Here is a 57671-nt window from a genome sequence, read left to right on the forward strand (position 1 = left end):
TAGGCTTGCTTGGGTTTGGGGATGGTAGCCGCTGCGAGCACTGAGATAGACGCTTTTGGCCCAGTCGTATTTATCAGAGCTTGCGAGCTTTTGGTATAAAGGCACGATTAAGCGCATGCGGCCAATATGGGTTAAGTGTTGTTTTAATGCGGGTAGTACTGCGTAATAGCCGTTGTCTAGGGCGAGTGAATACCATGCGAAAGCAATTTCACTGTTGCCAGTGCCCGTAAAATGGAACGCCTTATCTAGCTCGGCAAGTTTGGTTTGATCTAGATTGATCCTTGGCATTTCATTGATGAATCTTAACCACTGGTGGACTGTCCAAGTGCTGGTTTTCAACTCGCTTGCACTGAGTTTACCCTCGAGCCAAGTTTGTCTTTGAGCATCAATATCATCGAAGGCATGGGAATTGGGCGGCACAAGAAATGACGGTAAACCTTGACCTTCAATCCAAGTATCCACTTCGCCTTCACTGACAAGATGGGGATATTTGTTTAATAGATTTAAAGATAAATATTCACGGAATTGCGCCGTAGTAATACTCTGAAATGCAAAATGATTGAAGTAGCTTTTCACAAAAGTGTCGAAGCGTTCACGGCCAAATTTTTGCTCTAAAAATATTAAGAACAACTGGCCTTTTACATAAGGGACACCGCTGAAGGCTTCGTCGGGCGAACGTTTACCGAGATTGAGATGTAGCACTGAATCGGCAGGAGTAAGTTCTGCAAGCTCGGCAAGCAATTCAGAGTAGCCGATGGTTTGCTCCATCAGCGCTCGGTCGCGGCCGTAGAGATCTTCCATGATGCGATTCTCAACATAGGTCGTAAAACCTTCATTAAGCCAGAGATCGCGCCAAGTGGCATTCGTCACTAAATTACCCGACCACGAGTGCGCAAGTTCGTGGGCGATGAGGCTCACTAAGCTTTTATCACCCGCGATCACTGTGGGTGTAATAAAAGACAAACGCGGGTTTTCCATGCCGCCAAAGGGGAAACTTGGTGGCAAGATAAGCAAGTCATAACGTCCCCAAGGGTAATCGCCATAACGTTTAGCCGCGATTTTGATCATTTCTGGCGTGTCGGCAAATTCTTTGCTCGCTTTGTCGAGGATCTCTGGCTCAGCCCAAATGCCCGAGATGTTATCTAAGGGAGCAAACTTTAAATGTCCGGCCGCAATGGCAATCAAATAAGCTGGAATAGCCTGCGGCATAGTGAATTGGGTCTGCGTGCTCGACAGGGTTTTGCGATCGGCACTCATGACCACAGTTATGGCTTTATCGGCAGTAATTATTGCGCTATAGGTTTGGCGAACGGCTGGCGTATCTTGCAGTGGGATCCAACTGCGGGCGTGAATCGCCTGACTCTGACTGAACATAAAAGGCAACTGTTTACCTTGGGTTTGCTCAGGGGTTAACCATTGAATACCAGACGGATTATTCGACGTGTGATAATTGATTTTGACCTTTTGACTATTTTCATCAGCAAGTTTGATGGTTAGCGCGGCACCTTTTACAGCGTCCGCTTTGGCTAACGTGAATGGCATGCTTTGCCATTTCCCCGCTGTATTTAAAGCACTTACGCTGTTAATCGTCAGATCTCGAGTATCTAAGATGAGTTCTTTCCCCGCCTTATGCCAAGCTAAATCGAGGGTGGCTTCACCGGATAAGCGGTTTTGCTTAAAATCAACTACAAGGGCTAGTTCCAAATGACTCACGCTGACTTCAGTGTAATTGGCGTAGGTCAGTGCATCTTGGTTCTGCTGCGTATCAGCTTGTACAACAGTGGCAGTAGGCTCAGTGGTTAAGGTATTTGGAGTGCTATTGGCATAAGTGCAGGGAAGTAGTTGCAGGGCAAAGACTAGGGTGCTGCAAAGGACGGTTCGACGAAGTGAAAGCATTATTTATAGTAGCCTAATGATGAAGTATGTTAGTTCGAGTTTGGGGCGATAAGACCATCAATTCAGCTTGGTTTTCTGTTAACCCACTCTATTAGCGCAAAAGTTTACCTGATAATTCACTGGATTTGTTATCTCACTGTTAGCTCAAATGTAATCAAACTTTAATGGCTTGAATGCTGGTCAGGAAATGCCATCGGTAAAAGAGCACAAGTTTGCTATGATGACGGCGTTTTCACATAGGGCGGTTATTAAAATGGTGTTAGATTTTTCGCAGGGTAAGTTAATCGTTACTGAGTTTGAGGTTCAAGTGCGCCTCAACGTTGCCAGTATCGTACTGCAAGCGAGTGCTGAGGATATCGGCTTGAGACGTCAGCCTCCTATGCTGATCGCCGATGGTGGCGGTGTACGTTGGAGCTTAGTATTGGACTCAAATGCTCAGTTACGTGCGATTCAAGATGTGCTGGGCATGGATGCTGAATAACCTGTGCCCGAGTGATGATGAGTGTTTAACGTATAGATTTATCATCATTTTTTAGTTGATGAGTGTTTAATATCGAATTGGGAATTTTTAGTATGTCAGTTTCTCTTGAGCGTATTGTTGTCGAACCTAAGACGCCTGCTACGGCTGTGGTTATTTGGTTACATGGATTAGGGGATTCGGGGGCCGGATTTGCTCCCGTAGTGCCTGCATTAGGCTTACCTGTAGATCATGCTATTCGATTTATTTTTCCCCATGCACCAGAGCAAGCAGTGACCATTAATGGTGGCTACGTTATGCGCGCTTGGTACGATATTAAAAGCATGGATTTGCATGACAGAGCGGATATGCAAGGCGTGCTTGAGTCGGAAAAAATGGTTGCCGCATTAATTAATGAACAAATCGCGGCGGGTATTGCGAGCCAACGTATCGTATTAGCGGGATTCAGTCAGGGTGGAGTAATGAGTTTATTCTCTGGACTGCGTTTCCCTGAGCCACTTGCAGGGATTATGGCGTTGTCTTGCTATTTGCCGACGGGCGATGTGTTACCCGCTGAATTAAGTGCGGCGAATCGCAATACACCCATATTACAGCAACACGGTCTACAGGATGATGTTGTACCATTATCCGCTGGAATGTTAGCAAAAGAAGCCTTAACGGCGGGCGGCTATCATGTTACGTGGCAGAGTTATCCAATGCCTCATTCTGTCATTCCTGAACAATTGAAAGCGATTTCTAAATGGTTATTACAGCGATTTGAAATGTAGATAAGTCTAATTGCTGATAAAAACAGCATGCGGTAAGTTGAAATTTACCCATGCTTGTTTTTTTAAAGGAACAATCGCGATGTTTTTTCATATTTCCTAAGTTATTTATAACAAACGATTAAAATCCATTTATTCCATTTTTATTTTGTATTCTCTAAATATATAAAAATCAGTCATTCAGCTTATTTTTTATATGAAACAAATCCTTCTTAAAATGCCCGCCAAATTTCATATAAATGTCAAGTTTTTAATAAAAATGACACAATTTATCTTTATTATTTGCTATTATCCGTGACGCTGAACTTGATGGAGTTCACGGCAATCTTTCTATGATAAAATAATTAAAATCAAGGGGTTGATGTAATGAGACATATGCTTATTAAAGGATTAGTTGCAACTGCTGTTCTTGCTGCACTTGCGGGTTGTAATAATAGTGATGACGATAAAGTTCCAACAACGTGTGCTGAAGCGGGAAGTGCTTGTAAAACGTTTACCGTTTTACATACCAATGACAACCATGGCCGTTTCTGGGAAAACAGTGATGGTGAATACGGTTTAGCCGCTCAGAAAACTCTGGTTGATCAAATTCGTGCAGAAGTGAGTAAGAATGGCAGTCAAACCTTATTATTATCTGGTGGTGATATTAATACGGGTGTACCAGAATCTGATCTTCAAGATGCCATACCAGACTTTACGGGCATGAATAAAATCGGTTATGACGCCATGGCTGTTGGTAACCATGAGTTTGACAATCCGTTATCAGTACTTGATATGCAGCGTCGCCTTGCTGAATTCCCTATGTTAGCGGCGAACATTTACCGTAAAAATGCCGAAGGCAAACCTGGCGAACGTTATTTTGATGCCTATAAAGTATTTGACATTAATGGTCTTAAAGTTGCTGTTATTGGTTTAACGACAGAAGACACTGCTAAGATTGGTAATCCAGAATACATTAGCGATCTAACATTCACCGATCCCAAGGTGGAAGTTGCTAAAGTGATTAAAGAAATTAAAGATGCCAAAGCAGCAGATATCATTTTCGCTACCACGCACATGGGTCATTACGCAGATGGTAAAAATGGTAGTAATGCCCCTGGCGATGTGGCTATGGCTCGCGCATTGAAAGAAGGGGATTTACAAGTTGTTATCGGTGGTCATTCACAGAATCCAGTGTGTATGGAACCGGGAACTGACAACAAAGCCTATGCAGCCTTTAAGCCTGGTGATGCATGTGCACCTGATAAACAAAATGGCACTTGGATCATGCAAGCCCATGAATGGGGTAAATATGTTGGCCGTGCAGATTTTGAATACTTTAACGGTGAACTCCATCTAGCGAGCTACAAGCTTGTGCCTGTGAATATGCGCAAACTGGATGATGCTGGTAAGAAAACTGCTGACTTAGCTGGCACTAAAATTGAACCGGATTCAGAGTTAAAAGAGCTGCTTTCTTACTATCAAGAGAAAGGTCAAGCTAAGTTAGACGAAGTCATTGCGACAACGGATGCCCTGTTAGATGGTGAGCGTGCAAACGTGCGTAATAAGCAAACTAACTTAGGCCGTATGTTAGCGATGGCACAAAGTGCTAAAGTGACTGCTGATTTTGGTGTAATGAACTCAGGCGGTGTACGTGCATCTATCCAACCAGGCAACATTAGTTACCGTGACGTGCTGACTGTTCAGCCATTTGGTAATATGGTTACCCTTAACGAAATGACGGGTACTGAAGTTGCGGCTTATTTAGGCGCAGTCGGCAGTCTTCAAGTTGGTTCTGGTGGTTATGCACAAATCACAGGTGTGAAAATGACCATTGACTGTGTGGCTAAAACAGCCAACATCAGCGACATCGGTGGCAAGGATTTTAGCCCAACAGCCACTTATAAGTTCACTGTACCTAGCTTTAATGCTGCGGGTGGTGACGGTTATCCTAAACTAACCAGCCCAATTCAAACGGGTTTTGTTGATGCTGATTTACTCTATTCTTTTTTGAAAGAGAAACAAGTGATTAAAGCTGCTGACTACAATCCTGTAGGCGATATTGTTTATGAGAACTCAAAAAGTGTTGAAGGTTGCCAACTTTAAGTAATCAATCATTACTCAGTGTTTCAATATTAATGCCACTCAAATGAGTGGCATTTTTTATGGTTAATTAATATTGAACTAAGTGTAAATTAATATTCAGCGTTTTATTTTCGATACACTTTGATTCATTTGTGGCGTGAGTTTCTCGGTGTTCTTTTGGTTAACAATTGATATTTATTGTATCAAATTAAATGTTTAATATATTCAACAGGTCTGCATTGCTTAACCCCATGATGTATATCCGGATATCTTATATTCAAGTTGATTTATTTTGTGTCAATTTGTTTTAATTTGAGATTAATTGTTTTTAATGGTTGACTTAGATGTTGCGCATTAACATTATCCCTACAGCGAAATAGAATTCGCTTGCCAAATATAAAAATAACAAACATAGGGTTTTATTTACCTCAAGGAGAGATTAATGCGCTATTTAAGTTTAACGGCCAAAGCCGTTCGTACTAGTTTAATTACAGTGGCGACAAGCAGTGTGGTTTTTTCTGGAATAGGCTTTTCTGCAGCGGTAAATGCAGCAGAAGAAAATGCGAAAGTTGAACGCATTGAAGTGACGGGTTCTCGTATTAAACAAGTTGATATGGAAACTGTTTCACCCGTGACTGTCATTAATGCTGCTGATATTGCCATGACGGGTGAAAAAACCGTTGCTGACGTATTGAATAACTCTGCGATAAACAGCTTTGGTTCTTGGCGTGGTATTTCTGGCTATGGATCAGGAGCAAGCTCAACCAGTGATGTCAATTTACGCGGTTTAGGATCGTCTGCGACATTAGTGTTATTAGATGGACGCCGTATGCCTGGCACGAGTTCGAGCTCTGGCTCTGTGGCCGATACATCTTCTATCCCTATGGCTATCGTGGAGCGTATTGAAATCCTGCGCGATGGCGCCTCGGCAGTATATGGTTCCGATGCGGTTGCGGGCGTGATAAACATTATCACTAAGAAGGAGTTTGAAGGGTTTCAGTTTGATTACAGCACTGAGCAGCCAAGTGTGGAAGGAGGCGATGCCAACCGTTTATCACTTGCAACAGGCTTTAATACTGATAAAGGCAATATCACGCTAACCTATGAATATTATGATACTAAAGCGGTAATGGATCGTGATATTTGGCGAATGGACGATTCAAGTTATAACGCATATAGTGGATATAGCTCAGTACCAAACGGTAAATATGGACCAGGCAATGGTAGCTGGTATAGTAATTCAGATATATGTGAAAAAACGGAAAATACCATAGACTCAGGTGATGGTCGTTGTTTATATAATCATGGTAATGTCACTAAGTTATTTGGCGATCAAACTCGTAATTCGCTGTTATCTAATTTCTCCTATGAGATTTCTGAGAATATAAAATTACGAGGTCGTGCTTCTGCTTCATTAGCAGAAACTGAAACCCGTTATGCGGGTACGCCAGTATCAACGAATACCCCTGTGATGAGTGCCGATAATAAGTTTAATCCAGTTGGCGAAGAATTAGTGATTTCTATGCGAGGCGCGCAACTTGGCGAGCGAGATACATTAACTGAAACCAACAACTTTGATATTCTAGGTGGCTTTGTTGGTACAATAGATTCAGGGAATGGTATCGACTGGGAATTAAATGCCCAGCACGCAACATCGACGACAAATAGTTTTAATTATAATTTACTGAACGACGATATTATTCAGCAAGAAATTGATTCAGAGCAATATGATATTTTCAATACCTCTGGAATGAGTTATGAGCAGTGGGATCAACAGATGACAGATCTGTATCGTAAAGCTGCGCATACTGGGGTTTATCAGGGCAAATTTGAAAGTACTCAATTGGATGGTCTTGCTTCGACCTTACTGCTCGATGATGGTGATCTTTCGGTCGCTATGGTCGGCGGTCTTGAATATGAAATGATCAAGTTTAAGCAAACCAGTGATCCTGAATCGGCCGCGGGTATTATCTCCGGCGGTTCGGGTGGTGATGATGTGGATGCCACGCGTGACCGTAGCGCTGCTTATTTGGAACTCCAAGTTGGCTTACCCGCGAATGTTGAGTTTTCTGCCGCAGTACGTTATGAGCGCTATGAGCAGGAAGGAACTCTCACAGGGCCTCAGGGGGAAGTCGTTAATTCATCGACCTTCGATGCCGTGGTGCCTAAGTTTGGTTTAAGCTGGCGTCCTATAGATACGTTATTATTGCGTGCTAGCTATGGTGACTCATTCCGTGCGCCGAATATGAGCGAAATGTTCTCGTCTCAATCCTTGAGTTTTGAGAAGGGTGTTGATTCTTTATGGTGTAATGAACCTGGTAACGTGGATGCCATATATTGCGCGACTAATAATCAACACAAAACCTGGTATGGAGGGAATCCTGATCTAGAGGCAGAAGAGGGCAACTCGTTAACCTTTGGCGGCGTTTGGAATGTCACTGACTCATGGAATTTGGAGTTATCTTATTACTCAATCACCTATGACAACAAAATTGAGTCAATTGATGTGGATGATATCCTGCGTGATGAAATCAAGAATGGTTCTTCTCCCTATGTGACTCGCGGCCCTGATGGCAAGATTGAATATATTGAAGCCGGAGTTCGTAACTTAGCTACAGTTGAGACCTCAGGTATCGATTTTGTTACGGCTTATAACTTAGAAACAGGCTTTGGGGATTTCAATTTCAAACTGGATTTAACTCATGTGCTTGATTTTAAAAAGCAGGATAACGCTGAAGCAGACATGATCGACTACGCAGGGTCGACTGACTCGCCCGATTGGCGCGGTAACTTTGCGACCAGTTGGAAATACGATGATTTCTCTGCCGCATGGACAGTTGTTTATATCGGTAGTCAATCAGCAAGTTATTTCAACGAGTTAGAAGAAACCGACCGTTATGTTGATTACGATAATTACTTTAAACATAACATTCAGTTTGGTTATACCCATGCTTATAACGGCTCTATCACAGTAGGGGTGAATAATGTGTTTGATGCTGAAACACCAAACTATTACACCTACGCCGATTATCGCGATGTGAATGTGGGTTTATATGATGTGTTAGGTAGAACGTATTACCTGAGAATAAACCAGAAGTTTTAGGTTGTCCGCCCTCCCTGGATAACTCAAACCTCCGCTTGCGGAGGTTTTTTTGCTTATAAGGCAGTTTACTGGATGTCGAATGAGCGCTATCAATGCGTGAGGCGCAGTTCGTGGCGGTGTTCATGCTGATAATGCTCGGCGCAGGAGGTGCAGCGTTGTTCGGTGGGATCTTGGCTTAAGCGTTCGGTTTCAATTTCTGCCTCACAATCCGAGCAAAGACCGTAGAGACCTAAGTCGAGCTGGCAAAAGGCGGCATCAAGTTTATTTAATCGGCAAAATAGTGGGTGTTCAGCCAGTGGTGTCTGAGCCAATTTATCAATTAATTCTGCCAGACTCAGGCTAGCGTAATGCTCCCCTATGGCTTCGAGGAACAGAGGGAGCGCGCCGATTTCTTTCCTTAGATTAGCTTCAAGCTCTGACAATTCATGTCTGATATGGGTGGTGCTCACGTAAAATCGCCTATTTCATTTGACTCTAGGTGTCCAGTCTAATAGTTCCACTATCAACGACTATGATAAAGATCAAGTATCTGCCACATTTTCGGTTTTTTAGCCGTTAAAAATCGAAAAAGTACTTCATTCTTATCGCATTATATGTGCTACGGCAAAAGCCCTTTTATCATAAATATCGTCGCGATTATTCGTCGCATAAGTTCCGTTGCGCCGTTTCTAATACGCGGACAATTTCTTCCGTTGTTTTAAAGACTCGCAGTTCCCTAAACAAGGTATCGGCTTCGGGATATTGACGGTTGAGATAGGTAAACCACTGTTTGATCCGGGCTGGATAATAGTCACTCTTACGGCCATTGAGTTCCCTTTGGGTATAACTGAGCATGAGCCCTAAGGTTTGCGCCCAAGTATAAGGAGTCGCTCCTGTCTTGATAGTATCAGCCAAGTTCGGCAATGAAATTGCCCCGCGGCCGATCATGATACTGTCGCAGCCCGTGACCTCGATACAACGCTTAGCATCGTCACTGTTCCAAATTTCACCGTTGGCGATCACCGGGATTGGCAAACGTTTGCGCACTTCGGTGATGTATTCCCAGTAGGCTGGCGGTCTGTAACCGTCGACTTTACTGCGCGCATGGATGGCAAGTTCAGTTGCACCGGCTTCATACACAGCAATGGCGTTTTCCATAAACAGTGATTTATCTTCATAGCCCAAACGTATTTTGGCCGTTACGGCATGCTCTTTTGGTACTGCTTGACGCATGGCTTTGACAATATCGTGCACACTCTCAGGATATTGCAATAATACGGCGCCACCTTTACTGCGGTTAACAATTTTTGCTGGACAGCCAAAGTTTGCATCAACACCGTGTGAGCCTAGCTCAATGGCACGCAGGGCATTTTCGCCCATACATTGGGGTTCTTGACCAAGCAATTGTACTCGTACTGGCGTACCTGAAGGGGTGTTGCCGTTGTTGAGCAGTTCAGGACACAGTTTGAGAAAGACCTTTTCAGGCAGCAGTTGGTCTACCACTCGCACAAATTCGGTGACGAGCAAATCGTAGGGATTGATGGTCGATAGGATGTCACGCATCAAAGCGTCTACTACGCCTTCCATTGGAGCCAAAATCACACGCACTGCAGTAAACCCATATCTGTTGCAAAGGGCGAGCATTCTACCTTATCAGCCCTAAGTTACAAAGTGGCCTAGTGAAGGAGGATGAATAGGTACGCCAATAAATAAAATCCAAGCTAAACTGATTGTCCTAGCAGGATATTTTGACCATTTCTGTGACTTAGTGATATTTTTTGCAATAGAATCGAAATAAGGCAGGTCTTTTGTTGTAAGCCAGCTACTTAAACTGTTGTTGGTCATTATTACTCAATAAACAAGAAGGGATTATTTATGAATTCAGTTAAAAAAACAGCAGTTGCAGTAGCGTTAGGTTCAGTTGTGATGAGTTCAGCTTTTGCTGTCAATGCACAAACTAACCCATTTGGTTTTGAAGCTATGGATGCGGGCTATCAAATTGTCGGTTCAGAAGGCAAATGTGGTGAAGCCAAATGCGGCGCAGACATGAAGAAAGCCGCCGCTGAAAAAGCCAAAGAAGGCAAGTGTGGTGAGGCTAAATGCGGTGCTGAGATGAAAAAAGCGGCTGCAGATAAAGCCCATGAGGGGAAATGTGGCGAAGCGAAATGCGGTGCTGACATGAAGAAAGCCGCTGATAAGGCCCATGAAGGTAAGTGTGGTGAAGCAAAATGTGGCGCTGATATGAAGAAAACCGCCGAAAAAGTGGATGCTAAAGTCGAAGCCGTTAAAAAAGAAGTGAAGTAAAGCGGGTTTGTTTTATCCCTGCAGTTATTGGGATAATTGAGCCTAAAGAGGCCAGCCAGCGCTGGTCTCTTGTGTTTTATTCTTAAGCGATTACAGGTTAGCGTTCGTGAGGTTCTATGAATGATCAAAAAAATACGGCACAGGTAGGGCTGGGCTTACGGCGAGAAATGCTCAGTGAGTTTTGTGAATCGGTGCCAGAAGCGATTAATTTTTTTGAAGTGGCACCAGAAAACTGGATGACCTTAGGTGGTAAATTTGGCCGCCAATTTCGTGAGTTGACTGAGCAACATACTTTCTACTGCCACGGTTTGAGTTTATCCATTGGTAGCCCTGAACCTTTAGATCTCGCGTTTGTAAAAAATATCAAAACCTTTATGGATTTACATCAAATCCAAGTCTATTCCGAACATTTAAGTTATTGCTCAGGGCAAGGTCACTTATATGATTTAATGCCTATCCCTTTTACCGACGCTGCAGTGAAGCATGTGGCGGCGCGGGTCAAGCAAGTAGAAGATATTCTAGAGCGGCCGCTTATTTTAGAAAATGTGTCTTTTTATGCCGCTCCAGGTGCGCAAATGACAGAACTTGAATTCGTTAATGCCGTGCTGCAAGAAGCCGATTGTAAACTGCTACTGGATGTGAACAACATCTATGTGAACTCGATAAACCATCAATACGATGCCGATGCCTTTTTACAGGCCATGCCGACGGAGCGCATCGCTTATCTGCATATTGCTGGGCACTACAAACAAGCTGAAGATCTGCTCATTGATACCCATGGCGCAGCCATTAACGATCCCGTCTGGACATTATTACAGCGCTGTTATGCTTTGCATGGGGTAAAACCGACGTTGCTTGAGCGTGACTTTAATTTGCCGACAACCGCTGAATTGTTGCTCGAGATAAATCAAATTCACGGTTATCAAATGGCGGCGTCCAGCTCCCATGCCCAAAATAGCGCTCATGCCGTAATGAGGAGCGCCTAATGGATTTTAAGCAAGTGCAGCAATCCTTTATCGATTATATTCGCGATCCCTCTTCGCCATTGCCCGCGGATACTGATGTCCGGCGTATGCAGGTTTACCGCGAGTTATTTTTTAATAATGTGCTGGGATTTGTGTCGAACGGCTTCCCCGTGCTGAAAAGTTTGTATTCTGAGGAGGAATGGCTGACTTTGGTGCAGCGTTTTTTCAGTCAACATGATTGCCAATCGCCCATTTTTATCGATATCGCGGGTGAGTTTTTAGATTTTTTACAGCAGGAATATCAGCCCACGGCAAATGATCCTGTTTTTATGCTCGAATTAGCGCACTATGAATGGCTAGAGTTGGCCGTTGCGGTCGCACAGGCGAGTGAGGATGAATCTCAACTTAGCCCAGCGCAAATTCCAACGCAGGCTTTATGTTTGTCGCAGACGGCGAGGGTGGCGCAGTATCATTTTGAGGTGCAGCACATTCGTCAGGATTATCGGCCGCAGCAACGACTCGATACGCCAGTGTTTTTTTGTCTCTATCAAGATGCCGATTGTGAAGTGTGCTTCTTACAGTTAAATCCCTTAAGCGCGCAGGTGCTGGCATTTCTTCAAGCTCAAGGCCAAGCGGGTTTTAAAGAGATAGTTGATTGGTTAACAATCACTTACCCTCAAATGGCGCCAGAGATTATTGAGCAAGGTTGTATGCAGTTACTCGAGCAATTAGCGGCCAAAGGGATAGTGCGCGGACGTCAGTCTTAAGGTTGGGTTGATTGCCGAAATAAATGCAATAACCCTACATTTAGAGGGTTTTTATTAATTTGACAAACCGCTACAATGTCGGCCGTTTTGTGATCTCAATCACTGTACGATTCCTGCGCACTTATACTTGCACATACTAGAGGAGCTGTAATGAGTAGTCAGCCGTTTAAAGACCCATTTAATTTTTTGTATTTTATTGGTTTTATTTTAGTTTTACTGTTGCCGACTCTGCCAGCAAGTCTGTCTTGGTTAAAGCATTTAGGTTTAATTTAAGCGAGCGTTAATCTCTAGCGCGTAGCCTATTGGCCACTCTTCGAGTGGCTTTTGTTTTTCCGATAAAGGGCATTTAAACCTATGGTATTAAAGCGCGGATTATTTTTACTGTTAGGCTTAACCGCTTTAGTCTTAGGTTTAGTTGGTATCGTGCTACCGATATTGCCGACCGTGCCTTTTATCTTGCTTGCTGCCTTTTGCTTTGCCCGCTCGAGTGAACGTTTACACCATTGGTTGATGACACATCCCTGGTTTGCCGACGCCTTAACCCAGTGGCAAGAGCAGCGAGCAATGCGTAAGGGATTGAAACGCAAAGCCATGATAGTTAGCGCACTCAGTTTTAGTGTCAGTATTATTGTGGTCCCTATCCTTTGGGTAAAAGGTCTGCTGTTTGTCATGGCATTGGTCCTACTTTGGTATCTTAAAGGTATACCTGAAATAGAGGGATGATTGAGTGATTGAATGGGCTCAGGCGCTGTGACTGAAAGTTTAGTCGTGTTCTTGTTGAGGCTATTTAACTGAGTGCCAACAGGGTTTGATCTAAGGCACAAATTGATAACCTTTCCATCACTTGTGCATTGTGATTGTTGCAACTAAAACTAAAGCGGCATAAGCTTTGTCCGACTTTCGACAATGCGTCCACCCAGTGTGGACGTTTTGTTTTATACCACCACCGCTAGGTTGGTGAATTGATTAAGTAACTTATTAAGCAAATATGATGGCTATGAATACAGAAACCTTATCCTTGATAAAGCAAAGCATTAAAACGATTCCTAATTATCCTAAGGAAGGGATTTTATTTCGAGATGTCACCAGTTTGCTTGAGAATGCAGCAGCCTATAAAGCGACCATCGACTTGTTAGTTGAACATTATCGTGGTCAAGGCTTTACCAAAATTGTGGGCACTGAAGCCCGTGGTTTCTTATTTGGTGCACCGTTGGCTTTAGAATTGGGTATCGGTTTTGTACCTGTGCGTAAACCCGGCAAATTGCCGCGTGCAACCATCAGTCAAAGCTATGAACTAGAATACGGTCACGATAGCCTAGAAATTCATACTGATGCGATTAGCGCAAATGACAAAGTGCTCGTTGTTGACGATTTACTCGCCACTGGCGGTACTATCGAAGCGACCGTTAAACTGATCCGCCAACTCGGCGGTGAAGTTAAACATGCGGCCTTTGTGATCTCATTACCTGATTTAGGTGGTGAAGCACGTTTAACCGCATTAGGGCTTGAGTTGGTTAAACTTTGTGAGTTTGAAGGCGAATAAATCTGCAGCTAAAGGCGCCTTGGGATAGTTTGATGGCATGTCAAATCATGGCATGTTATCTTTCAAAGTTCTCGGGGCGCATGCTCCCGCTTTTGTATCACATACTCTGGGGAGTTCCATGTCATATCAGGTGTTAGCCAGAAAATGGCGCCCTGCCACATTTGATCAAATGGTTGGCCAAAGCCATGTTTTGCATGCCTTGACCAATGCGTTAAGCCAGCAGCGCTTACACCATGCTTACCTGTTTACGGGAACGCGCGGTGTCGGTAAAACCAGCTTGGCGCGACTCTTTGCCAAAGGCTTAAATTGCGAACAAGGCGTGACAGCCACTCCCTGTGGTGTTTGCGGTAGCTGTGTGGAAATCGCCCAAGGTCGTTTTGTCGATTTGATTGAAGTCGATGCCGCATCTCGCACTAAGGTCGATGATACCCGTGAGCTGTTAGACAATGTGCAGTATCGTCCAACCCGTGGCCGCTTTAAGGTTTATCTCATCGACGAAGTGCATATGCTGTCGCGCAGCAGTTTTAACGCACTGCTAAAAACCTTAGAAGAACCCCCCGAGCACGTTAAATTTCTTCTGGCGACAACCGATCCGCAGAAACTGCCAGTGACTGTGTTATCCCGTTGTTTGCAGTTCAATTTAAAAAGCCTGACCCAAGCTGAAATTGGCACTCAGCTCAATCATATCTTGACCCAAGAGCAGTTTCCCTTTGATGCAGAAGCCCTAAAATTGCTGGCTAAAGCTGCCAATGGCAGTATGCGTGATGCCTTGAGTTTGACAGATCAAGCCATTGCCTTTGGTGGCGGTAATGTGATGCTTGGCCAAGTGCAAACCATGCTTGGCAGTATTGATGAGCAGCATGTAGTTGCCTTGCTTAACGCCTTAACCGATGCCGATATTGGTGTGTTAATGCATACCTGTGCCCAAGTGCTTGCGTACGGCGCAGATGCCCAAGAAGTGCTACGCAGTTTACTTGAGTTGTTACATCAAATTACCTTGACCCAATTTGCCCCCGCTTGCGCGCAGCAATCCTTGTATAGCGCACAGATTCGCGCCTTTGCCGAACAGCTTAAGCCGGAACAAGTGCAGCTTTATTATCAGATTTTATTAACCGGCCGCAAAGATTTACCCCATGCACCAGACCCTAAATCGGGTCTTGAGATGGCACTATTACGCGCTGTGGCGTTTGTGCCTGAAAAGCCAGTAAAGCGCTGGCAGCCTGATGCGGTCGCTGAGATCAGTTTATCCGAAGGGCAAACGCCAGTTGCGACAGCGCAAGCTCCTGATGTAAAAGAACAAAAGTTTTCTGAGCCACATACTGCGGAACAACTGCCTGCTGAAAAAAAAACGGTATTAATTGAGCCTGCCGATACCGCAGAGCTGGCACTTGATGCTGAGCTCGAAGCGGATGCGGCATTAATTGCCGAACAGGCGGTGATTCTAAGTCAGGCGCAGAGTCAGGGATTTAACGCTGGCAGCTTAAACGTTGAGATAGTGAATGCTGAGGTCGAGCCACAAACTCAAAAAGTATCAACCGCTCAAGCGCTTTCTCAAGTTACTGAAGCTGCTGCTGACATTGGGGCATCGGTTGCGAGTTTAGATGCTCAGAATAGTGAAGTTCCTGAATTCATTGGGGCAACTGCCGAGTCGAGTATTGTTAATCCAGCAGCGGCTGAAATGGTTGTTGGTTCAAGCGCTGTGGCTGTTGGTAGTGACATTGCAGAGAAAGACAGTGCTGTTCAAGAGACTGTTGATGAAAACACTGCTGTTGACTCCCTCAACCATACTCTTACTAATAGTACGCTAGAGCAAAAGGAGCTTGATGAACATAGTCCCTATGGAACTGAAGTCGAGCATTCTTATCCAGTGATGGGAGCTTATGCCCAAGAGTCAGCGCCGCTCGATTCCTATCAAGATGCTTATGTTGAATTCTCCTCCGGCTCTTACAATGACGATGATTTTCATCACAGCTTTGACTCTCATGCTGTGCCTGATGATGTTCAACACTTAGATAATGTTCAAAATTCTGCTGATATTCAAAGCGCTGTAGGCATGGAAGGCTCAGTTGATAGTCAGTCAGTAGTAATGGCTCAAGTGTCTCCTCAGACATCAATTCCAATTCCAACACTAGCCTCCGCATCATTAGCCGACGATGATATTCTCTCGGCGGTGTTGGCGGCGCGGGATTCACTGTTATCGGATCTTGACGCCTTAAGTGCTAAGGACGGTGATGAAAAAAAGTCGTCATTGGACTCAAAACTTAAGACGCCAAACACTAAATCACATGGTGTAACCTTACCTAAATCGGTGACTAAAATTGAAGCGAGTCAGTCAAGTGTGGCATTTTCTGTTGATCCAGCATCTGATTTAGACCCTGATTTAGCGATAGATTTTGATGATGACTTCGACTTAGATCTTGAGCCTATCGATCTGCACCAAGCAGTATCTTCAGTCGTCATCTCAACTGGAATTGTCTCTGAGAAACCTGTCAAACCGTCTGCTACATATGATCGTCCGCCTTGGGAGGCAGCGCCTGAAGCTGAATCTATCGAAGTGACGCAAGTCGATAGCAATAAGACTGACAGTGTTCAGCCTGTGAGCGCGCAAGCTACTGATATAAATAATGTTCAAGCCAGTCATGCTCAAGAGCTTTTAGGCGAGAGTTACGCACCTAATCATGCACAAGATGACACTCTATCCCTGAGTGACGGGCAGCTCACAGCATCAAGTTTGAAGTCGGAAATACTTCAAACTCAGGCTGTACGTCAAGAAGAAATACCCGCCTCAGAGTTTGCTTCGGCTAGCACAACAGCACTGACAAATGCGTCGAATACAGTGGAACACACGCAGGAGACACAAGTCGCGCTCAGTTCGACTCAACCTATTAGCGGCCATCCATTAGATTTACATTGGTACAAGTTGATGGCGAGCTTAGAGATCGGCGGGCGAGTGCGGCAACTGGCGGTTAATTCTGTCTGCCAAACCTTGAGCGATCCTTTGCCTTTGCTGCTTAAACCAAACCAGAAGCATTTAGCGGCTGATGTTGCCATAGTGCAGCTTGAGCAAGCCTTAACTACCGCGCTCGGGAACCCAAGACGGGTACAAGTGGTCATAGGAATCGATGAACAGCGGGAAACGCCCTTAGAGTTACGTAAGCGTTTCCACCAAGAGTTGCTGCAACAAGCGCATCAATCATTGATTCATGATGACAATGTGCAATGGTTGATCCAACGTATGGGCGCCGAACTCGATGCCGATAGTCTAGTGTATCCGCCAGAGTTGTTGAATTTACGCAGTCAGCAAATACAAGCGTTACCAGAGTTAACTGAGGCCGCGAGTTAGCCATTATTGGCGAGTCTTTGGGTAAAATTTTCATCGTTAATTTGTAGCGTTGTGGTTTAAATTTAGGTTTCGAGTGCATATTTATAGTGATGCTGCTGAGAAACTCTGCATCGAGATCATAAGTTTATTAACAAGATAACGGCATTGATTGCCAATCCCATTTATTTAAGTAAGATTAGCCGCGTTAATGCTTGCGACTAACCCTAATAGAAGAGAAATGACTATGTTTGGAAAAGGCGGTATGGGCAATTTGATGAAACAGGCCCAGATGATGCAAGAAAAAATGGCCAAAATGCAGGAAGAAATCGCCCGTATGGAAATGGTGGGTGAATCTGGTGCTGGTTTGGTGAAAGTGACTATGACAGGCGCGCACACAGTGCGTAAAGTCGAAATCGACCCAAGCCTGATGGAAGACGACAAAGAAATGCTGGAAGATTTGATTGCTGCGGCCTGTAATGACGCTGCTCGTCGAATCGAAGAAAACCAAAAAACTAAAATGGCTGAAGTTACTGGTGGCATGCAATTACCACCAGGCATGAAAATGCCATTTTAATTGAGATAGCCGATGAAATTTAGTCCATTGTTAGATGAGTTAATTCAGTCCCTGCGTTGTTTACCTGGGGTTGGGCCTAAATCGGCGCAACGTATGGCGTTTCAGTTACTCGAGCGTGACAGAAAAGCAGGGCTTAAATTAGCCAGTGCGCTGTCCAGTGCGATGAGTGACGTCGGTCATTGTCAGTCTTGCCGAACCTACACTGAAGAAGCCCTCTGTCCGATCTGTGCTAGCCATAAACGCGGAACGTCCTCCACCATTTGTGTGGTGGAAACGCCGGCTGATGTGTTAGCCATTGAAGCGGGTGGACATTTCACTGGCCGTTACTTTGTGCTTTTAGGCCATTTATCGCCCCTCGATGGCGTGGGGCCAGAAGAGTTAGGCTTAGCGTTACTCGAGCGCCATTTGGCATCGGGTGATGTCACCGAACTGATTTTAGCGACAAATCCAACAGTAGAAGGTGAGGCTACAGCGCATTTTATTGCCGATATGGCCAGACGTCACAAAGTGATGATAAGCCGTATTGCCCATGGCGTACCCGTAGGTGGCGAGTTGGAATACGTGGATAGTACTACGTTGGCGCTGTCCTTTAATGGTCGTTTACCACTTTAATTAAACAGTTTATATTAGAACCATACTATTGATTGTATTGGATTAATTGAAGGCTGAAGTATTCAACTCGATTATCACCTTAGTGCCTGAATCTTATAAACCCGCCAAGATCTTATCTTGAGCGGGTTTTTATTTGCCCAGAGTTTCAACCTAGGTGTTGAGGCTGGGTTATGGAGACAGGGCGGTGGTTGATTCAATTCCTATATTGATTGATATCTATCTGTATAAAATCCATGTTTATCAATAGTTTTTTAAATTTCATACTTGTCTTATGTGAGCTTCATCCGTAAAGTCGGTTTAATAAAAATCGGGTTGAGTTGCTTAATCACAGTGATCCACAGTATGCCTAAGTCAATTCGTTGGGCTTAGTTCTGTGTGCTTAGTTCTGTGTACGTTGAATTGGCCACTTCTTTTTTATTTCAAAACCAGGGAGGGGACTCATTGGGAAATATTATGATTAGGCATGCAGAGAAGAGTGACGCTGCAGCCATTCAAGCAGTATATGCCTGTCCAAATGCCTATGCCGGTACCTTGCAATTACCTTTGCCATCGACCGATAAATGGGAGGCGCGTCTTGCTGCAACATCGAATCATGTTCATCGTTATGTCGCAGAGATTGAAGGTGAAATTGTCGGTGAGTTAGGTTTTGAAGTGTATGAGCAACCTCGCCGTAGGCATGTTGCCTCCTTTGGCATGGGTGTAAAAGACAGTTGGCAAGGCCGCGGTATAGGCAGTGCCTTGATTAACGCGATGCTTGAGCTTACCGATAAATGGATGAATATAAAACGAATTGAATTAACGGTTTATACCGATAATCATGCCGCAATTGGTCTATATAAAAAGTTTGGCTTTGTAATGGAAGGTGAGTCGAAGGATTTTGCTTTTAGAAATGGTGAGTTTGTCAGTGTGTATCATATGGCGCGGTTAAAATAACATGCTGATCTCTATGCTATTTAAGCTGTTACTTAAGGCTCTCACTCTAAGAACGAACTTTAAATACGCACTCCAAGTACTAACTTTAAGAATTTGTTCTAAGCGCTCATTTTCAGAGCTCGCTTTAGGTGTTAAGTGTATGTCTATCTCAACTTTTAAGGATAAAAATGGGACTCATTTTATTGCCGCTGCTGATACTTTGGTTGGGTGTCGGTATTTATGCCATACGTATCGGCTAGGGCTTCTCAATTAAGCTATGCACTCAGTATTTGTACTCTCGCTATAGTGGCATTACTGCTTTATCTCTATTTCGGTTTCGCTCAATTTAAGGAAAATAAAGAGTTGTGGGCGTTCGAAATCTCGATGTTTTTTGCCGCGAATAAGTTCGCTTTTGGCATCATGATTCTTGGTCTAATACTGCACTGGTTCGGTCAAGGTGTTCTCACTTCCGCTTATTTGAAACCTCTACCTTTCATCATGATTTTCACCGTTTCCTTTGGTGCCATGGCAGGAGTCATATTGTCCGACACTTTTATGGCGAAATTTGACATCCAAAAAATGTATTGATGTCAGCTGATCAGTTTAAATCTTATTTTGGACGCTGTTGTTATAGTGGATTTGACCTGATTGCTTTCATCGGTTGTTTATAGGTCGATGGTCTTCTGGTTAGGATTTTACAGAGGGTTATTATGAATTTTAGGTACAAAAAAACCAGCTTGTGCTGGTTATTTTTCTCTTTCATGAAGAGAAGTGGTTGCGGGAGCCGGATTTGAACCGACGACCTTCGGGTTATGAGCCCGACGAGCTACCATGCTGCTCCATCCCGCGTCCGATTGTTGTTGTTGTTAATAACTGTTTTAATTCTGTCATTTGAGAATTGGTTGCGGGAGCCGGATTTGAACCGACGACCTTCACCTGTTGTTTATAAGGAGTTGAGCCCGATAAGCTGTTTCTCGTTATAAGCATATATATAAAGTGGTTGCGGGAGCCGGATTTGAACCGACGACCTTCGGGTTATGAGCCCGACGAGCTACCATGCTGCTCCATCCCGCGTTCGATTATTGCTGTTAATAACTGTTTTAATTCTGTCATCTAAGAATTGGTTGCGGAAGCCGGGTTGCTAATGTTAAATCAGCGACTACCTTCGCCTGTTGCTTATAAGGAGTTGAGGCTAATAAGCTGTTTCTCTTTATAAACACATGTAGAAAGTGGTTGCGGGAGCCGGATTTGAACCGACGACCTTCGGGTTATGAGCCCGACGAGCTACCATGCTGCTCCATCCCGCGTCCGATTGTTGCTGTTAATAACTGTTTAATTCTGTCATCTAAGAATTGGTTGTAGTAGCCGGATTTGAACTGACTACCTTCGCCTGTTGTTTATAAGGAGTTGAGCCCGATAAGCTGTTTCTCTTTATAAACACATATAGAAAGTGGTTGCGGGAGCCGGATTTGAACCGACGACCTTCGGGTTATGAGCCCGACGAGCTACCATGCTGCTCCATCCCGCGTCCGATATCTATCTGTATTACTTTACTATTTTGCTTTTAAATGGTTGCGGGAGCAGGATTTGAACCTACGACCTTCGGGTTATGAGCCCGACGAGCTACCATGCTGCTCCATCCCGCGTCCGTCTTCAAAGCGGGGCAGACTATAACGGCAGCGCCTTGCCATTGCAAGGACGAAGATCGAAAAAGATGGTGAACGCTTAAATATAAAGCGGAGTGGGGGGCTTTCATACAATTTAAACATAAGTTAGGGATTTTTCGTTGATTATCTTAGGTCGAGGATGAGACTAAATGGGGTTTCGACTAATAACTGTTTATCTTTTATGTATTCGAGCAGGTATAATGTCGCTTTGATTTTGACTGCGTACTGATTATCCCATGCTTAATTTTTTTGCCGCCGCCCCTAAGGGCTTTGAATATAGCTTAGCCCAAGAGCTGACAGAATTTGGTGCGACTGAAGTAAAAGAGAGTGTTGCTGGTGTGTATTTCACTGCCCCCTTAGCTTTAGCGTATCGGATTACTTTATGGACACGCTTAGCCAGCCGTATCGTGTTGGTTATCTATAAAGGCAGCTGCGAGTCGGCAGAGCAACTTTATAATGCCGCCTATTGTGTCGATTGGCCGGCGCATTTTTCCAATAAAAGCACTTTTAGTATCGATTTTCATGGTACGGGTGGTTTTATCAATAATACCCAGTTCGGCGCACTCAAGATTAAAGACGCGGTTGTGGATAGATTCCGGGACGATGACGTTGAGCGCCCAAATGTGTCACGCGTCGATGCTGACTTTAAAGTTGATGCCCATTTTCGTAATGGCGTAATCACGATTGCGATGAACTTCTCTGGTCCATCACTGCATCAACGTGGCTATCGTTCGACTACTGGTGAAGCGCCACTGAAGGAAAACTTAGCCGCCAACATGTTAGTGCGCAGTGGCTGGCAAGCAGCACCTTCGACCTTGCTCGATCCTTTCTGTGGTAGTGGAACTGTGCTGATTGAAGCGGCTTTAATGGCGGCCGATATTGCCCCTGGCTTACAGCGTAGCCGTTTTGGGTTTGAACATTGGCGTCGTCATGATAAAGCTGTGTGGCAAGAAATCGTTGAAGAAGCAAAAGCGCGTGCCTCATTAGGCGTGAAACGTTGCGAGATTAAATTCTACGGCTCAGATATCGATTCGCGCTTAGTCGCGTTAGCCAAACGTAACGCCGAAAATGCCGGTGTACTCGAGTTAATTGAGTTTCAAGTTGCAGATGCGTTGACGATAACGCCGCCTGCAGAAAGTGGATATTTGATCACTAACCCACCTTATGGTGAACGTTTAGGCAATGTGTCTGAGTTATTGCAGCTTTACTATCAGCTAGGCGACAAGTTTAAGAAAGAGTTTGGCGGCTGGAAAGTGGCCATGCTGTGTAGTGATATCGAGTTGGTATCATCACTTAAGCTTAAAGCCGACAAACAGATGAAGATGTTCAACGGTGCTCTAGAATGTGCCTTTAACATTTATACCTTACATGCGACCAGTACACGTCGTGATACGCCAGTGCTGCCAGACGGCGTCGACATTGCCGATATCGCCCCTGCATTTGCTAACCGCATTAAGAAAAATGCCAAGTTATTAGAGAAATGGGCCAAGAAAGAAGGCATCGACAGCTATCGTATTTATGATGCCGACATTCCTGAATATAACGTCGCAGTAGATAAATACTTAGATTACGTGATTATTCAAGAATATATGGCGCCAGCAACTATACCTGAAGCCGTAACCAAGCGTCGTTTAAGCGATGTATTGTTAGCACTGCCGTCGGCCATTGGTATCAATCCGAACAAGATGATCATGAAGACCCGTGAGCGTCAAAAGGGCACGAGTCAGTATCAAAAGCTGGATGAGCGTAAGTTAGAGCTTATCACTACCGAATATGGCGCTAAGTTCAAACTGAACTTAACCGGTTATTTGGATACAGGTTTATTCCTCGATCACAGATTGACACGCCGTTTAGTCGGTCAAAAATCGAAGGGACGCCGGGTACTTAACCTGTTCTCTTACACAGGTTCTGCTTCTGTGCATGCGGCGCTTGGTGGGGCTAAATCGGTGACGACGGTGGATATGTCAAATACCTATATTGCTTGGGCGAAGGACAACTTTGCACTCAATGGACTGCAAGGTAAGCAGTATGAGTTTGTTCAATCTGACTGCATGCAGTGGATCCGTGATTGCCGTGAACAGTACGATCTGATTTTTATCGATCCGCCGACCTTCTCAAATTCTAAGCGTATGGAAGATTCATTCGATGTGCAGAGAGACCATGTGAACTTACTGGCATCCTTAGTGAAACTGCTCAGCCCAACGGGCGAGCTAGTGTTCTCTAATAATAAACGTAAGTTTAAGATGGACATAGAGGCGCTGACAAAGATGAACATTAATGTGAAGAACATTGATGACGTGACTTTGCCTATGGACTACAAACGTAATCCACATATTCATAATACTTGGCTTATCACCCATGCCTGAGTTGACTCAAGCAGAATTAGATAACAGGCATTATCTGCTATATCACACAGAGGGATGTCATCTGTGTGAACTGGCCGCGGCCTTACTGGACGCGGCTGACATTGGCTATCGGGCCATAGATATTTGTGACGATGAATACCTCGCGCAGCGTTATGGCGTATCGATCCCTGTGCTTAAAGCTTGGGATGGTAGAGAATTACATTGGCCATTTAACGCAACGCAATTACAAGAGTTTACAGGAGCTTAGTTTGAGTCTGGTTCGTATCAATAGTGGCTCTTTAGCCTATGGTTACACTCCGTTGTTACAAAAAGCGGATTTTACTATTCAACGCGGCGAGCGCGTGTGTATTGTTGGCCGTAATGGTGCTGGCAAGTCGAGTTTATTAAAAGTGTTATCTGGTGATGTACTGCTGGATGAAGGCGAATTCAACATCGCTGGTAATGTGACCGTTAGCCGTCTACAACAAGATCCGCCAAAGGCTGAGCAAGGCACGGTATACGCTTATATTGCTGCGGGATTAAAGGAAGTGGGCGAGGCGCTTGAGCGTTATCATCAATTGTCCCACGATGTGGCCCATGCCGATCCCGAGCAAATGGATCGTATGCTGAATGAAATGCAAGGTCTGCAAGAAACCTTAGACCACTATAATGGATGGCAGCTAGATTCTCGTATCCAACAAAACTGCGAATTATTAGGACTCGATCCTGACAAATCCTTGAGCGAGTTATCGGGTGGTTGGCAGCGTAAAGTGGCGTTAGCCAGAGCACTGGTGAGCGAGCCAGATCTGTTGTTACTTGATGAACCGACCAACCATTTAGACATAGACACTATCGAGTGGCTTGAAAAGTTTTTACTTGATTATCAAGGCGCTATCGTCTTTATCAGCCACGATAGGGGCTTTATTGCCCGTATGGCGACGCGGATTGTCGATTTAGACCGTGGTGTGGTGACCTCATGGCCGGGCAACTATCAAATGTATCTTGATGGTAAGCAAGAATGGCTGCGCGTCGAAGCCGAGAAAAATGCCTTGTTTGACAAGCGTCTCGCCGATGAAGAAGTGTGGATCCGTCAAGGCGTTAAAGCCAGACGTACCCGTAACGAAGGTCGAGTTCGCGCACTGAAGGCGCTACGTGAAGAGCGAAGTGAACGTCTGAATCGTCAAGGCAATGCTAAAATGGCAGTATCGGATACTGAACGTTCTGGTAAGTTAGTCTTTGATGTGACCGATCTTAACTTCAATCTGCCCGATAAAAATCTGGTTAAAAACTTTAATACGACGGTTATCCGCGGTGACCGTATTGCGCTGATTGGGCCAAACGGTTGTGGTAAATCAACCTTGATCAAGCTGTTAATCGAGAAGCTGCAACCGCAATCGGGCGAAATTAAAGTCGGTACTAAGCTCGAAATCGCTTATTTCGACCAATATCGTGAAGCGTTAGATCCTGAGCAAACCGTTGAAGATAACGTTGGTGAAGGTAAAAAGACCATCACGATCAATGGTCAAGACCGCCACATTTTAAGTTATTTGCAGGACTTCTTGTTCTCGCCTATGCGTGCCAGAACGCCAGTGAAAGCGCTGTCGGGTGGTGAGAAGAACCGTTTGTTATTGGCTAAGTTATTAATTCGCCCTGCAAACTTAATCATTCTCGATGAGCCAACTAACGATCTTGATATTGAGACCTTAGAATTGCTAGAGTCGTTGCTCACTGAATACCAAGGTACGTTGTTGCTAGTGAGCCATGATAGGGCATTTATCGACAATACTGTGACCAGTAGCTGGTGGTATGCGGGTAATGGCCATTGGAGCGAGTATGTAGGTGGTTATCAAGATGCCGTGAACCAAGGGGCAAAGTTTTATTCTGAGGAACCTAGTTCGCAAAAGGCGGTCGAAGCTCCTGCGGTTGAAACTAAACCCGTTGAAGTTAAAACTGTAGAACCTGTGAAAGCGGTAAAAAAACTGTCGTATAAGCTACAGCGTGAGTTAGAGTCGCTACCTAATGTGATGGAGCAATTGGAGGCAGAAATTCTCGCATTGCAGACCACTATTGGACATTCAGACTTTTATAGTCAGGCGCAGGATAAAGTCAATCAGGTATTGAGTCTGTTGGCTGATAAAGAAAAGCAATTGGAAGTTTGCTTCGAGCGTTGGGAAGAGCTTGAGTCACTGAAGTAAACCAATAATAAAAATGGGAATAGAATTAATGAAGTCAAAGTTGGATAAAGCCCTTTCCTTGGTTGCCTTAGGTGTCCTTGGTGTATTAAACAGTGCCCATGCTGCACCTGTCTATGAAATCGTTAATATCGATAATTATGACCTGCAGGGCACGCTTGAAGGCACTCGTAACGGTTATGCTTTAGGTGTAAATGCTAGTGGTGAATTAGTCGGTATTTCAAAGGGTAAGAAAAAACTCAGCAGTTCAGATGTCGAAGGCGGCGTGATTGATGTTGCCGACGGTATCGCACCAGAAGAAACCATTACTTATTCTATTACCGCTGCCATTGTTGCAAATAACTTTGCTTTTATTGCTGCAGAAAATGGTGCAGCTGGGGCTTGGTTACCGACATTCGACAGCATTAATGGTACTACACCGCCAAATGATACTGCTGTGATTAACTCTGTTGATACCTTTTATTACGGTATTAATGATGCCAGTATTAAAGTGGGCAGCATGACTGCGCCTGAAAAGAAAACAGAGAACACTGCAACTACTGATGTTACCGATGATTATTGGTATTACCGCGACTATGAGTTCCGCGGTGTTGTAAAAGTGGGTAGCACTGAAATTCCATTAGTTCCTCCCTACACGCAATTTGTTAATGCTGATAAGACTAAAACCGCAGAGTTAGGTGGATGGTCTGCTGCTACAGCTATTAATAATAATAACTTAGTGGCTGGTTATGCCAGTACTGCTATCAGTAAATATGGTAGTGATCGTGTTAATTATTGTTTAGGCTCGGATAATACTTTGCCGTTGGATGTTTGTGTACAACGTGAGCAATATCCGAACTCTACGGGTACGCGTAACATTCAGTACCAGACGCGTGCCTATGTATGGCAAATCGACAATAATATCGCTACGGGAATTGAGTTGCCTTTAGGGTTAACGCCTAAAGCTGATAACACCTTAACCTTTACTGCTCAGGCGCTCGGCGTGAATGATAACGGCGTGGTTGTTGGTCGCTCGCACGTTTATCGTAACAACAATACAGATAAGTTGCACCAAGATGCGGCTTATTGGGCTAAGGATGCCGAAGGTAATTATAAATACCACTGGATCCCAATGGGCGAATCGATTTCAAGTTCCATTGCCTATGACATCAATGATAGTGGTATTCTTGTCGGTAGTTATCGTAGCTATATTCAAGGTTATTTGCGCGACAAGTTTTTCTATTTTGATACTAATACACCCGATGTTGGCTATGTAACCCCTAATGATTTTGCCTCAACGGCAACGGATCTTTCGAGTAAACCCAAGGATATTAACAATAAAGGTCAAGTAGTTGGTTACGTTGAAACGACTTACGATAAAGAGAAGCCACGCCCCAAAGCGGGTTTCCTGTATGAGAAGTCGACGGGTGAGTTTAGCAATATCAATAAATTGCTGACCTGCGAGTCTAAGGGGTATGAAAAATCAAACGATGGTAGCTGGGCACGTCATCAGGTCGAAGTTCAGGATGGCTCGGGTAAAATTCTTCAATATAACGCTGATATTTTAGTGGTTGAAGGTACGAGTATCAATGAAGATGGCACTATCGTAGGTACGGCTTTTATTCGTAAACCTTCTTATCAATTTGATAAAGATGGCAACATAGTTATTGGTGAAAATGGCTTACCGCTATTTGAGCTGAGTGGTAGTGGCGAGCCTGTAACGGCTTATGTTCCACGTATGGTTGTACTTAAACCGGCTACCAGTGGTGAAGCTTGTACTGTTGAAGATAGTACCGATACCGGTAATTTTGAGCGTTCTGGTGCGGCAACGTTAGCTTGGTTATTTGCCTTGCCATTGGTGTGGTTCCGTCGTCGAATTCGTTAAGTTTTAAGCTTCAATTCAGACTAAAAAAATCGAGGCGAAATGCCTCGATTTTTTTTCGCTAAGATCTCAATAGTTTAATAAATAGTCAGTATAATAGCCGATTTTTTGATTGATCTTGGCGTCAAAAAGCACTATTTCTATGGGTGAAGCTTTTGCTTCTATTTTATGTAGAACAGAGGACGCTTGCATGAAAAGACAAAAACGAGATCGTTTAGACAGAGCTTTTTCAAAAGGATTCCAAGCTGGGGTTGGTGGACGCTCTAAGGAGCTCTGTCCATATGCAAATCTTGATTCGCGATCGCAGTGGTTAGGCGGTTGGCGTGAAGGTGTGGATGGCCGAGTTAATGGGCTATTTAATAAATAATTGAGTTTTACTCATTAATTAAATAGCCCAGAACAAGCAAAGTAATGCAGCATATTGCCCTCAGATGAGGGCATTTTTATATCTGCAGTACTGATATCTTCAGTGTCTTGGAGTAAGACTGATCAGAATGTAGACGTATCGCTAAAGACACCGACTTTAAGATCGGTTGCACTGTAGATTTGACGACCATCAACTTCAAGGATTGCATCGGCAATACCCATCACCAGTTTACGGTGAATAGTACGCTTGATATTGAGTTTATAAGTGACTTTCTTAGCGCCTGGTAATACTTGACCCGTAAACTTCACTTCACCTACACCCAGAGCACGTCCTTTGCCTTCTGCGCCTTCCCAGCCTAAATAGAAGCCAACGAGTTGCCACATGGCATCTAGCCCTAAACAGCCAGGCATTACCGGGTCGGTAATAAAGTGGCAGTCAAAAAACCATAAGTCTGGATTAATATCGAGTTCAGCGACAATTTCACCTTTGCCAAACTCACCGCCATTATCATTGATAGTAACGATTCTATCTATCATCAGCATGTTATCGACAGGCAGACGAGGTGAGTTTGGACCAAATAATTTCCCATGGCCACAGGCGATGAGTTCTTCTTTATTGAAACTGTTTGCTTTGTTCATTGTTTTACTACTCCAGCAATAAGAGCCGCCAAGATTAGCGAACACGTGTAAGCTAAACAACTCCGATCAGCTAATTAGCGGCGAAAAAATCCCAATTTTGCGAGTAATCTCGTGATTATGCCGATTTCCTCCTCGCCATTTCCTGCGAGCTTGTCTAATCGTTCCTGCACAAGGCCGTATAATGAATCATGTGGAAAATCATTATCTTCATCGGCTACACCCGCAGGCATTTGCATTAATAGCTCAACAGCTTGGTCCATATGCTCGATTGCATAGAGGTGAAATAAGCCTTTGCCTACAGCTGTAATCACTTTGGGATTGAGGTTAAGCTGTAACACGTTCGACTTGGGCATAATAACGCCTTGTTCTCCCGTGAGACCACGACGTTCACACAGATTAAAAAAGCCTTCAATTTTCTCGTTGATGCCACCAATCGCTTGCACATTACCAAATTGATCCAATGCACCAGTTATTGCCAGTGACTGAATAATGGGTTGTTCGGCAATCGCTGACATCAAACAGCAGTATTCGGCGAGTGATGCACTATCACCATCAATTTCTTGATAGGATTGCTCGAAAACGATATTGGCATTTAGGTGTAATGGTGCATCTCGCCCAAAGATACGGTACAAGCAGGCAGAAAGGATCATCATTCCTTTGGCATGTATATTGCCACCAAGTTCAGATTTTCTTTCGATATCGGCGACTTCACCATCACCATAGTGAACAGATGCCGTGATCCGCGCAGGCTCACCATAACTGTAATCGATGGCATCAATGACAGTTAAGCCATTGATCTGACCTACCATAGCACCCGAAGTTGGCAGATTTATGAAGTTGTCATCGAAGCTTTGACCTGAATACTCTTCCGAGCTGTTATGACGATAGTTGGCTTGGGCTAACGCGAGCTCAATACTGCTCGCATTGATACTCGGTTTACCACAATAGGCTTTAGCTTGCACCATCAGTTGGGCAAACTCGAGCATAGACAAACTGAGGCGGCGCTGATGTTCGGTTAACCGTGCACTATAACGAAAAAGTGGCGCTAGGCTTGATTGTTCTAGAGTGACCTCGACACTTTGTGCAACCGCTTGCAACCATGCGACGTATTGTGACTCTGTATAACGGACCAAGTCGATTTCGCTAGCGAGTTCTGCTAGTAGGGTAAAGTGACGTTGAAATTGCCAATCTTCAGTTCTGACTTGGCTATAAATCATTCCTGCACCGATAAGGACAATTTTACAATTGAGCGGGATAGGACTTAAGTTATTGCTAATCTGATACGCTTTATGGGTGAGGATTTGCATCACTAATTCCCATAAACCTTCACGTTTCCACAGTGACTCGGCGCAAATAAATACATAATGACATTCGGCCAGAGCACCAGCTTGATATTGACTTGTTGTTCCTGTTTGTGCCATACGGCCAATGAGGTCTACACGGCGAATATTACCACTGAGGTAGCGATAGCGAGTCGTTTTTTCGGCAATACTGATCTGATTTTCTAGTGGTTTCTCTGATTGCCACTGAAATGTTGCCGCTTTGTCAGTCGGGCGTGTTGCCACTAAATAAGCTGGAGATAACGGCGCTAGGCTATCAATACAGGCTTGGATCATTAATTGGCGGTCAATGCTCGGGAAATCAGCCAGATACAAGTGCTGATCGACAATAGCTTGGTGGAGTTTAAACGCATCCACAGCACGCTCTTGTCCTAAGAGTAATGCGCTTAGATTGTCAGCCGTTTCGGGAAGGGTTGGCAGGCTAAATTCAGGTGCGAGTGAAGACGTGGGTATCAAGAGTGAATTCATATAAGCATTTACCGTGAAAAGTTGCAGTGATTTTACCATACCAAGACGACAAGTCTCTCACTGTATAGGTGTTTTTACCTCTGTTTACTCGATTATTCCTTGAAACTGGGCATGTATTTGTTGTAAAAAACATCGGGGTGAACATAAGTTGAGCATTTGACTCGATATTTAAAAATTGAGGTTTACAAGTTAGCGGTATACTTATATTATTTTCGGCGTTCGGAGGGGTGGCAGAGTGGTTTAATGCACCGGTCTTGAAAACCGGCGTGGGTTTATAGCCCACCCAGGGTTCAAATCCCTGCTCCTCCGCCATATTTAGTCAAAAAGCCGCTAAGCAATTAGCGGCTTTTTGCATTTATACAGTTTGAACCCTTGGGTTCCTGATTTGAAGCGCAGCTCCTGCGCCATATTTACGAGAAAGGCAATCAGTAATGATGGCCTTTTTTGTTTGTGTAATTTGAACCAAGGTTCCTCATTCTAAGTTCAGCTCCTCCGCCATATTTAGCCAAAAAGCCGCTAAGCAATTAGCGGCTTTTTGCATTTATACAGTTTGAACCTTTGGGTTCCTAATTTGAAGCGCAGCTCCTCTGCCATATTCACGAGAAAGGCCATCAGTAATGATGGCTTTTTTGTTTGTGCAATTTGAACCCTTGGGTTCCTGATTTGAAGCGGAGCTCCTCCGCCATATTCACGAGAAAGGCCATCAGTAATGATGGCCTTTTTTATCCGCGCTTCTCATTTATGGTCTACACTAAGTTTGTGGCCAAGTTAATGGTTTTTATGGCCTTTAAAATTTGCACTAGGATGGTGCGACGTATGATTCTCGACAGTCTTGGAGCATACGGCCGAACAATTCTCCCATCAGGGTGACTTATTTTAAGTAGAGAAAGCTATGTTGTTACCTACACGTATTTCGCAGCGGCTCACAATGGGCAGCGTAGTGCTGCTTCTACTGACTGGGCTCGCGGTTTTTGGTGTGATGTCACTTCGAGGGCAGCCTCGAGTGGTGGCGGCGAGTCAAGAGTTAATTGAGCAAACGGGGAGCAGTATCGTAAGGCAACTCGCACTTAAGTTGGCAAGCATTGAGGGGATTACTTTAAGCCTTGCACACCTCGCCGAAGTGTTGCCCCACGAGCAAGCTCTTTATCTTAGCTCCTTACCTAATTTGATTGATAACAATGGCGATCTCACTATCGCTGGGGGCGGGATCTGGCCTGAGCCAGATAAATTCGTCGCTGGGAGTGTCCGCCACAGTTTTTTCTGGGCCCGTGGTAGCGATAATCTACTGGCTTATTCGGATGACTATAATGCGCCATCTGGCCCTGGGTATCATAATGATCCTTGGTATACGGGCGCGCGGACTAGCTCAGTATCTCAATGTTTATGGTCAGAGGCTTATCAAGATCCAGTCACAAAGGTGGCTATGGTGACATGCAGTGTGCCATATCGTCTCTCGGGGACATTTGCAGGGGTCGCAACGATAGATTTAAAACTTGATGATTTAGCTAAATTTTTAACAGAACATGGCAATGTGACTGACGGTTATGCTTTTGCTTTAGACCAAGCAGGTAATATCTTACATTTTCCTGAAACGAATAAGTCCGACACTTTGTTACGTTTTACGGATCTCGTCGGGCAGTTACCTTGGCTTGCCCCCGTTGAAACTGCACTTAAGCAAACCTCAATCAACAAAGTGGTGTCTGTAAGCTTAAATAAGGATGGAAGACTTAATCAGGCGAGTGAGGTGAGTCTTTTTGTGATGCCTGATACCGGATGGGTGATTGGCCTTGTGACGCCTAAAACGCGAGTCACAGGGCTTGCCCGTGAGCTAACATTTGATATTTTATTGTTTTTATTACCATTACTCGCCATTTTACTTTCTCTGGCTTGGTTATCGGGTAAAAAACTGTTGGCGCAACTTGAGGAAACCACAGATCAAATTGCTTCCCTTGGGAGCGGTAGTTTGGGGGCGAATGTTGAACTGCAAATTCAGCGGGATGATGAGATTGGTGCTTTGCGCCGAGCCGTAAACACCTATGCAGGGACGTTAAGGGCAATGTTAGATCTGATCACTCAAGAAGCGAAGAAAATTCAATTTGAGGCAACGCAATTAAGCGGACTTAGCCGTAAGTTAGCTCAGCGCGCAGAGCAACAGCGGCTGGAGAGTGCACAATTAGCCGCTGCGATAACGCAAATGTCTTCAAGCGCTATGGAAGTCGCGAATAATACCAATGACTGTGCTGCAACTGCGCAATCGTCTTTGATTGTAGTGCGAGAAGGGCAAACCCGTGTTGCAGCCAGCAATACTTCCATCGAGGCATTATCAGGAGAAATTGCCAACGCAACTAAGGTGATATCCCAATTGGCCCAAGACAGCCAAAAGGTGGGCGCTGTATTAGATGTGATTAAGGCGATTTCTGAGCAGACTAATTTGCTCGCTCTTAATGCGGCAATTGAGGCGGCTAGAGCGGGCGATCAGGGCCGCGGTTTTGCAGTCGTTGCTGATGAAGTTCGAACCCTTGCGGGGCGTACTCAAGATTCGGCCAACGAAATTAGTACCATGATTAACGCTTTGCAATCGGCTTCGCGGCTCGCTGTGCAAGCAATGCAAGCAGGGGAGTCCCGCACTGTCCATGCGGTTGCGGAGGCTGAGGGCGCTGCCAATTCTCTATCGAGTACCGTACAAAGTTTCGATGATATTTCACAGCGTGCTCAACAAATCGCGTTAGCTGCTCAGCAGCAAAGCCAAGTCACTCAAGAAATTAATGAGTTGGCGGTGCGAATAAATAGCATCAGTGAAGATAACTCCCTCGATGCAACGGCGCTTGATGTGTTAAGCCTTGAGATGCAGAAACTATCTGACCGTTTAATCAATATCAATCGAGCTTAGTCTTAATATAGTGTGAAGTGTGCCACCTTAAAATGGCGCTTCAACTGATAAGGGATTCAAAGATAAGTTGAATAACGCGATATTTTTAAGCGGATTGGATGTAGATTGACCATGTAGATTGCTTCTTTAAATTAAGGGTTTACAGCAGAGTAGTTGATAGCTATTATCTCGCTCGTTCGGAGGGGTGGCAGAGTGGTTTAATGCACCGGTCTTGAAAACCGGCGTGGGTTTATAGCCCACCCAGGGTTCAAATCCCTGCTCCTCCGCCATATTCACGGAAAAGGCCATCATTACTGATGGCCTTTTTTGTTTGTGCAATTTTCATTTCAGTTTTCTCATCCTAAGCCCTTTGTTGTTCACTGCTTTCGATTTAAGTGAATATGAAATAGTCAATCAACACTATTAACCATAAATTTGAGTTTACAGTGGCGACAGAGATAGCTATTATCTCGCTCGTTCGGAGGGGTGGCAGAGTGGTTTAATGCACCGGTCTTGAAAACCGGCGTGGGTTTATAGCCCACCCAGGGTTCAAATCCCTGCTCCTCCGCCATATTTTACAAAAAAGGCCATGTTTATTCATGGCCTTTTTTGTGTGTGAAATTTGAACTAGGGTTCTCCATTCTAAGCGCAGCTCCTACGCCTTTTTGCATTTAAGCTATTTAAAAACCTTAGGTTCCTGATTCTAAGCGTATCTCTTCTGCTATTTTCACGTGAAAGGCTATCAGTAATGGTGGCCTTTTGTTTTTCTTGAACTGAAAAATTGCCTATATTTTCTGGATACTTTGATATCGATTTAACAGGGATTTTAGGCTGGTCATTCTGGGGTTATTGCTTCGTTTTTAAACGCTTTTTATTGGTATGCTATTCTGGAATCCTTCCTTTAAATATCATCTAGTTAACAATGTTGAATTTATGCTTTGCGAAATGGGGTTGTTGGGCTAAATTAGCCCTATGAACTCGTTATCCGTTTGCCATGTTGCTTTTTCTAACACACGGATCGAGCTGTAAATTGTAAAAGGTGGGTTAAGTTGATTTCGATATATTTGGTTGACGATCATGAGCTTGTGAGAACTGGGATCCGCCGCATCTTGGAAGATGAACGTGGGATCAAAGTCGTGGGCGAAGCCCCTGATGGTGAGACTGCGGTGCAGTGGGCTCGCCAAAATGAAGCGGATGTGATCTTAATGGATATGAATATGCCTGGGATGGGCGGATTGGAAGCCACTCGAAAAATTTTACGATATCAACCCCATGCAAAAATTATTGTATTAACTGTACACACGGAAGATCCGTTCCCAAGTAAGGTGATGCAGGCTGGCGCTTCGGGCTATTTAACAAAAGGAGCGACGCCACCAGAAGTATTGCAAGCGATACGTCAGGTCTCTCGCGGACAACGCTATTTGTCCCCAGAAATTGCCCAACAGATGGCGCTGAGTCAGTTTAATCCTGCCGATGAAAACCCGTTTAAGTCTTTGTCCGAGCGTGAGTTACAGATCATGTTGATGATCACCAATGGCGAGAAGGTTAACGATATTTCTGAGCAACTGAACTTAAGTCCTAAAACCGTTAACAGTTACCGTTATCGTTTATTTGCTAAGCTGGGGATCAGTGGTGATGTCGAACTAACGCGGTTAGCTATTCGCTATAAGATGTTGGATGCTGGCCATTTTTAATGGAAAGTGGATTGCGTTGGTCGATGACTTTAATCTAGCGAGTTCTTGGGTTATATGTTCCTATGTTGTTTGTGTTAAGTCTCCAAAACTGTGGGTGTGAATGATGTCTAATGAATTTAACGCCCAAAGTTTCTTACGTACTGTTTCATCCTCCGCTGGGGTTTATCGCATGTATGACGTCAAGAATGACGTCATTTATGTGGGTAAAGCCAAAGATCTTAAAAAACGGCTCAGCTCGTATTTTCGTAAAAACCTCGGTAATGTTAAGACCCAAGCCTTAGTTTCACATATTCACCATATTGATGTGACGCTGACCCACAGTGAAACAGATGCTCTGTTGCTTGAGAATGATTACATCAAGCAATACATGCCAAAATACAATGTGTTATTGCGTGATGACAAATCTTATCCTTACATCTTATTAAGCCAGCACGAACACCCAAGGCTCGCCTATCATCGCGGTCCGCAGCGGGAAAAAGGCCACTATTTTGGTCCTTATCCCAATGGCGGCGCCGTGCGTGAAAGCCTGCATTTGATGCAGAAGCTGTTTCCTATTCGTCAATGTGACGATCTTTACTACAAATCGCGCTCACGCCCCTGTTTGCAATATCAACTGTCTCGCTGTAGCGCGCCCTGCGTGGGCAAAGTCAGTAACGCTGATTATGATGAGCAAGTGAAATTAGCCAGCCTGTTTTTAAAGGGGAAAGATCAGCAAGTGATCAGCGCCTTGGTTGATAAAATGGAACTTGCGGCCGAGCAGCAGGCCTATGAACAGGCTGCACGATTTCGCGATCAGATCATGGCGCTGCGTAAAGTTGCCGAGCAACAGGAAGTCTCTAATAATAAAGGCGATATGGATGTTATTGGGGTGCATTATGCGTCAGGCATCGCCTGTTTCCACCTGCTATTTATCCGCGAAGGTAAAATTTTTGGCAGTCGTAGTTATTATCCTTCAGTGCCAGCCCAAACTGATATGGATGAGGTGCTACGCTCCTTTATCCTACAGTTTTATTTAAATGCAGATATTCAACGCACTATTCCAAAAGAAGTGGTGATTAGCCATAGTTTTGAAGAATTACATGAACTTGAAGCGGCGATTTCAGAGGCGCTAGATAAAAAGTTTTCGATTAAGACCAATGTTCGCGCCGACAGGGCGAGCTTCTTACGTTTAGCCGTGACTAATGCGACGAATGCAGTGGTTACGCGCCTATCCCATAAGAACACCGTCGAACAGCGTTTTGTGTTACTCGAAGAAATCTTAGAGTTGAGTGGGCCTATCCAGCGGATGGAATGTTTCGATATCAGTCATACCATGGGAGAGAGCACCGTTGCCTCCTGTGTGGTGTTTAATCGTGAAGGGCCGCATAAAGGCGAATATCGTCGTTATAATATTGACGGTATTACACCGGGTGATGATTATGCGGCGATGAAGCAAGCGGTAAGTCGCCGTTTCGATAAGATTGAGGCAGGCGGTAAAATCCCTGACATTCTGTTTATCGATGGTGGACTCGGGCAGTTGCGTATTGCCCAAAAGATAGTGGATGAAAAGTTTGTTCATTTGGATAAAGCGCCGCAGCTTATTGGGGTGGCGAAAGGTGAGGGCCGTAAACCTGGGCTTGAAACCTTGATCTTAGGGGATACCGAAACCAGCTTTTCCCTCGAAGGGGATTCGCCAGCACTGCACCTTATCCAACATATTCGTGATGAATCCCATCGATTTGCAATCACTGGCCACCGTAACCGTCGCCAGAAAACCCGTAATACTTCAACACTGGAATCTATCCCTGGTATTGGTCCTAAACGTCGTAAAGCTTTGTTACAGCATTTAGGAGGCTTACAGGAAGTGAAAGGGGCAAGTGTGGCGGAATTAGTCAAAGTACCAGGGATCAGCATAGAAATGGCACAAACCATTCATGATGCATTGCGAGGGTGATAAAATTAAGGCAAGATTGGCGCTGCTTTTGACTAACTGGTTTGATCATGCCGTTTAACTTACCTATAGCATTAACTCTTTTCAGGCTTTTTTTACTGCCCATTTTTGTGGTGCTGTTTTATTTACCCTATGACTGGACCCCTTTTGTTGCCGCATTTACCTTTTGGCTTGCGGCGTTAACGGATGCATTAGATGGTTATGCTGCCCGTAAATTGAAACAATTAACTCGTTTTGGCGCTTTTCTTGACCCAGTCGCTGATAAGTTGATGGTGATTACAGCTTTAGTTTTGTTGGTCGATCAATACGCGAATATCTGGCTGACGTTGCCCGCCCTGTTTATGATAGGTCGCGAGATTGTCATTTCAGCGTTGAGGGAATGGATGGCTGAAATTGGTAAACGTGGTACTGTCGCCGTGTCTTGGATTGGTAAATATAAGACGGCTGCGCAAATGGTGGCAATTATTGGGCTGATTTGGCAATACAATCCTTTAATGACGAATGCCGCATTTGTACTGTTATATATCGCCGCTGTATTAACGTTTTGGTCAATGATGAGTTACATTTTAGCCGCTTGGAAAGATCTTACCGCTGAATAGTGCAATAAAAAATCAAAGAGATTATTTAGTGTGCAAGCAGTAAGTTATCGATAAAACAGCGGTTGACACTGGGTGGTAAATCGGTAGAATGCCACCCCGTAGACAAGAGGCAATGTGCAAACAAAGTCTTAACGATACCCAATATTGATGTTTGATATTAGCTAGGTAATAAAGTGAAATGCTTTGTTTATCTGAGTGAATAGTAAAACAAGATGCGACATTAGCTCAGTTGGTAGAGCGATACCTTGCCAAGGTATAGGTCATCGGTTCGAACCCGATATGTCGCTCCAATATTTTTAAAGTCTAATTCTACTCAACATGAGTTAGCAACTATGGCGCGATGGCAGAATGGCTATGCTGCGGATTGCAAATCCGTCGATCTCGGTTCGACTCCGGGTCGCGCCTCCATAGATTAAAATATTAATGACACGATTCCCGTCGTTAATATCAAGAGTTTGCCCGAGTGGTGGAATCGGTAGACACAAGGGATTTAAAATCCCTCGCTGGTAACAGCGTGCCAGTTCAAGTCTGGCCTCGGGTACCATTATTTTGGTCGTGATGGTAAAAATAAAGTCCGAATCTTCAATAGGCTTTGTTAAATAGATTTATTAGTGTTAAGCGTTAATGATGTAGAGTTAATAATATTTTTGACATGATTCCCGTCATTAATATTCAGCGTTTGCCCGAGTGGTGGAATCGGTAGACACAAGGGATTTAAAATCCCTCGCTGGTAACAGCGTGCCAGTTCAAGTCTGGCCTCGGGTACCAAAAAAGAAAAAGCCTCGATATTTATATCGAGGCTTTTTTGCATTTAGATTTCTACTTTTAGTCAGCATTCTTCGTGAGGGGTTTAAGGTCAAACTTGACTGACGCACTTAACGTACTGCTTACTTTAGTTCGCAGAGGTCTTTGCTGCTACGCACATCAGGAAAGGCTAATAACCCTAAAATCACACAATAGTGCTATGTTTTAAGCTGATAGTGTCATTTTGAAGTAAGCCAGTAGTTATGCTGGCAGAGAAGTCGAGCGATAAGGTATGGGATTATGTTTGCTGAAAAGCAGGTCGTGAGTTTTTAGCCTTGGCTTGTTCTATTTATGCTAGAGATAAAACCTATAAATAGTAAGCCTATAAATAAAACCCTAGGTATAAAAAAGCGCCAGTAAATACTGGCGCTTTTTATTCACTTTACTCGGGCAGTTTATGCTTGTTAGACAGTGATACTCGTGAATATCAGCTTATTGCCAATCATCGCTATTCCAGCGGTACAGCCAAGTCGCTGCAAGTGGTTTATCATCTTTCTTAAGCTGTATTCTCAGTTCGGCTACATTGGTACTTTCTGGTTCGAAGCTGATAAATACTCGAGCGCCATTGATGTCTGGGTGGGCGACAATCCGAGACGACAGGATTTTACCTTTGCTGATGCTGGCATCGATGCTAATTTTATCAATATCTTGCGGCTTGATGTTACTGAAATCGATAAGTAATTCTTTGCCTTTTGCTAACACTTGCCCCTTAGTGCTGCGGACAACACGTGCTTTTGACGCCGTAGAAGGGCTGTCGTTTGAGGCCGTTATGCGATAGGAGTATTTATAGGGCTGATCCTTTTTCAGTCCACCTTGCGGCTCCCAATAGGCAACTATGTTGTCGTTGGTTTCAGCATTAGAGGGAATTTCAAGCAACACCAGTTGGCCTTTGCCCCAATCATTGAGGGGTTCAATCCATGCTGAAGGTCGAAGTTGATAGTTTGCACTCAGATCTTGATAGTCTTCAAATTTACGATGGCGCTGTATAAGACCAAATCCCTTTATATCTTCATCGCCAAAAGCACTGATCTGGAGTTTGTTAGGATTATTTAATGGGCGCCATAGGCGTTCGCCATTACCGCGATCGATTTGTAGGCCGTCGGAGTTATGTACTTGTGGGCGGTAATCGGGTTTATCTGAGTTATCGAGTCCGCCAAAGAGGAACATAGAGGTCAGCGGTGCAAGACCCACATGCTGGATATCTTTGCGTGGGAATAAAGTTACATCCACTTCGACACGTGATGGTGCACCGGGATAAATACCAAAACGATAGGCGCCAGTGACACTTTGGCTATCTAGCAGAGCATGAACCACAATTGCCGTCTGATATTTAGATGGGCGCTCGACCCAGAAACGCTTAAACAGGGGATATTCTTCACCTTTTGGCTGAGCGACATCAATCGCTAAACCACGATTAGACAAGCCATAGGTTTGCCCTTTAGAAAGTACGCGAAAATAGCTCGCACCTTGAAACATGATGAATTCATCTTTTATTTCATCATCATTTATAGGGTAATGTAAACGCACACCCGCGTATTGGCCCACTTGAGTGATGAGTTTTTCAATGGTGTCGTTAGGGACATCGAACGAAGCTTCTGTTAGCTCAATTGGAATAGCTTTGCTGTTTTCGACCACGTCGATATCGACAAGGTTTTTATAGAGAAAGCCTGGAGCAAAAAGTTGTACCGAAAATTTGGTCGGTGTTCCGCCCCAAATCGCGGCATTTTCTTGGTAATTGATTTTGCCATAGGTCGCGAAATCGAGATCAACCAGTTCTTTAGGTGCTTTTTTCGCTTCTTTAAATGGCTTTTGCGACAGTTGTTGAGCGAGTTCAATGACTGTGTCTTGGGAGAATTTTTTAGATTTCTTCTCTGGTGCAGGCGTTGGTGTTGTCTCTGCCGCTGCGGCATTGACGTTGCTTATGCCGACGACATAGACGATGGCGGTCAAGATGACAAAAGGTAGTTTTTTGAGTAATGCCGGATAACCGGTAGGGTAATTCATCATAAGATTCATTCGCAAAATGGAAACTCCTTACTAAAATGACGCTGATTCATAGGCACAATATATGCTTCAGTCTATCTAATCCCTAAATATTAATAACTTGTCTGCTATAAAATCCTCAGTCGTGGGATTCGAGTAGCTGAGGTGAGGGATAATTTTACCTGCGTAGCTAGATATTTGTAACATAAATTATGCTTGGCGCTATTTTAGGTGCCGTTCTCAATACTTTGCAGTGTGATTTTACGATAAGTAATCGCAATTGGTACTGCAGTAAAAACTGTCTTGGCTGAGCTAACACTGTTCTCATTGAATTCAGTGGCGTTTTTACACAAAATTGGCGCAGTTGAATCGAGAGTGTTAATTAAAAACTTACAATATCAAATGGTTAATCTTAATTATTGCTAATGAGTGATTCAGGCTCACGGTGTTAACTGTGAGCCCATTTAGATATGCTAACGTGGATATTAGGACTTGAGTAAGTGCGATAGGTCACTGCCCACAGGAATTAGGATCTCTTGCTGCTCACCACAGAATAAATACGCAGGTTTGTCACCTAAGAGTGATAGTGTGTCTCCTTGTCGCCACAAAGCTGAGCCTTCAACTATGCCGATCACTGGGGTTAATGGGTCGACTTTAGTGAATTCTAATAACCGTTGGGCACGGGTTTCACCATTGTGGCCCGGTGCTTGGTAATTGGAATAGTGTGGATTGAGCTGGAACGGCACTAAGTTTAATGCGTTGAACGAAGGCGGTTCGATGATCGGCATATCATTAGTGGTGCGAATACTCAGTCCCGATACGTTTGAACCCGCGCTCCAGCCGATATAAGGTTTACCAAGGGCGACTTGCTCACGAATAAGCGCGACCAGATCATAATGATATAGTTGGTGTAACAGGTGAAAGGTGTTACCCCCACCGATTAAAATTCCATCGGCATCTTTTATTGCTTGTTTAGGGTCTGGATGCTGATGAATACCACTGATATCGAGTTCAAGCTCAGCTAGCCCAGTCACGACAGACGCTAAATAAGTGTCATAACTCATGCTAACCCCTGCATAGGGGATAAAAATCCATTTTTGTGCGTTGGCGGTGAGCGGTTTAATAAAAGGGATCGCGTGGGCAAGATAAGGCGTATCACCGACACGAGAGCTGCTCAGTAGTAGGGCGTTGATTGTCATTTTGTATCCTGAAATCTCGGAGTGTATTGGTATGTTAACAAAGATTAATTCCGATAAACATAGAGAGTTAAAGCAGAATTACGCTCTAGCACGGCTAGCGGCGGTGTTTTTCAAGATAGTGATCCCCACCAAGATGGAGCGTTCGGGGCATTCTACTTCTGTGTGGCATCAATGCAAAAGTCAGTGATTGATGCGCCTTGAATTAAAGCTCTCAGAACGCGATGAAACTCGTATCTTGAGGTTGCTTGGGCATAAGTTTAAGTTTCGATTAATATACTGTCCCTAGACTCTCGGCCATGAAAGGCAGTGTCTATATACGAGAAAGATAACCTATTTTAAAAACTCTTTTCTTTTACCACTTGAATTTCGATGATTTGGACATATTATGTCTTTGAACAAAGTTAAATGGCCTATTCTTGCCCTAAAGGAGCTGAAATGAAGCGTATATTTCTATTGATTGCGACTAACCTAGCTGTGTTGCTAGTAGCCTCAATTGTAATGTCTATTCTAGGCGTGAACACGTCTACTATGGGTGGACTGCTGGTGTTCGCTGCCATTTTTGGATTCGGTGGGGCCTTTATCAGCTTAGCCATTTCAAAATGGATGGCGAAAAAGACCATGGGTTGTGAAGTCATCACCACCCCACGTGACAGTACCGAACGTTGGTTAGTGGAGACGGTTGCCCGTCAAGCTAAGCAAGCGGGGATTAAAATGCCAGAAGTGGCGATTTATCAATCGCCTGACATGAATGCGTTCGCTACTGGTCCAAGTAAAGACAATTCATTAGTGGCTGTCAGTACGGGTCTGTTATATGGCATGAGCCAAGATGAAATTGAAGGCGTATTAGCCCACGAAGTGAGCCACGTTGCTAACGGTGACATGGTGACCTTGACACTGATCCAAGGTGTGGTTAACACATTCGTGATCTTCGCGGCCCGCGTGGTTGCTGGTATTATCAACAACTTCGTGTCGAGTAATGATGAAGAAGGCGAAGGTTTAGGTATGTTCGCTTACATGGCTGTTGTTTTCGTACTGGATATGCTATTCGGTATCTTGGCTTCAATTATCGTCGCTTACTTCTCACGTATTCGTGAGTACAAAGCCGATGAAGGTGCGGCACGTTTAGCGGGTAAAGGTAAGATGATTGCTGCGCTTGAGCGTTTACGCCAAGGCCCTGAAAGTACGGCAATGCCTGCACAAATGTCAGCCTTCGGTATTAACGGCAAACGTTCAATGGCAGAAATGATGATGAGTCATCCTCCATTAGAGAAACGTATTGCTGCGTTAAGAGCGAGCTAATAAAAGAGTGAGTTAACTCTTAACTCTTAAATGTCAAATCTGAGTGCTTAAGACTCACTTGATATTAGATTTAAGACTTTTAACATCGGGCTCAAACTTTGGTTTGAGCCCGATTTTTTATGCCTGCAGCAAATTATGCTGCGCGGTTGCCGCAAGGGCACGGTAAACCAGTGTCGTTTGTTTTGCTTTGATATTCCAATGCTGCCAAAACAGCGGTACGCGCATGCGCCGTTCTGGGGTGATCTCAATCAGTATCCCTTTATCGATTAATGGTTTAGCTTGTAAATGCCCAACGAGCCCATAACCTAAACTCAAGTTAATCGCTTCTAAAAAGCTCTCGGAAGAGGGGATAGTATGTTGCCACCATTGCCCTGGGGTCATATTGAAATACTGGGCGAGAAACTTCTCATGCAACTTATCTTTGGTGGAGAACACTACTGCTGGCGCCTTTGCTAACTGAACTTGGTTGATGGCGTTGAATGACGAGGTGTCACTAAATGATGGAGTATCGCTCAGATCGCTAAAATAGCGTGCGGCAAATTCGGGCGTGGCCACACACAAATATTCCATCGTGCCTAAAAATTCACTGCTGCAACCCGCCATCGGCACTTCTGTTGTGGTGACACATCCGACCGCTTCACCATTTTTCAATAGATGATGGGTGTAGGACTCATCATCGACAATTAATTCCAATAACCAAGCGTGGCGACTGAACATGCCTGCTAGCGCAGGTAAAAACCACGTGGCCAAACTGTCGGCATTTACAGCGATGCGCACTGTGGTTGGATGGTTGGGATCGTCGGCGTCCATCTCAGCTCTTAATTCACTTTCGAGTAATTGTACCTGTGAATAGTGACGCAGCAGACGCTTACCTGTGGGCGTTGCGACCACAGGATTGGAGCGAATAAGCAGTGACTGACCGACTTTTTCTTCAAGTTGTCGAATGCGCTGTGATACAGCCGACTGGGTGATGTGCAGCACTTTGGCGGCGCGGTCGAAGCCACCTTCCGAGACCACAACGGCGAGCGCTTTGAGATTCGCGTATTCCAGCATAGTCATCCTCAAATGAGTGTGTTTGGACGGTTATTAATTTTACTTATGATACATAAAAAACATTAGTTATATTAATTTTGTTGTTTTGACTATGCTAGCGCCTTCTTTGAATATGAGAGGTGGTTATGCAAGCGGCATTTATACAGGGTATGGGGATTGGTGGGAGTTTGATTATTGCTGTGGGCGCACAAAATGCCTTTGTGCTCAAGCAAGGCATTAAGCGCTCGTACACATTACCGATAGCCTTGCTCTGCTCTATCATTGATGCGCTGATGATCACTGCGGGTGTCGCGGGGCTAGGACATATTATTGAGTCGTTTCCCACTATTAAGCATGTGGCGAGTTTCGGTGGCGCCGCGTTTCTACTTTGGTATGGTGCGAATGCGCTAAAGGCGTCGTTTGTGGCTAAGGGCATTGAGATGGATCAGGCCGATAATGCGGACACATTTAAGAAAGCCGTACTGACGACGCTTGGGATCAGTTTGCTTAATCCGCATTTGTATCTTGATACTGTGGTGTTGCTCGGCAGCATTAGCACTCAATTTGATGATTTCGATCGGCCTTGGTTTGGCGCGGGTGCTGTACTGGCATCATTTATTTGGTTTTTTGGCTTAAGTTTTGGTGCGCGTTTGTTAGCGCCCATTTTTACTCGCCCAGCGGCATGGCGTTACCTCGACCGTTTTATTTGGTTAACCATGTGGAGCATTGCCGCTGCGATTATTTGGCCCTATGTGGCAGGATAACCGGTGTTGGGATGCCATAGAATACGGGCATAGCTGAATACTTTTGCGGATTTTTTGCTCGGTTTGACTGCATCTTGTGATATGAAAGTGAAAATTTTTCATGAAAAAGGTCCTGATTTCAGGACCTTTTCGTTATCGATTGCCGATTATTTATTCAGGCTGCCAAGTTCAACTCACGACGTTTACACTTTTGTGCCGATTAAAGCAGCAGCTTGAAGCCTTGTATTCGTCGTCATATTAGTCATTAACCCGCGATTTGCGCGAGTACGACTTCATGGTGATCTTTGGTTTTAAACTTATCGAATACGTGGGCGATGGCGCCGTCGGTATTGATAAGGAAGCTTAATCTATGAATGCCATCATAGGTTTTTCCCATGAATTTCTTTTCACCCCAGACCCCAAAAGCGTCGGCGACACTGTGGTCTTCATCGCTCAGTAAAGTGAAGTTGAGTGCTTGTTTCTCTGCAAATTTAGCCAGTTTAGCCACAGGATCTGGGCTAATGCCAAATACAGTGACATTATGACTATCGAGCTCGGCTTTACTGTCACGTAGGCCGCAGGCTTGAACTGTGCAACCCGGCGTTGATGCTTTCGGGTAAAAATACACTAAAACAGGGCCTTGCTTAAGGCTGTCTGCCAGCGATACTGAGTTGCCATGTTGATCTTGCAGTGTAAAGTGAGGCGCTTTTGCCCCAGCCGTTAAGGTATTCATCTATTATCCTCTGTCCTCTAAGATGGCAGTGCCTTCCATACGACGAATAGTACAATCTAAGGTCATATCTTGGGCGAGCTGATAGATACTCTGTTCGAGCTTTTCTAGTTCAACTTTTTCAGGAATATTAATGGTTAGCGACACATTTTGCGTTTGTTCACCACCGGGGAGTTCCTCAGAAAATGAACGTACTGCGGCAAGATCTAATGACCTGTCAGCAAGGAACTGGGTAATGCGTTTAATGGTGCCGCGTTGGTCTTTACCCGTGAAGCGTACTTCGAGGCGAGAAAGGTAGTTTTGTGGTGTGTGTTTAGAGGTGCGTTTCATCACCGTCAGCAGTTCTAACTCAACGCTCAGACTGGGGAACATACTTTCAATTTTCGTTATTGATGCCCACGAGCCAGACAACATCATAATCAGGGTAAATTCGTTACCAAATAATGCCATACGGCTGTCGACGATATCGCAGTCACAGTCACTGGCAAGTCGAGCTAGTTTACTTACAAGTCCAGGACGGTCGAGACCCATCGCTGTTACGACCAGGAAATTGGTCATGAATTTTCCTCACTTTTTCGATATCATAGAGCGAAAACTCAGGGTTAAAGCTGAGTTTTTGTGCGGGATGTAATGCTACCATAACTAATTCAATTTGAGAGCCCCGTTAATGCTTGTCATTAGTGGTTGGCATCAGTACCATAGCGAATCCTGAAATCTTGGGGAAAGTCAGATGATAAACGGAAGCATCGTAGCCTTAATCACGCCAATGAACAGTGATGGCTCAGTAGATTTTGCAAGTCTTGAAAGGTTAGTCGAATTCCATATTGACCAAGGCACAGATGCCATTGTGGCCGTTGGTACTACTGGCGAGTCAGCGACTCTGCCTATGCCTGAGCATGTAGCGGTCGTTTCACAAACCGTTAAATTTGCTGCGGGACGTGTTCCTGTCATTGGTGGCAATGGCGCCAATGCCACATCTGAAGCCGTTGAGCTCACCAAGTCCTTATCTAAGGTGGGTGTTGCCGCTATGCTTGGCGTAACGCCATATTATAATAAGCCAACGCCTAAGGGATTGATTGCGCATTATAAAACCGTGGCCGCTAGCACAGATATTCCACAAATTCTTTATAATGTTCCAGGTCGTACTGCCGTTGATATGCTGCCAGAAACTGTTGCCGAGCTTGTTAGCGTGAGCAACATTATTGGTGTAAAAGAGGCGACAGGTGACTTATCCCGTGTAAAACGTCTGCGCGAACTGTGCGGCGACGATTTCCTCTTGTATAGCGGTGATGATGCCACTGCCAGAGAGTTCTTACTCTTAGGTGGAAATGGCGTAATTTCTGTGGCTAACAACATAGTACCAAAGGCTTTTAAAGCTATGTGTGATGCGGCGCTCGCTGGCAATACCGAGCTGGCTCAGAGCATAGATACCCCGCTGCGCGGTTTGTATAGCACACTGTTTTGTGAAGCCAACCCTATCCCAGTAAAATGGGCGGCCCATCGTATGGGTTTGATTGAATGTGGCCATATTCGTTTACCTTTGACTGAACTTTCTGAGCAATGTCATGGTCTGTTGATAGAAGCAATGACTCGTGCCCAGATAGAGGTTAAATAATTAATGTTAAAGAAAGTCACTCCACTGATCTTAGTTGCTGCGGTTGCAGCCTGTAGTTCGCCACTTGATCGCCGCCAAGCGAACGGTAACGACGACTATGTTCAGGCCGAGCAAGCGCCTTTGCTTAAGATCCCCGCGGGATTAAAAACGCCACCCTACAATAAAGAATTCGATGTACCAGCACTGGGTTCTAAAGTGAATGCTTCGCTGTATGGCAAAAACTTAGATATCCGTCCGCCACTGCAAGTACTGCCAATGGCGGAAGGTACTCATGTGGAAGAGGGCAGTGACAACATTAAAATCGTGGTTGAATCCATCGACAATGCTGTGGATTTGAAACAAGAAATCTTCACAAACTTAGATGGTTTCTTTGCTCAAAAAGGTATTGCTGTTCGTAGCCGTGATTTTGACAAAGGCAACATAGAAACCGATTGGATTGAAAGCCGTGAAGTGATTGAATCGAGCATGTGGGGCTCGGATAAAGTTTATCTGTTGCGCCAACGCTATCGTTTTGACGTGGAAACGCGTCCACATGGTCGTACTGCAAATATCGTTATTCACTTAGTTGAACACGAAGAGTTCTACGACGATAAAGCGCAACAAGTTTTATTAAGCGGTGAAGATAAGCAAAGATACACTATTGATATGCTGAACAGCGCCATTGCGTATATCAGCGTTAAGCGCGACCAAGCGATCCAATCGAATCGTTTGAAGCAAACCTTAGGTATTAATGTTGATCTCGTGACGCCTGAAGAAGGTAAAGCTTACTGGTCTGCTAAAGCCTCTTACAAGCAAGTGTGGGATCGTCTACGCATAGTGCTACCAGAAATGGGCTTTGAAATTGCCGATATGGATAGTGCTAAAGGATTGTACTTTATCAAGTTTGACGATAACTCTGGTTTCTGGAGTTCATTGTGGGGCGAAGATAAGTTAGCACTGAAAGAAGGTAGCTACCGTTTACTGCTTGAAGATGGTGATACTCCAGAAGAAACGAAAATCTTCCTTCGCGATAACGAAGATCAGCCATTAAGCGATGAAGTGGTTAGCAATGTGTACCAGTCACTGTCAAACCTGATGAAAGAAGAACGTCAAATACGTTAATTTCAGCAGTTGACTAGAAAAGGGCGAATTATCGCCCTTTTTTATTGGCTGCGATTTGAGTTTTAAGTAGGGGATTGTCGATTATCTAGGCGATCTGTGTTTCAGAGTTTAATTATCTATATACCAATCTTTTTCAAATGGTTTTAGTGATAAATATTGAGTTACTGGTGATAAGTAAAATTAATCACTTAACAACCTTGTTATCGTACTGCATTCTGGCAACTCAGCCATTGATATCGCCAAAGACACTTAATCATACATATTTTGCGCTATCAGCGTAATTTGTAAGAAAAAGTAAAACGTATTGATGCGATGATGTGAGTGAGTAAACTAGCCGTCATTAATGCGAGTCATTCCTTGGAAGCCCGATGAAAAAAATTATTCTAATAATCGCCATATTGGCCGCGGCATGGTTTGGATACCAAGCCATGCAACCGCAAGAGATTGCTGCAGCCCAGATTAAACTCATACCTAATGTAGTGATTGCCACTGCAGCTATGGCGCCCATTCGCGATGAAGTTGAAGCTATTGGTAGCAATAAAGCCGCAGAATCTGTAACGATAACGCCTAAAGTCACCGACATGGTGATAGCGCTTAAATTTGACGACGGCGATATCGTTAAAAAGGGCGAGTTATTAGTCCAACTGCAAAATGCTGAGCAGATCGCTAAGGTTAAAGCCGCGCAAGTCAAAGTCAGTGATAATCAACGTGAATTAGCTCGGATCAGTTCGTTGGTGACTAGCCGCACTGTGGCCGAGTTAGAACGCGACAGATTACAAACCCTTATTGATACCACCCGTGCTGAGCTCGAACAGGCACAATCATCACTCAATGATCGCAGTATTCTGGCGCCTTTTAATGGCCGTTTAGGTTTACGTCAAATCAGTGTGGGCAGCTTAGTGTCGCCCGGCACTGTGATTACGACATTGGATGATATTTCTACCATTAAGCTCGATTTTTCAGTGCCAGAGCGCTTTATTCAAGATTTAGAGCCAGGTAAAAAGGTTGAAGCCAAAGCGGTCGCTTTCCCTGATGTGACTTTCAAAGGTGTGGTGACATCGATTGATAGCCGCGTGAATCCAACCACGCGTACAGTGATCGTTCGCGCCGAAATCCCCAATCCTGAGCTGCGTTTATTACCGGGCATGTTGATGAAGGTCAAACTCATCAAGCGTAGCCGCGAGGCCTTGATGTTGCCTGAATCTGCCATTATCCCGATCCAAAACAGCCATTATGTTTATAGCGTCAATGCTGACAAGGTGATTGAACGTAAACAAGTCACTATTGGTATTCGCACCCGTGGCTGGGTGGAGATCTTAGACGGTTTAGCCTTGGGCGAAAACGTGGTGATCCGCGGCTTACTGAAAGTTCATCCTGGGGATAAAGTGCAAACTGAGTTCGCGGAAAAGTTTAGTTATCTTGCCGATAAGAACGCGGAGCCAAGTGTATGATCCTTACTGATCTCTCGGTCAAACGTCCCGTATTTGCCTCAGTGATCAGCTTGCTGCTGGTCGCTTTCGGGCTTGTCTCCTTTGATAAATTGCCCCTACGCGAATACCCGAATATAGATCCACCAGTGGTATCTATCGACACGAATTACCGCGGTGCCAGTGCTGCTGTGGTGGAAAGCCGCATTACCCAATTGATTGAAGACAGGATCAGTGGCGTCGAAGGTATTCGTCACGTGAGTTCATCGAGCAGTGATGGCCGCTCATCGGTTACCTTAGAGTTTGATATTAGTCGTAATATTGAAGATGCAGCTAACGATGTGCGCGACAGGATCTCAGGTTTACTCGACAATTTACCCGATGAAGCTGATCCCCCAGAAGTACAAAAGGCCAATGGCAGTGATGAAGTGATCATGTGGCTCAATCTCGTGTCGGATCAAATGACGACCCTAGAATTGACCGATTACACCAACCGTTATTTGTCGGACCGCTTTTCGGTGGTCGATGGTGTGGCGCGGATGCGTATTGGTGGCGGTAAGGTTTACGCCATGCGCGTTTGGCTTGACAGACAAGCCTTGGCTTCTCGCAGTTTAACGGTTGCCGATGTTGAGGCCGCGCTCAGAGCTGAGAACGTCGAGTTACCTGCAGGTTCGATAGAGTCGAAGGAGCGGCACTTTACAGTGCGACTGGAGCGGGGTTATCGCACTGCCGAAGATTTCGCAAACTTAGTGATCACCCAAGGGGAAGACGGTTATTTAGTCAAACTGAGCGATGTCGCACGGGTGGAAATTGGCTCTGATGAAGAGCGGATTATGTTCCGTGGCAACAAAGAGGCAATGATAGGTTTAGGCGTGTCTAAACAGTCAACCGCCAATACGTTAGAAGTGGCGCGCGCAGTGAACGCGCTGGTTGACAAAATCAACCCGACTTTGCCAGCGGGGATGTCGATTAAACGCAGTTATGATAGCTCAGTGTTTATCGAAGCCTCGATTAAAGAAGTGTATCAAACCCTGTTCACTGCGATGATTTTAGTGATTATCGTGATTTATTTGTTTCTTGGCAGCGTGCGCGCTATGTTGATCCCCGCGATCACTGTGCCAGTGTCTCTGCTCGGCACCTTTATTGTGCTATATGCGCTAGGTTATACCATTAACCTCTTGACCTTATTGGCGATGATCCTCGCCATCGGTATGGTGGTGGATGATGCGATTGTGATGCTGGAAAACATTCATAGACGTATCGAAGAAGGAGATTCACCACTCAAAGCTGCTTTTCTCGGTGCGCGTGAAGTGGCTTTTGCTGTTATCGCGACCACACTCGTGTTGGTCGCGGTATTTATGCCAATCACTTTCCTTGAAGGTGATTTAGGTAAACTCTTTAAAGAGTTTGCCGTGACCATGAGTGCGGCCGTGCTGTTCTCTAGCCTAGTGGCGCTCACACTCACGCCCATGATGTGCTCTAAGTTGCTTAAGCCGAGCTCGCAGGATTCTTGGTTGGTGTGTAAGGTCGACGGCATAATGACAAAAGTGTCAAACCGGTATCAATTGTCCTTAAAATCCGCCATGGCTCACCCGATATTAGTGTCGATTCTGGTGTTAGTCGCATTAGGCTCTAGTGTCTATTTAGTCCAAAAAGTACCGCAAGAATTTGCGCCACAGGAAGACCGTGGTTCGTTATTCTTGATGGTCAACGGGCCACAGGGCGCGAGTTACGAATACATAGAATCCTATATGAATGAAGTGGAAAACCGCTTGATGCCATTGGTCGAAACGGGTGATATCAAACGTCTGCTCATTCGTGCCCCCCGTGGCTTTGGCCGCGCGGCGGATTTCTCTAACGGTATGGCAATCATAGTACTGGAAGACTGGGGCAAACGTCGTCCTGTAAAGGAAGTTATCGTCGACATTAATAAGCGTCTTGCCAATCTCGCCGGAGTGCAAGCGTTCCCTGTAATGCGCCAAGCCTTTGGTCGCGGCGTAGGTAAACCTGTGCAATTTGTGATTGGTGGACCTAGCTACGAAGAGCTTGCCCGCTGGCGCGATATCATGATGCAAAAGGCGGCACAGAATCCTAAATTATTGGGATTAGATCACGATTATAAAGAGACTAAGCCTCAACTTCGAGTCGTCATCGACAGAGACAGAGCCGCGAGCCTTGGGGTGTCGATTTCAAACATTGGTCGTACGTTGGAATCCATGCTGGGCTCACGCTTAGTGACGACGTTTATGCGTGACGGTGAAGAATACGATGTGATCGTTGAAGGCGAGCGCGATAATCAAAATACTGCGGCGGATCTGCAAAATATCTATGTTCGTTCCGAGCGCAGTCAGGAGCTTATTCCGCTGTCTAACTTAGTGACTGTGGAGGAGTTTGCCGACGCCAGTTCGCTGAATCGTTACAACCGTATGCGCGCGATCACCATAGAAGCCAGTTTGGAAGATGGTTATAGTCTAGGTGAAGCCCTTGATTATATGAATCAATTGGCGCGTACCTATTTGCCAGCGGAAGCGGTGATTAGCTACAAGGGCCAATCCCTCGATTATCAAGAGTCGGGTAGCTCTATGTACTTCGTATTCATCCTCGCACTGGGGATTGTATTCCTCGTGCTCGCGGCGCAGTTTGAGAGTTATATCCACCCTGTGGTGATCATGCTTACTGTGCCGCTGGCTACCGTCGGTGCATTAATTGGTTTGTGGCTTACGGGGCAGAGTCTTAATATTTACAGTCAGATAGGCATTATTATGCTGGTCGGGTTAGCCGCGAAAAATGGCATCTTGATTGTCGAGTTTGCTAACCAATTGCGGGATAAAGGCGTTGATTTTGATAAGGCCATTATCCAAGCGTCAGCGCAGCGGTTACGGCCTATCTTAATGACAGGGATCACCACTGCCGCTGGTGCCGTGCCATTGGTATTGGCGGTAGGCGCGGGTGCTGAAACTCGTTTTGTGATTGGTGTAGTGGTGTTGTCGGGGATTTTACTGGCAACCTTATTCACTATCTTCGTGATCCCCGCCGCTTATGGACTCTTTGCCCGCAACAGCGGATCGCCCGAAGCCATCGCCCAACAGTTAGAAAAAGAATTAGCCCAAGACTAACGCCTCGTGCAGGTTGATGTTGAAAGCATACATATAGGCGCTTGGTATTCATCAAGCGCCTTATTTTTCGCCATTCGAACCTCGTTTTAGCCCTTGCCCTTGAAAAGCAAATTTGGAGCCCCATTTAGTAAACACTAAGCGTTACTTTTACCAAATTACGTAACAAATAAAGGAAAATTTCATGTCACAACAAGAAACTCATGGTTTTCAAACAGAAGTCAAACAGCTGTTGCATTTGATGATCCATTCTTTGTATTCCAACAAAGAAATTTTCTTGCGTGAACTGGTCTCCAACGCTGCGGATGCGGCGGACAAGCTGCGTTATCTGGCGTTGACCAATGACGCACTCTATGAAGGCGACGGTGAACTGCGAGTCCGTATCAGTGCCGATAAAGAAAAAGGCACTGTGACCATCGAAGATAACGGCGTGGGTATGACCCGCGACGGTGTGATTGAGCATTTAGGCACAATCGCAAAATCAGGCACCGCTGATTTCTTTAAGAATCTATCGGGCGAATCCTCAAAGGATTCACAGCTAATCGGTCAGTTTGGTGTTGGTTTCTATTCGGCTTTTATCGTGGCGAAAAAAGTTACTGTTCGCACTCGCGCTGCCGGTCATAAGGCCGATGAAGCCGTATTGTGGGAATCAGAAGGCGAGGGTAACTTCACCGTTGATACCATCACTAAGGCGAGCCGTGGTACTGAAATCACGCTGCACCTACGTGACGAAGAAAAAGAATTTGCCGATGATTGGCGCCTGCGTTCGATCATCACTAAATACTCAGATCATATCTCTGTGCCAGTCGAAATGTGGCAAGAAGGCTCGCCAGAGCGTGATGGTCCTGATGGCGAAAAAATTCCTGCGACCGAAGGTCAATGGAAAGTCATGAACAAAGCCACGGCTTTGTGGATGCGCAATAAAGCTGACATCAGTGACGAAGAGTATCAAGAGTTTTACAAACACATTTCCCACGATTATACCGATGCACTACTGTGGAGTCATAATCGGGTAGAAGGTAAGCAAGAATACACTAACCTATTGTATATTCCTGCAAAAGCGCCTTGGGATATGTGGAATCGCGACCGTAAACACGGCCTAAAACTGTTTGTGCAACGTGTGTTCATCATGGATGACGCTGAGCAATTTATGCCATCTTATCTGCGCTTCGTGCAGGGCTTAATTGACTCAAACGATCTGCCGCTGAACGTATCCCGCGAAATTCTGCAGGATAACCACGTGACTAAAGCGATGCGTACTGGTATCACCAAACGTGTGCTTGGCATGCTGGAAAAACTGGCGAAAGACGATGCGGAAAAATATCAACAGTTCTGGGCTGAATTTGGTCAAGTGCTGAAAGAAGGGCCTGCGGAAGATTTCGCCAACCGTGAGCGTATCGCGGGCTTATTGCGTTTTGCCTCGACTCACACGGGCAGTGCTGCGCCGACTGTGTCACTCGATGACTACATCAGCCGCATGAAAGAAGGTCAAACTAAGATTTATTACATTGTTGCCGACAGCCATGAAGCCGCCGCTAACAGCCCACATTTAGAGTTGTTACGTAAGAAAGGCATTGAAGTCTTACTGATGTCAGAGCGTATCGACGAGTGGCTAATCAACCACTTAACTGAGTACAAAGAGAAACAACTGCACTCAGTGACCCGTGGTGATTTAGAACTTGGCGAGCTGGAAGATGCATCTGAAAAAGAAGCGCAAGAAAAGCTTGAGCAAGAATCGGTAGCTTTAGTTGAACGCATTAAAGCGGCATTAGGCTCAACCGTTGCGGATGTGAAAGTCACGTCACGCTTAACTGACACCCCAGCCTGTGTGGTGGCGGGTGAAGGCGAAATGTCGACTCAGATGATTAAGCTGATGCAAGCTGCGGGTCAACCTGTGCCAGAAGTGAAGCCGACATTTGAGATCAACCCAGCGCACCCATTAGTGTCGCGCTTAAATGATCTTCAAGATGAAGCCGCCTTCGCGGATTGGTCAAATCTGCTGCTGCAACAGGCGCAATTATCTGAAAAAGGTAGCCTTGCGGACCCATCGGCCTTTATCAAGCTGATGAACCAAATGTTATTGGCTAACATGAAGTAAATGACTATCGGGGCCCTTCTTTGAACGGCCCCGATATTGTTTCTAGTGCAGGAAGAGTGGTTTGCGCCTAGCCTGTCACTCAATCCGTTAGCGGTAAGACTCGATTTTAAGACTTGGTTCTAACGCTTAGTTTTAAAAGAATAAGGCCTCCCATGATAGAGGCCTTAAATGTTAAGGGAATACTATGGATAATATCCTCAGTCTGACTAAAGACAATATTCAGCAAGTGGTTGACGCCTCGATGCAACAGATCGTGGTGTTAGCATTTTGGGCTCAGCCGCAGGAACAAAGTGTGGCTATGCTGCACACCTTAGAGAAAATTGCCGCGCAAAATGCGGGTCGATTCGTGCTCGCAAAAGTTGACTGTGAAGCCGAATTAGAAATTGCCAATTACTTTCGCATTCAAAGTCTACCGACCACGTTAGTATTGGATAAAGGTCAGCCTGTAGATGGTTTTGCTGGCCAGCAAGATGCGGCGCAAGTCACGGCTATGCTGGATAAATATTTACCGCCTATGTGGCAGTTACAGTTAGCACAGGCCAAAGCATTACTCGCCCTGAGTCAAGTTAGCGCAGAGGATCTTGCTACTGCCGCCGTGTTGCTTAAAGACGCGCATGCGGGGTCAAATCAAGCGGGTGAGGTGAGTCTAGTGCTTGCCGATGTGTATCTTATGCAGGGCGAATTAGTGTTAGCACAAGCCATGCTTGAGAAGGTAGGGCTTGCTGACCAAGATGGTTACTACCAGAGTTTAAAAGCTAAGCTCGCACTTGCTTTAGATGCGGCGGATACCCCTGAAATTCGCGATTTGCAGCAAAAGTTTGAGCAAAATCCAACAGATTTAGTGTTATTACTCGAGCTGAGTAAGGCATTGCATGCTGCTCACCGCGATGATGAAGCATTAGAACTGTTATTCGGTGTGCTCAGTAAAGATTTAGGTGCTGAAAATGGCACAGTAAAACAAGTATTTATGGAAGTATTAACGGCACTTGGCCAAGGTAATCCCATAGCCAATCAATACCGCCGTAAGCTCTATACTTTGCTCTATTAATGAAAAAAATCGCTTAGTAACCGCAGTTTATTTGCGGTTTCTGAGGCTAAAGTCGAAGCTAAAACCCTTCTCAATGGCGGCCAGATGTGCGAAGATCGCCGCCCTAAGAAGAATATCAATGCGAAAAGAGGACTCTTGAGATGCGCATTATCCTATTGGGCGCCCCAGGTGCCGGTAAAGGTACCCAGGCCCAGTTCATTATGGAACAGTATGGTATCCCACAAATTTCCACTGGTGATATGTTACGTGCCGCGGTAAAAGCGGGTACTCCACTGGGTTTGGAAGCGAAAAAAGTGATGGATGCTGGTCAACTGGTTTCTGATGATCTGATCATCGGTCTGGTTAAAGAGCGTATCGCACAGGAAGACTGTGTTAAAGGTTTCTTGTTAGACGGTTTCCCACGTACTATCCCACAGGCGGATGCGATGGCGGCAAACGGTATTAGCATTGATCACGTGATTGAAATCGACGTGCCAGACGAAGAAATCGTTAAGCGCATGAGCGGTCGCCGTGTTCACCCAGGTTCTGGCCGTGTTTACCATGTGGTTTTCAATCCACCTAAAGTGGAAGGTAAAGACGACGTGACGGGCGAAGATTTAGCTATTCGTCCAGATGATGAAGAAAGCACTGTGCGTAAACGCCTCGCGATTTATCACGAGCAAACTAAGCCGCTGGTTGAATACTACGGTAAAGTGGCTGCCGCTGGTCAAACTCAATACAACAAGTTTGACGGTACTCAATCGGTTGCGGCCGTGAGTGAGCAGTTAGCTAGGGTGTTGAAATAACCGAATAAAGGTTAATTTACGAGAACAAGTTCTCATATTAAGAAAAAGCCTGCTGATGCAGGCTTTTTTTATGGGTATCGCAATGTTAGCCTCCAAGTGAACTTCATTAACCATGAGCCTAACGTTGAATCCTTCCCCTGCTTTTGGTGTGTTATTGGTTAACCTCGGCACGCCTGATCAACCTAGTCCTAAGGCCGTTAAACGCTTTTTAAGGCAGTTTTTAAGTGATCCGCGTGTCGTCGATTTATCGCCGTGGATTTGGCAACCGCTGCTGAACGGTATTATTCTCAACACCCGTCCGGCTAAAGTCGCGAAACTTTACCAAAGCGTGTGGACGCCGGAAGGCTCGCCCTTGATGGTGATAAGTGCACGCCAAGCACAAAAGTTGGCGGTGGACTTAAGCGCAACCTTTAACCAGACCATTCCGGTTGAACTGGGCATGAGTTACGGTAATCCCTCCATCGATGTGGGATTTGAACGCCTGAAAGCCCAAGGGGCAGATCGCATTATTGTGCTGCCTTTGTATCCTCAATATTCCTGCTCGACAGTGGCAAGTGTGTTCGATGCTGTTGCCCGTTATCTTAAAACCGTGCGTGACATGCCGCAGGTTCGCTTTAATAAAGACTATTTTGACCATAGCGCTTATATTGCTGCGCTGGCACACAGTGTGACGCGCCACTGGAAAACCCATGGGCAGGCCGACAAGTTGCTCTTGTCATTTCATGGTATTCCACTGCGTTATGTGAAAGAGGGCGATCCATACCGCGAGCAGTGTTTTGTCACGGCTAAACTGTTGGCGCAAAAACTTGAGCTGAGCGAGTCGCAATGGCAAGTGTGCTTCCAATCGCGCTTTGGCCGCGAAGAATGGTTAACGCCCTACGCCGATAAATTACTGGCCGAGTTACCTGCGCAAGGGATCAAAAGTGTCGATGTGATTTGCCCTGCGTTTGCGACCGATTGCCTCGAAACCTTAGAAGAAATCTCCATCGGTGCTAAGGAAACCTTTTTACATGCGGGTGGCAGCGACTATCGGTTTATCCCTTGTTTGAACGACGATGAGTTACACATTGAATTATTACGGCAATTAATCCAAGAACAAGCGGTATCTTGGGCCCATACCCAAGCCACCTGAAGATACGAGTTTCAGAGCGCCTAGGGTGATTCAATTCAAGGCGCATCAATGACAGAATGTCGGCCACCTTTTGAATTGATGCAACACGGAAGTGAAGTGCCCTAGGCGCTCCGTCCCGGCGTTTTTTAACGCACTTTATACTGTGTTGACTATTTTTAACTTAGCCCACTAGGTCTGCAAATAGCCGCCTTGCCTAAAGTGCGTTAAATTCCCGCTGAATCCTGCATCTTCAGGTTGTTTGGGTATAGGAGCACTGGCTTCGAACTGATTTTGTGATAGAATCTGCGCCCTTCCGGCTAAGGGGTGGTT

Annotated in this window: 44 protein-coding genes and 12 tRNA genes (1 of these 56 only partly in view); 41 read left to right on the forward strand and 15 right to left on the reverse strand. The window is 45.0% G+C overall.

Features of this window, described 5'->3' with window-relative positions:
• Positions 1-1896: the 5' portion of a M1 family metallopeptidase gene (locus KO537_RS18705; RefSeq protein WP_219235311.1), read on the reverse strand. Its footprint begins 48 nt before the window's first position; the window shows 1896 of its 1944 coding nt (coding positions 1-1896); the start codon lies at positions 1894-1896; its stop codon lies off the left edge, out of view.
• Between the two features lie 253 nt (positions 1897-2149).
• Here KO537_RS18705 and KO537_RS18710 point away from each other — a divergent pair, with 253 nt between their 5' ends.
• The 4 genes from KO537_RS18710 (at position 2150) to KO537_RS18725 (ending at position 8305) form a co-directional block, all read left to right on the forward strand.
• Positions 2150-2377, forward strand: coding sequence for a DUF3389 family protein (locus KO537_RS18710; protein WP_006082094.1), 228 nt, complete (start codon positions 2150-2152; stop codon positions 2375-2377).
• 92 nt (positions 2378-2469) lie between these two features.
• Positions 2470-3141, forward strand: a complete 672-nt coding sequence (locus KO537_RS18715) for a carboxylesterase (protein ID WP_219235313.1) — start codon at positions 2470-2472, stop codon at positions 3139-3141.
• Between the two features lie 363 nt (positions 3142-3504).
• Positions 3505-5223, forward strand: a complete 1719-nt coding sequence (ushA, locus tag KO537_RS18720) for a bifunctional UDP-sugar hydrolase/5'-nucleotidase UshA (RefSeq protein WP_131525008.1) — start codon at positions 3505-3507, stop codon at positions 5221-5223.
• A 421-nt stretch (positions 5224-5644) separates the two neighbouring features.
• Positions 5645-8305, forward strand: a complete 2661-nt coding sequence (locus tag KO537_RS18725) for a TonB-dependent receptor (protein WP_219235315.1) — start codon at positions 5645-5647, stop codon at positions 8303-8305.
• Between the two features lie 89 nt (positions 8306-8394).
• Here KO537_RS18725 and KO537_RS18730 read toward each other — a convergent pair whose 3' ends face one another.
• Together KO537_RS18730 and KO537_RS18735 are read right to left on the reverse strand one after the other, a co-directional pair.
• The gene (locus KO537_RS18730) at positions 8395-8754 is read right to left on the reverse strand and encodes a TraR/DksA C4-type zinc finger protein (RefSeq protein WP_105252207.1); all 360 of its coding nucleotides are present in this window, start codon (positions 8752-8754) and stop codon (positions 8395-8397) included.
• Between the two features lie 187 nt (positions 8755-8941).
• Positions 8942-9892, reverse strand: a complete 951-nt coding sequence (locus KO537_RS18735) for a tRNA-dihydrouridine synthase (protein WP_105253104.1) — start codon at positions 9890-9892, stop codon at positions 8942-8944.
• Positions 9893-10159: 267 nt separating this feature from the next.
• Between KO537_RS18735 and KO537_RS18740 the strand changes: the two genes are divergently transcribed.
• The 11 genes from KO537_RS18740 (at position 10160) to KO537_RS18785 (ending at position 19871) form a co-directional block, all read left to right on the forward strand.
• The gene (locus KO537_RS18740) at positions 10160-10588 is read left to right on the forward strand and encodes a hypothetical protein (protein WP_028759624.1); all 429 of its coding nucleotides are present in this window, start codon (positions 10160-10162) and stop codon (positions 10586-10588) included.
• Positions 10589-10704: 116 nt separating this feature from the next.
• On the forward strand, positions 10705-11574 hold the full coding sequence (locus KO537_RS18745; RefSeq protein ID WP_219235318.1) for a DUF692 domain-containing protein: 870 nt from the start codon (positions 10705-10707) through the stop codon (positions 11572-11574).
• A complete protein-coding gene (locus tag KO537_RS18750; protein ID WP_219235320.1) occupies positions 11574-12320 on the forward strand; it encodes a putative DNA-binding domain-containing protein in 747 nt (248 codons plus the stop codon). The genes KO537_RS18745 and KO537_RS18750 overlap by 1 nt, the downstream gene beginning before the upstream one ends.
• Before the next feature lie 150 nt (positions 12321-12470).
• Positions 12471-12593, forward strand: a complete 123-nt coding sequence (locus KO537_RS23270; protein WP_006082086.1) for a hypothetical protein — start codon at positions 12471-12473, stop codon at positions 12591-12593.
• Positions 12594-12674: 81 nt separating this feature from the next.
• Entirely contained in the window at positions 12675-13043 is a 369-nt protein-coding gene (locus KO537_RS18755; RefSeq protein WP_113940896.1) for a YbaN family protein, read from the forward strand.
• Positions 13044-13311: 268 nt separating this feature from the next.
• Positions 13312-13863, forward strand: coding sequence for an adenine phosphoribosyltransferase (gene apt, locus KO537_RS18760; protein ID WP_105252212.1), 552 nt, complete (start codon positions 13312-13314; stop codon positions 13861-13863).
• A gap of 118 nt (positions 13864-13981) precedes the next feature.
• Entirely contained in the window at positions 13982-17206 is a 3225-nt protein-coding gene (gene dnaX, locus KO537_RS18765) for a DNA polymerase III subunit gamma/tau (RefSeq protein WP_251071155.1), read from the forward strand.
• A gap of 223 nt (positions 17207-17429) precedes the next feature.
• The gene (locus KO537_RS18770; RefSeq protein WP_028759630.1) at positions 17430-17759 is read left to right on the forward strand and encodes a YbaB/EbfC family nucleoid-associated protein; all 330 of its coding nucleotides are present in this window, start codon (positions 17430-17432) and stop codon (positions 17757-17759) included.
• Between the two features lie 12 nt (positions 17760-17771).
• Positions 17772-18371: a recombination mediator RecR gene (recR, locus tag KO537_RS18775; RefSeq protein WP_173244270.1), complete on the forward strand. Its 600-nt coding sequence runs from the start codon at positions 17772-17774 to the stop codon at positions 18369-18371.
• 453 nt (positions 18372-18824) lie between these two features.
• Positions 18825-19304: a GNAT family N-acetyltransferase gene (locus KO537_RS18780; RefSeq protein ID WP_251071156.1), complete on the forward strand. Its 480-nt coding sequence runs from the start codon at positions 18825-18827 to the stop codon at positions 19302-19304.
• Between the two features lie 219 nt (positions 19305-19523).
• The gene (locus tag KO537_RS18785; protein ID WP_251071157.1) at positions 19524-19871 is read left to right on the forward strand and encodes a hypothetical protein; all 348 of its coding nucleotides are present in this window, start codon (positions 19524-19526) and stop codon (positions 19869-19871) included.
• A gap of 184 nt (positions 19872-20055) precedes the next feature.
• On the opposite strand, the gene KO537_RS18790 is transcribed toward KO537_RS18785, so the two are convergent.
• From KO537_RS18790 to KO537_RS18810, 5 genes are all read right to left on the reverse strand, one after another.
• Positions 20056-20132: transfer RNA gene (locus KO537_RS18790), tRNA-Met, on the reverse strand.
• Positions 20133-20280: 148 nt separating this feature from the next.
• Positions 20281-20357, reverse strand: a tRNA-Met gene (locus tag KO537_RS18795).
• A gap of 156 nt (positions 20358-20513) precedes the next feature.
• Positions 20514-20590, reverse strand: a tRNA-Met gene (locus KO537_RS18800).
• 144 nt (positions 20591-20734) lie between these two features.
• Positions 20735-20811, reverse strand: a tRNA-Met gene (locus KO537_RS18805).
• Between the two features lie 41 nt (positions 20812-20852).
• Positions 20853-20929: transfer RNA gene (locus tag KO537_RS18810), tRNA-Met, on the reverse strand.
• A gap of 257 nt (positions 20930-21186) precedes the next feature.
• Between KO537_RS18810 and rlmKL the strand changes: the two genes are divergently transcribed.
• The 5 genes from rlmKL (at position 21187) to rmf (ending at position 27715) form a co-directional block, all read left to right on the forward strand.
• Positions 21187-23316 (forward strand): bifunctional 23S rRNA (guanine(2069)-N(7))-methyltransferase RlmK/23S rRNA (guanine(2445)-N(2))-methyltransferase RlmL, encoded by a 2130-nt coding sequence (gene rlmKL, locus KO537_RS18815; RefSeq protein WP_168827462.1) that lies wholly within the window; start codon positions 21187-21189, stop codon positions 23314-23316.
• Positions 23309-23563: a glutaredoxin family protein gene (locus KO537_RS18820; protein WP_168827464.1), complete on the forward strand. Its 255-nt coding sequence runs from the start codon at positions 23309-23311 to the stop codon at positions 23561-23563. Before rlmKL ends, KO537_RS18820 begins: the two co-directional genes overlap by 8 nt.
• 1 nt (position 23564) lies before the next feature.
• The gene (locus KO537_RS18825; RefSeq protein WP_173244276.1) at positions 23565-25490 is read left to right on the forward strand and encodes an ABC transporter ATP-binding protein; all 1926 of its coding nucleotides are present in this window, start codon (positions 23565-23567) and stop codon (positions 25488-25490) included.
• 28 nt (positions 25491-25518) lie between these two features.
• Positions 25519-27351, forward strand: coding sequence for a DUF3466 family protein (locus KO537_RS18830; protein ID WP_028759637.1), 1833 nt, complete (start codon positions 25519-25521; stop codon positions 27349-27351).
• Between the two features lie 187 nt (positions 27352-27538).
• Positions 27539-27715 (forward strand): ribosome modulation factor, encoded by a 177-nt coding sequence (rmf, locus tag KO537_RS18835; protein ID WP_006082074.1) that lies wholly within the window; start codon positions 27539-27541, stop codon positions 27713-27715.
• 122 nt (positions 27716-27837) lie between these two features.
• Here the strand turns inward: rmf and fabA are convergent, their stop codons facing one another.
• Both fabA and KO537_RS18845 read right to left on the reverse strand, forming a co-directional pair.
• Positions 27838-28353: a bifunctional 3-hydroxydecanoyl-ACP dehydratase/trans-2-decenoyl-ACP isomerase gene (gene fabA, locus KO537_RS18840; RefSeq protein WP_028759638.1), complete on the reverse strand. Its 516-nt coding sequence runs from the start codon at positions 28351-28353 to the stop codon at positions 27838-27840.
• A gap of 74 nt (positions 28354-28427) precedes the next feature.
• Entirely contained in the window at positions 28428-30161 is a 1734-nt protein-coding gene (locus KO537_RS18845) for an AAA family ATPase (RefSeq protein WP_105253105.1), read from the reverse strand.
• A 221-nt stretch (positions 30162-30382) separates the two neighbouring features.
• Between KO537_RS18845 and KO537_RS18850 the strand changes: the two genes are divergently transcribed.
• The 11 genes from KO537_RS18850 to KO537_RS18900 all read left to right on the forward strand — a co-directional run bounded on the left by KO537_RS18850 (position 30383) and on the right by KO537_RS18900 (position 38021).
• A tRNA-Ser gene (locus KO537_RS18850) sits at positions 30383-30473 on the forward strand.
• Between the two features lie 580 nt (positions 30474-31053).
• Entirely contained in the window at positions 31054-33051 is a 1998-nt protein-coding gene (locus KO537_RS18855; RefSeq protein WP_219235322.1) for a methyl-accepting chemotaxis protein, read from the forward strand.
• Positions 33052-33229: 178 nt separating this feature from the next.
• Positions 33230-33320, forward strand: a tRNA-Ser gene (locus KO537_RS18860).
• 190 nt (positions 33321-33510) lie between these two features.
• Positions 33511-33601 (forward strand) — tRNA-Ser (locus KO537_RS18865).
• 478 nt (positions 33602-34079) lie between these two features.
• Positions 34080-34724 carry a UvrY/SirA/GacA family response regulator transcription factor gene (gene uvrY, locus KO537_RS18870; RefSeq protein WP_006082070.1) on the forward strand — a complete coding sequence of 215 codons (645 nt, stop codon included), beginning with the start codon at positions 34080-34082 and terminating at the stop codon, positions 34722-34724.
• A 103-nt stretch (positions 34725-34827) separates the two neighbouring features.
• On the forward strand, positions 34828-36657 hold the full coding sequence (gene uvrC, locus KO537_RS18875) for an excinuclease ABC subunit UvrC (protein WP_219235324.1): 1830 nt from the start codon (positions 34828-34830) through the stop codon (positions 36655-36657).
• A gap of 47 nt (positions 36658-36704) precedes the next feature.
• Positions 36705-37253 (forward strand): CDP-diacylglycerol--glycerol-3-phosphate 3-phosphatidyltransferase, encoded by a 549-nt coding sequence (gene pgsA / locus KO537_RS18880; protein WP_028759642.1) that lies wholly within the window; start codon positions 36705-36707, stop codon positions 37251-37253.
• Between the two features lie 214 nt (positions 37254-37467).
• Positions 37468-37543: transfer RNA gene (locus KO537_RS18885), tRNA-Gly, on the forward strand.
• Between the two features lie 44 nt (positions 37544-37587).
• Positions 37588-37661: transfer RNA gene (locus KO537_RS18890), tRNA-Cys, on the forward strand.
• Between the two features lie 49 nt (positions 37662-37710).
• Positions 37711-37797 (forward strand) — tRNA-Leu (locus KO537_RS18895).
• Positions 37798-37934: 137 nt separating this feature from the next.
• Positions 37935-38021 (forward strand) — tRNA-Leu (locus KO537_RS18900).
• 468 nt (positions 38022-38489) lie between these two features.
• Here KO537_RS18900 and KO537_RS18905 read toward each other — a convergent pair.
• Positions 38490-40079: a glucan biosynthesis protein G gene (locus KO537_RS18905; protein WP_173244287.1), complete on the reverse strand. Its 1590-nt coding sequence runs from the start codon at positions 40077-40079 to the stop codon at positions 38490-38492.
• A 446-nt stretch (positions 40080-40525) separates the two neighbouring features.
• Positions 40526-41239, reverse strand: a complete 714-nt coding sequence (pepE, locus tag KO537_RS18910) for a dipeptidase PepE (protein ID WP_219235326.1) — start codon at positions 41237-41239, stop codon at positions 40526-40528.
• Positions 41240-41674: 435 nt separating this feature from the next.
• On the opposite strand from pepE, the gene htpX reads away from it, so the two are divergent.
• The gene (htpX, locus tag KO537_RS18915) at positions 41675-42538 is read left to right on the forward strand and encodes a protease HtpX (protein ID WP_006082065.1); all 864 of its coding nucleotides are present in this window, start codon (positions 41675-41677) and stop codon (positions 42536-42538) included.
• 117 nt (positions 42539-42655) lie between these two features.
• Here the strand turns inward: htpX and KO537_RS18920 are convergent, their stop codons facing one another.
• Positions 42656-43591 carry a LysR family transcriptional regulator ArgP gene (locus tag KO537_RS18920; protein ID WP_219235328.1) on the reverse strand — a complete coding sequence of 312 codons (936 nt, stop codon included), beginning with the start codon at positions 43589-43591 and terminating at the stop codon, positions 42656-42658.
• 125 nt (positions 43592-43716) lie between these two features.
• Here KO537_RS18920 and KO537_RS18925 point away from each other — a divergent pair, with 125 nt between their 5' ends.
• Positions 43717-44334: a LysE/ArgO family amino acid transporter gene (locus tag KO537_RS18925; protein ID WP_113940882.1), complete on the forward strand. Its 618-nt coding sequence runs from the start codon at positions 43717-43719 to the stop codon at positions 44332-44334.
• 244 nt (positions 44335-44578) lie between these two features.
• On the opposite strand, the gene bcp is transcribed toward KO537_RS18925, so the two are convergent.
• Together bcp and KO537_RS18935 are read right to left on the reverse strand one after the other, a co-directional pair.
• On the reverse strand, positions 44579-45046 hold the full coding sequence (gene bcp, locus KO537_RS18930) for a thioredoxin-dependent thiol peroxidase (RefSeq protein WP_028759647.1): 468 nt from the start codon (positions 45044-45046) through the stop codon (positions 44579-44581).
• Positions 45047-45049: 3 nt separating this feature from the next.
• Positions 45050-45601 carry an ACT domain-containing protein gene (locus KO537_RS18935; protein WP_028759648.1) on the reverse strand — a complete coding sequence of 184 codons (552 nt, stop codon included), beginning with the start codon at positions 45599-45601 and terminating at the stop codon, positions 45050-45052.
• 172 nt (positions 45602-45773) lie between these two features.
• On the opposite strand from KO537_RS18935, the gene dapA reads away from it, so the two are divergent.
• The 8 genes from dapA to hemH all read left to right on the forward strand — a co-directional run bounded on the left by dapA (position 45774) and on the right by hemH (position 57362).
• Positions 45774-46658, forward strand: coding sequence for a 4-hydroxy-tetrahydrodipicolinate synthase (gene dapA, locus KO537_RS18940; protein WP_219235330.1), 885 nt, complete (start codon positions 45774-45776; stop codon positions 46656-46658).
• A gap of 3 nt (positions 46659-46661) precedes the next feature.
• Positions 46662-47759: an outer membrane protein assembly factor BamC gene (gene bamC / locus KO537_RS18945; protein ID WP_219235331.1), complete on the forward strand. Its 1098-nt coding sequence runs from the start codon at positions 46662-46664 to the stop codon at positions 47757-47759.
• 368 nt (positions 47760-48127) lie between these two features.
• On the forward strand, positions 48128-49210 hold the full coding sequence (locus tag KO537_RS18950) for an efflux RND transporter periplasmic adaptor subunit (protein ID WP_219235333.1): 1083 nt from the start codon (positions 48128-48130) through the stop codon (positions 49208-49210).
• On the forward strand, positions 49207-52302 hold the full coding sequence (locus KO537_RS18955; protein WP_219235335.1) for an efflux RND transporter permease subunit: 3096 nt from the start codon (positions 49207-49209) through the stop codon (positions 52300-52302). The genes KO537_RS18950 and KO537_RS18955 overlap by 4 nt, the downstream gene beginning before the upstream one ends.
• A gap of 181 nt (positions 52303-52483) precedes the next feature.
• Entirely contained in the window at positions 52484-54397 is a 1914-nt protein-coding gene (htpG, locus tag KO537_RS18960; RefSeq protein ID WP_028759653.1) for a molecular chaperone HtpG, read from the forward strand.
• Positions 54398-54581: 184 nt separating this feature from the next.
• On the forward strand, positions 54582-55445 hold the full coding sequence (locus KO537_RS18965; protein WP_219235337.1) for a tetratricopeptide repeat protein: 864 nt from the start codon (positions 54582-54584) through the stop codon (positions 55443-55445).
• A 140-nt stretch (positions 55446-55585) separates the two neighbouring features.
• On the forward strand, positions 55586-56230 hold the full coding sequence (gene adk, locus KO537_RS18970; protein WP_028759655.1) for an adenylate kinase: 645 nt from the start codon (positions 55586-55588) through the stop codon (positions 56228-56230).
• A gap of 112 nt (positions 56231-56342) precedes the next feature.
• Complete coding sequence (gene hemH, locus KO537_RS18975; RefSeq protein WP_219235339.1) at positions 56343-57362, forward strand: ferrochelatase; 1020 nt, start codon at positions 56343-56345, stop codon at positions 57360-57362.
• Positions 57363-57671: the final 309 nt, after the last annotated feature.

This window comes from Shewanella sp. NKUCC01_JLK, from assembly GCF_019345615.1.
Lineage (GTDB): Bacteria > Pseudomonadota > Gammaproteobacteria > Enterobacterales > Shewanellaceae > Shewanella > Shewanella oncorhynchi.

What these genes read in the sequence shown, in the direction of transcription:
- pepE (WP_219235326.1), bottom strand. Translation starts at nt 41,239, where the DNA reads ATGACAATCAACGCCCTACTACTGAGCAGCTCTCGTGTCGGTGATACG.
- fabA (WP_028759638.1), bottom strand. Translation starts at nt 28,353, where the DNA reads ATGAACAAAGCAAACAGTTTCAATAAAGAAGAACTCATCGCCTGTGGC.
- KO537_RS18950 (WP_219235333.1), top strand. Translation starts at nt 48,128, where the DNA reads ATGAAAAAAATTATTCTAATAATCGCCATATTGGCCGCGGCATGGTTT.
- hemH (WP_219235339.1), top strand. Translation starts at nt 56,343, where the DNA reads ATGAGCCTAACGTTGAATCCTTCCCCTGCTTTTGGTGTGTTATTGGTT.
- KO537_RS18955 (WP_219235335.1), top strand. Translation starts at nt 49,207, where the DNA reads ATGATCCTTACTGATCTCTCGGTCAAACGTCCCGTATTTGCCTCAGTG.
- KO537_RS18845 (WP_105253105.1), bottom strand. Translation starts at nt 30,161, where the DNA reads ATGAATTCACTCTTGATACCCACGTCTTCACTCGCACCTGAATTTAGC.
- uvrC (WP_219235324.1), top strand. Translation starts at nt 34,828, where the DNA reads ATGTCTAATGAATTTAACGCCCAAAGTTTCTTACGTACTGTTTCATCC.
- KO537_RS18755 (WP_113940896.1), top strand. Translation starts at nt 12,675, where the DNA reads ATGGTATTAAAGCGCGGATTATTTTTACTGTTAGGCTTAACCGCTTTA.
- htpG (WP_028759653.1), top strand. Translation starts at nt 52,484, where the DNA reads ATGTCACAACAAGAAACTCATGGTTTTCAAACAGAAGTCAAACAGCTG.
- KO537_RS18855 (WP_219235322.1), top strand. Translation starts at nt 31,054, where the DNA reads ATGTTGTTACCTACACGTATTTCGCAGCGGCTCACAATGGGCAGCGTA.
- apt (WP_105252212.1), top strand. Translation starts at nt 13,312, where the DNA reads ATGGCTATGAATACAGAAACCTTATCCTTGATAAAGCAAAGCATTAAA.
- rlmKL (WP_168827462.1), top strand. Translation starts at nt 21,187, where the DNA reads ATGCTTAATTTTTTTGCCGCCGCCCCTAAGGGCTTTGAATATAGCTTA.
- htpX (WP_006082065.1), top strand. Translation starts at nt 41,675, where the DNA reads ATGAAGCGTATATTTCTATTGATTGCGACTAACCTAGCTGTGTTGCTA.
- pgsA (WP_028759642.1), top strand. Translation starts at nt 36,705, where the DNA reads ATGCCGTTTAACTTACCTATAGCATTAACTCTTTTCAGGCTTTTTTTA.
- dapA (WP_219235330.1), top strand. Translation starts at nt 45,774, where the DNA reads ATGATAAACGGAAGCATCGTAGCCTTAATCACGCCAATGAACAGTGAT.
- KO537_RS18715 (WP_219235313.1), top strand. Translation starts at nt 2,470, where the DNA reads ATGTCAGTTTCTCTTGAGCGTATTGTTGTCGAACCTAAGACGCCTGCT.
- bamC (WP_219235331.1), top strand. Translation starts at nt 46,662, where the DNA reads ATGTTAAAGAAAGTCACTCCACTGATCTTAGTTGCTGCGGTTGCAGCC.
- ushA (WP_131525008.1), top strand. Translation starts at nt 3,505, where the DNA reads ATGAGACATATGCTTATTAAAGGATTAGTTGCAACTGCTGTTCTTGCT.
- KO537_RS18750 (WP_219235320.1), top strand. Translation starts at nt 11,574, where the DNA reads ATGGATTTTAAGCAAGTGCAGCAATCCTTTATCGATTATATTCGCGAT.
- dnaX (WP_251071155.1), top strand. Translation starts at nt 13,982, where the DNA reads ATGTCATATCAGGTGTTAGCCAGAAAATGGCGCCCTGCCACATTTGAT.
- KO537_RS18925 (WP_113940882.1), top strand. Translation starts at nt 43,717, where the DNA reads ATGCAAGCGGCATTTATACAGGGTATGGGGATTGGTGGGAGTTTGATT.
- KO537_RS18935 (WP_028759648.1), bottom strand. Translation starts at nt 45,601, where the DNA reads ATGACCAATTTCCTGGTCGTAACAGCGATGGGTCTCGACCGTCCTGGA.
- KO537_RS18745 (WP_219235318.1), top strand. Translation starts at nt 10,705, where the DNA reads ATGAATGATCAAAAAAATACGGCACAGGTAGGGCTGGGCTTACGGCGA.
- KO537_RS18710 (WP_006082094.1), top strand. Translation starts at nt 2,150, where the DNA reads ATGGTGTTAGATTTTTCGCAGGGTAAGTTAATCGTTACTGAGTTTGAG.
- KO537_RS18830 (WP_028759637.1), top strand. Translation starts at nt 25,519, where the DNA reads ATGAAGTCAAAGTTGGATAAAGCCCTTTCCTTGGTTGCCTTAGGTGTC.
- KO537_RS18785 (WP_251071157.1), top strand. Translation starts at nt 19,524, where the DNA reads ATGCCATACGTATCGGCTAGGGCTTCTCAATTAAGCTATGCACTCAGT.
- KO537_RS18820 (WP_168827464.1), top strand. Translation starts at nt 23,309, where the DNA reads ATGCCTGAGTTGACTCAAGCAGAATTAGATAACAGGCATTATCTGCTA.
- KO537_RS18965 (WP_219235337.1), top strand. Translation starts at nt 54,582, where the DNA reads ATGGATAATATCCTCAGTCTGACTAAAGACAATATTCAGCAAGTGGTT.
- KO537_RS23270 (WP_006082086.1), top strand. Translation starts at nt 12,471, where the DNA reads ATGAGTAGTCAGCCGTTTAAAGACCCATTTAATTTTTTGTATTTTATT.
- recR (WP_173244270.1), top strand. Translation starts at nt 17,772, where the DNA reads ATGAAATTTAGTCCATTGTTAGATGAGTTAATTCAGTCCCTGCGTTGT.
- bcp (WP_028759647.1), bottom strand. Translation starts at nt 45,046, where the DNA reads ATGAATACCTTAACGGCTGGGGCAAAAGCGCCTCACTTTACACTGCAA.
- KO537_RS18920 (WP_219235328.1), bottom strand. Translation starts at nt 43,591, where the DNA reads ATGCTGGAATACGCGAATCTCAAAGCGCTCGCCGTTGTGGTCTCGGAA.
- KO537_RS18740 (WP_028759624.1), top strand. Translation starts at nt 10,160, where the DNA reads ATGAATTCAGTTAAAAAAACAGCAGTTGCAGTAGCGTTAGGTTCAGTT.
- KO537_RS18770 (WP_028759630.1), top strand. Translation starts at nt 17,430, where the DNA reads ATGTTTGGAAAAGGCGGTATGGGCAATTTGATGAAACAGGCCCAGATG.
- rmf (WP_006082074.1), top strand. Translation starts at nt 27,539, where the DNA reads ATGAAAAGACAAAAACGAGATCGTTTAGACAGAGCTTTTTCAAAAGGA.
- KO537_RS18780 (WP_251071156.1), top strand. Translation starts at nt 18,825, where the DNA reads ATGATTAGGCATGCAGAGAAGAGTGACGCTGCAGCCATTCAAGCAGTA.
- KO537_RS18725 (WP_219235315.1), top strand. Translation starts at nt 5,645, where the DNA reads ATGCGCTATTTAAGTTTAACGGCCAAAGCCGTTCGTACTAGTTTAATT.
- adk (WP_028759655.1), top strand. Translation starts at nt 55,586, where the DNA reads ATGCGCATTATCCTATTGGGCGCCCCAGGTGCCGGTAAAGGTACCCAG.